This window comes from Microcoleus sp. PH2017_34_RAT_O_A, from assembly GCF_020737885.1.
Lineage (GTDB): Bacteria > Cyanobacteriota > Cyanobacteriia > Cyanobacteriales > Microcoleaceae > Microcoleus.
Map to the genome: position 1 here is coordinate 1 of NZ_JAEQDD010000073.1, position 47,757 is coordinate 47,757.

At 45.3% G+C, this 47,757-nt stretch carries 40 protein-coding genes; 29 read left to right on the top strand and 11 right to left on the bottom strand.

Going from position 1 to position 47,757, the window contains the following annotated elements; translation table 11 throughout:
• Positions 1 to 388: 388 nt before the first annotated feature.
• Positions 389 to 736: a hypothetical protein gene (locus JGK11_RS22125; RefSeq protein ID WP_293183136.1), complete on the top strand. Its 348-nt coding sequence runs from the start codon at positions 389 to 391 to the stop codon at positions 734 to 736.
• Positions 737 to 1,046: 310 nt separating this feature from the next.
• Here the strand turns inward: JGK11_RS22125 and JGK11_RS22130 are convergent, their stop codons facing one another.
• From JGK11_RS22130 to JGK11_RS22150, 5 genes are all read right to left on the bottom strand, one after another.
• A complete protein-coding gene (locus JGK11_RS22130; protein WP_293212908.1) occupies positions 1,047 to 1,892 on the bottom strand; it encodes a rhodanese-like domain-containing protein in 846 nt (281 codons plus the stop codon).
• A gap of 14 nt (positions 1,893 to 1,906) precedes the next feature.
• Positions 1,907 to 2,416, bottom strand: coding sequence for a type IV pilin-like G/H family protein (locus JGK11_RS22135; RefSeq protein WP_293183140.1), 510 nt, complete (start codon positions 2,414 to 2,416; stop codon positions 1,907 to 1,909).
• Between the two features lie 128 nt (positions 2,417 to 2,544).
• On the bottom strand, positions 2,545 to 3,606 hold the full coding sequence (mtnA, locus tag JGK11_RS22140) for an S-methyl-5-thioribose-1-phosphate isomerase (protein WP_293192251.1): 1,062 nt from the start codon (positions 3,604 to 3,606) through the stop codon (positions 2,545 to 2,547).
• A 304-nt stretch (positions 3,607 to 3,910) separates the two neighbouring features.
• Positions 3,911 to 4,495 (bottom strand): TIGR04376 family protein, encoded by a 585-nt coding sequence (locus JGK11_RS22145; RefSeq protein WP_293183144.1) that lies wholly within the window; start codon positions 4,493 to 4,495, stop codon positions 3,911 to 3,913.
• 309 nt (positions 4,496 to 4,804) lie between these two features.
• Positions 4,805 to 6,034, bottom strand: a complete 1,230-nt coding sequence (locus JGK11_RS22150) for a hypothetical protein (protein ID WP_293183147.1) — start codon at positions 6,032 to 6,034, stop codon at positions 4,805 to 4,807.
• A 638-nt stretch (positions 6,035 to 6,672) separates the two neighbouring features.
• Between JGK11_RS22150 and JGK11_RS22155 the strand changes: the two genes are divergently transcribed.
• From JGK11_RS22155 to JGK11_RS22165, 3 genes are all read left to right on the top strand, one after another.
• Entirely contained in the window at positions 6,673 to 7,041 is a 369-nt protein-coding gene (locus tag JGK11_RS22155; protein WP_293205675.1) for a hypothetical protein, read from the top strand.
• A complete protein-coding gene (locus JGK11_RS22160) occupies positions 7,026 to 7,280 on the top strand; it encodes a 2OG-Fe(II) oxygenase (RefSeq protein ID WP_293192247.1) in 255 nt (84 codons plus the stop codon). The genes JGK11_RS22155 and JGK11_RS22160 overlap by 16 nt, the downstream gene beginning before the upstream one ends.
• A gap of 204 nt (positions 7,281 to 7,484) precedes the next feature.
• Positions 7,485 to 8,105 (top strand): methyltransferase domain-containing protein, encoded by a 621-nt coding sequence (locus JGK11_RS22165; protein WP_293212910.1) that lies wholly within the window; start codon positions 7,485 to 7,487, stop codon positions 8,103 to 8,105.
• A 25-nt stretch (positions 8,106 to 8,130) separates the two neighbouring features.
• Here the strand turns inward: JGK11_RS22165 and JGK11_RS22170 are convergent, their stop codons facing one another.
• From JGK11_RS22170 to JGK11_RS22180, 3 genes are all read right to left on the bottom strand, one after another.
• Complete coding sequence (locus tag JGK11_RS22170) at positions 8,131 to 8,688, bottom strand: hypothetical protein (protein WP_293212912.1); 558 nt, start codon at positions 8,686 to 8,688, stop codon at positions 8,131 to 8,133.
• Positions 8,675 to 9,793: an AAA family ATPase gene (locus JGK11_RS22175; RefSeq protein ID WP_293183155.1), complete on the bottom strand. Its 1,119-nt coding sequence runs from the start codon at positions 9,791 to 9,793 to the stop codon at positions 8,675 to 8,677. The genes JGK11_RS22170 and JGK11_RS22175 overlap by 14 nt, the downstream gene beginning before the upstream one ends.
• 77 nt (positions 9,794 to 9,870) lie before the next feature.
• Positions 9,871 to 11,793 carry an ABC-F family ATP-binding cassette domain-containing protein gene (locus JGK11_RS22180; RefSeq protein WP_293183157.1) on the bottom strand — a complete coding sequence of 641 codons (1,923 nt, stop codon included), beginning with the start codon at positions 11,791 to 11,793 and terminating at the stop codon, positions 9,871 to 9,873.
• 193 nt (positions 11,794 to 11,986) lie between these two features.
• Between JGK11_RS22180 and JGK11_RS22185 the strand changes: the two genes are divergently transcribed.
• The 18 genes from JGK11_RS22185 (at position 11,987) to JGK11_RS22270 (ending at position 34,244) form a co-directional block, all read left to right on the top strand.
• On the top strand, positions 11,987 to 12,229 hold the full coding sequence (locus JGK11_RS22185; protein WP_293183159.1) for a DUF433 domain-containing protein: 243 nt from the start codon (positions 11,987 to 11,989) through the stop codon (positions 12,227 to 12,229).
• On the top strand, positions 12,213 to 12,587 hold the full coding sequence (locus JGK11_RS22190) for a DUF5615 family PIN-like protein (RefSeq protein ID WP_293183160.1): 375 nt from the start codon (positions 12,213 to 12,215) through the stop codon (positions 12,585 to 12,587). Before JGK11_RS22185 ends, JGK11_RS22190 begins: the two co-directional genes overlap by 17 nt.
• A gap of 202 nt (positions 12,588 to 12,789) precedes the next feature.
• Complete coding sequence (locus JGK11_RS22195; protein WP_293183162.1) at positions 12,790 to 13,344, top strand: hypothetical protein; 555 nt, start codon at positions 12,790 to 12,792, stop codon at positions 13,342 to 13,344.
• A 146-nt stretch (positions 13,345 to 13,490) separates the two neighbouring features.
• Entirely contained in the window at positions 13,491 to 13,745 is a 255-nt protein-coding gene (locus tag JGK11_RS22200) for a hypothetical protein (protein WP_293183164.1), read from the top strand.
• On the top strand, positions 13,738 to 14,001 hold the full coding sequence (locus tag JGK11_RS22205) for a type II toxin-antitoxin system RelE/ParE family toxin (RefSeq protein WP_293183166.1): 264 nt from the start codon (positions 13,738 to 13,740) through the stop codon (positions 13,999 to 14,001). The genes JGK11_RS22200 and JGK11_RS22205 overlap by 8 nt, the downstream gene beginning before the upstream one ends.
• 90 nt (positions 14,002 to 14,091) lie before the next feature.
• Positions 14,092 to 14,475: a hypothetical protein gene (locus JGK11_RS22210; protein ID WP_293183168.1), complete on the top strand. Its 384-nt coding sequence runs from the start codon at positions 14,092 to 14,094 to the stop codon at positions 14,473 to 14,475.
• Positions 14,465 to 14,812 carry a DUF5615 family PIN-like protein gene (locus tag JGK11_RS22215; protein WP_293183170.1) on the top strand — a complete coding sequence of 116 codons (348 nt, stop codon included), beginning with the start codon at positions 14,465 to 14,467 and terminating at the stop codon, positions 14,810 to 14,812. Before JGK11_RS22210 ends, JGK11_RS22215 begins: the two co-directional genes overlap by 11 nt.
• Before the next feature lie 142 nt (positions 14,813 to 14,954).
• Positions 14,955 to 15,512: a DUF262 domain-containing protein gene (locus JGK11_RS22220; RefSeq protein ID WP_293212914.1), complete on the top strand. Its 558-nt coding sequence runs from the start codon at positions 14,955 to 14,957 to the stop codon at positions 15,510 to 15,512.
• A gap of 60 nt (positions 15,513 to 15,572) precedes the next feature.
• A complete protein-coding gene (locus JGK11_RS22225; protein WP_293212916.1) occupies positions 15,573 to 16,277 on the top strand; it encodes an MAE_28990/MAE_18760 family HEPN-like nuclease in 705 nt (234 codons plus the stop codon).
• Positions 16,278 to 16,563: 286 nt separating this feature from the next.
• Positions 16,564 to 19,827, top strand: a complete 3,264-nt coding sequence (locus JGK11_RS22230) for an ATP-binding protein (RefSeq protein WP_293212918.1) — start codon at positions 16,564 to 16,566, stop codon at positions 19,825 to 19,827.
• A 749-nt stretch (positions 19,828 to 20,576) separates the two neighbouring features.
• Complete coding sequence (locus JGK11_RS22235) at positions 20,577 to 22,814, top strand: PAS domain S-box protein (RefSeq protein ID WP_293183176.1); 2,238 nt, start codon at positions 20,577 to 20,579, stop codon at positions 22,812 to 22,814.
• 149 nt (positions 22,815 to 22,963) lie between these two features.
• Positions 22,964 to 23,293 carry a hypothetical protein gene (locus JGK11_RS22240; protein WP_293143313.1) on the top strand — a complete coding sequence of 110 codons (330 nt, stop codon included), beginning with the start codon at positions 22,964 to 22,966 and terminating at the stop codon, positions 23,291 to 23,293.
• 521 nt (positions 23,294 to 23,814) lie between these two features.
• Positions 23,815 to 25,344 (top strand): photosystem II chlorophyll-binding protein CP47, encoded by a 1,530-nt coding sequence (psbB, locus tag JGK11_RS22245; protein ID WP_293183178.1) that lies wholly within the window; start codon positions 23,815 to 23,817, stop codon positions 25,342 to 25,344.
• 409 nt (positions 25,345 to 25,753) lie between these two features.
• Positions 25,754 to 25,849, top strand: coding sequence for a photosystem II reaction center protein T (locus tag JGK11_RS22250; RefSeq protein WP_083622085.1), 96 nt, complete (start codon positions 25,754 to 25,756; stop codon positions 25,847 to 25,849).
• Between the two features lie 394 nt (positions 25,850 to 26,243).
• Positions 26,244 to 26,855 (top strand): transcriptional regulator NrdR, encoded by a 612-nt coding sequence (gene nrdR, locus JGK11_RS22255; protein WP_293183214.1) that lies wholly within the window; start codon positions 26,244 to 26,246, stop codon positions 26,853 to 26,855.
• A gap of 344 nt (positions 26,856 to 27,199) precedes the next feature.
• Positions 27,200 to 28,387 (top strand): 30S ribosomal protein S1, encoded by a 1,188-nt coding sequence (locus tag JGK11_RS22260; protein ID WP_293183180.1) that lies wholly within the window; start codon positions 27,200 to 27,202, stop codon positions 28,385 to 28,387.
• A 635-nt stretch (positions 28,388 to 29,022) separates the two neighbouring features.
• Positions 29,023 to 33,225, top strand: a complete 4,203-nt coding sequence (locus JGK11_RS22265; RefSeq protein ID WP_293212920.1) for a chemotaxis protein CheB — start codon at positions 29,023 to 29,025, stop codon at positions 33,223 to 33,225.
• Positions 33,226 to 33,500: 275 nt separating this feature from the next.
• Entirely contained in the window at positions 33,501 to 34,244 is a 744-nt protein-coding gene (locus JGK11_RS22270; protein ID WP_293212922.1) for an HAD family hydrolase, read from the top strand.
• A gap of 130 nt (positions 34,245 to 34,374) precedes the next feature.
• Here the strand turns inward: JGK11_RS22270 and JGK11_RS22275 are convergent, their stop codons facing one another.
• Both JGK11_RS22275 and tsaD read right to left on the bottom strand, forming a co-directional pair.
• Positions 34,375 to 34,866 carry a GNAT family N-acetyltransferase gene (locus JGK11_RS22275; RefSeq protein ID WP_293183186.1) on the bottom strand — a complete coding sequence of 164 codons (492 nt, stop codon included), beginning with the start codon at positions 34,864 to 34,866 and terminating at the stop codon, positions 34,375 to 34,377.
• Between the two features lie 406 nt (positions 34,867 to 35,272).
• The gene (gene tsaD / locus JGK11_RS22280; protein WP_293183188.1) at positions 35,273 to 36,355 is read right to left on the bottom strand and encodes a tRNA (adenosine(37)-N6)-threonylcarbamoyltransferase complex transferase subunit TsaD; all 1,083 of its coding nucleotides are present in this window, start codon (positions 36,353 to 36,355) and stop codon (positions 35,273 to 35,275) included.
• 342 nt (positions 36,356 to 36,697) lie between these two features.
• Between tsaD and JGK11_RS22285 the strand changes: the two genes are divergently transcribed.
• The 4 genes from JGK11_RS22285 (at position 36,698) to ilvN (ending at position 39,507) form a co-directional block, all read left to right on the top strand.
• A complete protein-coding gene (locus JGK11_RS22285; RefSeq protein WP_293183190.1) occupies positions 36,698 to 37,186 on the top strand; it encodes a Photosystem I reaction center subunit III in 489 nt (162 codons plus the stop codon).
• A 122-nt stretch (positions 37,187 to 37,308) separates the two neighbouring features.
• A complete protein-coding gene (gene psaJ, locus JGK11_RS22290) occupies positions 37,309 to 37,437 on the top strand; it encodes a photosystem I reaction center subunit IX (protein ID WP_293183192.1) in 129 nt (42 codons plus the stop codon).
• 312 nt (positions 37,438 to 37,749) lie between these two features.
• Positions 37,750 to 38,562, top strand: coding sequence for a carbon-nitrogen hydrolase family protein (locus JGK11_RS22295; RefSeq protein WP_293183194.1), 813 nt, complete (start codon positions 37,750 to 37,752; stop codon positions 38,560 to 38,562).
• A gap of 426 nt (positions 38,563 to 38,988) precedes the next feature.
• Positions 38,989 to 39,507, top strand: coding sequence for an acetolactate synthase small subunit (gene ilvN / locus JGK11_RS22300; protein ID WP_293128958.1), 519 nt, complete (start codon positions 38,989 to 38,991; stop codon positions 39,505 to 39,507).
• Between the two features lie 299 nt (positions 39,508 to 39,806).
• Here ilvN and JGK11_RS22305 read toward each other — a convergent pair whose 3' ends face one another.
• Complete coding sequence (locus JGK11_RS22305; RefSeq protein ID WP_293205701.1) at positions 39,807 to 43,346, bottom strand: GGDEF domain-containing phosphodiesterase; 3,540 nt, start codon at positions 43,344 to 43,346, stop codon at positions 39,807 to 39,809.
• A 266-nt stretch (positions 43,347 to 43,612) separates the two neighbouring features.
• On the opposite strand from JGK11_RS22305, the gene JGK11_RS22310 reads away from it, so the two are divergent.
• The 3 genes from JGK11_RS22310 (at position 43,613) to JGK11_RS22320 (ending at position 47,751) form a co-directional block, all read left to right on the top strand.
• A complete protein-coding gene (locus JGK11_RS22310; RefSeq protein ID WP_293212924.1) occupies positions 43,613 to 44,620 on the top strand; it encodes a zinc-dependent alcohol dehydrogenase family protein in 1,008 nt (335 codons plus the stop codon).
• 298 nt (positions 44,621 to 44,918) lie between these two features.
• Positions 44,919 to 46,892, top strand: coding sequence for a tetratricopeptide repeat protein (locus JGK11_RS22315; RefSeq protein ID WP_293212926.1), 1,974 nt, complete (start codon positions 44,919 to 44,921; stop codon positions 46,890 to 46,892).
• A gap of 25 nt (positions 46,893 to 46,917) precedes the next feature.
• Positions 46,918 to 47,751: a hypothetical protein gene (locus JGK11_RS22320; RefSeq protein WP_293212928.1), complete on the top strand. Its 834-nt coding sequence runs from the start codon at positions 46,918 to 46,920 to the stop codon at positions 47,749 to 47,751.
• The last annotated feature ends 6 nt before the right edge of the window (positions 47,752 to 47,757 follow it).

The following is a 47,757-nucleotide window of genomic DNA, read 5'->3' on the forward strand; positions in this document are numbered from 1 at the left end:
TGGTCAACGACAAACCCTTGAATCTCGGTAAATGGTTTATCGATATTTTTTACCGCCCTGAGCCAGTATTGGCATGATTATTTATTTGGAAGTCCCTAAGGTAATGATTAAAACCTTGCGGACTTCGGAACGGTTATCGGCAACCATAGAATCTCCTCTATCAGCGATCGAGTTTTCTGGCTTCTAGTTTAAAGCGTATCAAGTCACGAAAGGTTAAAAGTATTATAGAATCTAGCTTGCAACTAGATTTATTTTCATTAATTTAGCCAAGCTTGTTGAGAGAAGTTTCAATTAATAGCATTCTCGCAGTCCAATTGAGCTGGAACGTACTTCTTTTGGGTTACTATATTTTTTAGCATTAACGATTGTATATTAAATTTCATTGCCCATGTCTCTTTCTCCGCTGACACTGAATTTAGTTGAAGGTTCTGTCTCGTTTAGCTTTTCCCCGGAAGCTGCGCGGGATTTGCAAAGTGCGATCGCCACTTTGATGGACAGCTTGAAAGCCGTAGCAGCCAAAACCGCTGGTGCTAAAGCTTCTCCCCAAAAACCGATGGAATATCGGTATGCAGGGGATGTATTTTTGGAGGTTTTCTGCAACCCAAATATTTGGGCGACTCCTTTTGCTGCGAAAGTGCTGATTACGGTTAGGGACGATCGCCTGCGCGTCACCACCGAAGCCGAACTGAGCCGCCTGCGCGACGATCTCGCTCAGTATATCGAACAAGTCGGTTGAGATGCTTCAACCTGAAACCCGTCGGTTTATCAAGGTTCAATTCCTGATAAATTAGCGGGTTTTATCAAAGCTTAGTAGGGTGCCTTAATTAGACGCACGTTACTTCTAAAAAAACAGTAAATTTGGTTTGTAGTAAGGACTTCAGTCCTTTAATGAGAGATGCGGACTGAAGTCCTCACTACGAACCTCTTTTGTAAATTTGGTTTGTAGTAAGGACTTCAGTCCTTTAATGAGAGATGCGGACTGAAGTCCTCACTACGAACCTCTTTTGATGGCGGATAATGGACTTAAAATTCTATAAATCTTAAACCTACTGACTTATCCTACGACTTTTTTCCAACGGATAGCTATCAGCAGGCGAAGCCGACCATTCCCACATTGAACCTGGATAATTCTTAGCATCAAAGCCGAAACTTGTCAACACCGAAGTCAACCACGCAGACCTAATTCCGCCACTACAATAACTCACAATTTTAGTTGACAGCGAAACACCTTTCTGCCGCAAGATTTCGACAATTTCCCCGCGAGAGAGGAGTTGTCCCTGCTTGTCCATCAACTGTTTGTAATAAAGGTGAATTGCCCCGGGAATGTGGCCGCCCCGCGTTTCTCCGTAAGGTGTTTTACCTGCATATTCTCGCGGCTCTCGGGCATCAATAACTGCTAAATTATCATTGCCTAAAATAGCTTTTAAATCATCCCGATTGATTTCCCAAGTCGAGCGGCGAGATACGATAAAATCTCCGGGCTGAGGTGGATTATTTGTACCTGTTACATGAGAAATTCCAGCTTTGACTAAAGCTTGATATCCTCCACCTACAAAAACAGCTTTTTCGTGTCCCAAACTTCGCAGCATCCAAACAATCCGCCCGTCTTCGCCCCATCCTTTCACGGAATTGGCGATCGCGATTACAGGTTGGTCTTGACAAATTCCCAGTGCTTGCAGTTTTTCTGTTAAGATTGCATCATCTTCGAGAATTTTGCCTTTGTGCGGAAAGTGCGATCGCGAAAATTCCTGCCAAGTTACGGGAATAGCTGGCGGGAGACGGCAAAACCACTTTAAAATAGGTGCGCGAGCATCGAGCAAGGTAGCTCCTCGTGACAGCAACTCCTTAGCTATATCTGCACTTACTATCCAATTATCTGCTAAATTACACATCAATTAGAGATAATTTATTGAGCAACTTTTGCTGTATTAGCACCGCAGGCTACAACCCCTTTAGTATCCATTGTTGGCTTAGCTGGTTTAATCTTGCCAGAAGCAACATTTAGACACAAGATTGTTTGGGTCTTATTTCCTGCCAAAAAGACTCCACCCACAAAACTTTTGAGATTAGATTGATTCGACACTGCATAATTAAATACAGCTTTGTTTACTGTATCAATTGAATATTTGTAATTAGCTGTGTCAGCTTTAATGCCGAGAGCTAGATTAGAAACAGAACTTGTAAAACCCGTATTATTGCGATAGTAGTCTTGCTGAGCTTTATTCATTTCTACCACATATTGTTTGGCTGCTGATTCCTGAGTTTTAAGGGTTGGCGACAACTGAGCATGAGCCACTGTAGGAAACAAAACTGGTATAATTAGAGTTGCGATCGCAATTTTTATCTGCTGGTTACGAGAGCTATAAATCATGTTTTTACCATTGCTTAAAACTTGAATGGCGGTAGGACACCGCACGGCCGTGTCTTTACATATCTGCGGCTTTGGCTACATATTTTACGTCAAATTCATCGCTCGACCTAATTAGCCAAAGCAGTATTATTCGCAAAAATTAATCATGAACTGAGCGGTGGAGTAACATACAATTAAACTAATTGTTTTGCTTGAAACTGTTTCAAATCTTCCGGAGCAACCGTGCCGTATTCTGTGATGATTCCCGAGATTAATGCAGCCGGAGTTACATCAAAAGCTGGATTGTAAAATTCTACTCCTTCAGGACAAATTCGGGTAGTTCCAACTTGATACATTTCAACTGAATCGCGTTCTTCAATGGGGATTTGGCTACCGTCGGAAAGTTCAAAATCAATTGTTGACAGAGGAGCGGCGACAAAGAAGGGGACGTTGTGAGCTTTGGCAACAATTGCTAAACTGTAAGTGCCAATTTTATTGGCGGCGTCGCCGTTAGCAGCGATTCTGTCTGCACCGACAACTACGGCGTGAATCATGCCGAGTTTCATGCAGTGGGCGGCCATATTGTCGGCGATTAATGTGACGGGAATTCCTTCTTGCACGCATTCCCAAGTGGTGAGTTTGGCGCCTTGGAGACGGGGGCGAGTTTCGTCAGCAAAAACTCTGCCGAGTCGGCCTTCTCGCCAAGCAGAACGAAATACACCTAATGCTGTACCGTAGCCGGCTGTGGCTAACGCACCGGCATTGCAGTGAGTTAGTAAGTTCAATTTTTCTGGTGTTGCTGGTAGAACTTCTAAACCTTTGTCGCCGATATCTTTACAAGTTTGTACGTCTTCTGCTTGAATGGTTTTAGCCATTTCTAACAAAGTTTTTTGTACTTGTTCGACGGAACCGCTAGTTTGATTTGCTGTTTTGAGCATTCGGGATATTGCCCAAAACAAATTAACTGCTGTGGGACGAGTCGATCGCAATAATTCACCAACTTGTTCTAGTTTAGCCAGAAATTCAGTGCGATCGCCCGTTTCGATTTCCCTCGCACCCAAATACATCCCGTAAGCTGCTGCTACCCCAATCGCCGGAGCACCTCGCACGATCATAGTTTTAATCGCCTCAGCCATATCTTGAGAGTTGGTAATTTCGACTGTAGCGTATTCTTTGGGCAGTCGGTTTTGCTCAATTAGCAGCACTCGGTCTTCAATCCAGGTGACGGGGGAAACTGGGGATTTTTGAGCTGTCATCGATTTCAATGATATGAGGGACAAGTTTCTATGATGCCATGAAGGCGACTCTTCCTCCTATGTTATGAGCGATAGGCTGGATTTGCCAAAATCCCTGTCCTGCCGTTGGAGATTGGAGATTGGAGATTGGAGATTTATTGCATATTTACGAATATATGGGTACAGAATTAACAAAAATTATTGTTCAACAGGGATACTCTCGATCGGCTGTTGCGGATTTAAATTGTATATTTCCCGGAACTGTTCCCCACTCCTCAAATTCTCCTCTGGAACATAGCACGCTATCTCTCGCTCGCCCAGCAGCTTATCGACCCATATTGCGTTTCATGCGATCGAGTTCTTCCTCAGCTTCCCAGTTTTGAAACTTTTGTTCTAGAGGGTCTGCCGCCTTAAAACTGTTATAATTAGAACTCTGATTCCAACCCTTTGTATCCCAATTCTGCTCAGTTTTATCTGCTTTAGCGGTAGTTTTAGTTTTCGCTTCTGCGGCTTTGGCCCGGACTTCTTTTCGGCGCAATTGAATTTGGCGGTACAATTCTTTGGCTTTTTCTATCCGTTCTTTGCAGCCTTGCATTTGTCCCCAGCGCTGATTTCCCTGACGCAGCAAAGCTGCTTGTCGCTCTTGGGCGGCTTGAGCGAGATCCAGCCTTTGAGCTGCTTTGGCTTTGTTGGCGCGATCGTTCCAGCGCTGAATTTCTTGGGCGGCGGACAGAATTTCTGCTTGCAGTGTTTTCTCTTGTTTCTGAATCTCTAGAATCAGTCGCAGGGTGTCTTCTTCTTGTTCCTTGAGTTGTTCTTCTATTGCCTGCAATTCCAGGTGGGGGTTGCTACGCAAAAATTCTTCTAATCGGGTTTCTAGAAAGCGGCTGACATCATCAAATATGCTCATTTTTTATGAAAATTCTGTGTTATTGGTTATTTGTTATTGGTTATTTGTTATTCGTTTTTAGCAGTGGAGATTCCCCAGCGATCGATTTATTAGCTACTAACAACTGACCCTTCGACTTCGCTCAAGGCACCGCAACTGACAACTGATAACTGATATCGTTTCCGGTTGCATGGTCAGGTGATTTAACCTTTCTAGAACACTATTGACACAGAGTCCGAGAATAGAGAGCTGAATACAGGACGATGCTACCGGAATTGATATGACAACTGACAACTGACAACTGACAACTGTCAACTGTCAACTAACGGATTAGAACTTTTGTCCGACAAAAACCGATCGCACATCTCCACCCTTGCGGATAACTGCTTCTTGATTTTTGATTTCTGCCAGAGTCCAACCGCTAGCGCCGATGCTTTCACCGACATAAATTCTGCGGGCTACACCGTCTACTTCAAACAAAGCAGCCGATCGATCGCCCAATTCCAAAATCCCCACTAGCGTCTGGGCGGAAGTCGGCGCGCCGGTAACAGCCGCTGCCGATTGCTGGGGCGCTGGCGCGGATTGCCCTGCTGCTGGCGCTGGTGCTGATTCAGTTTCGCGAGCCAAAATCTTTGGCTGCACAGACTCCGAGGGGGAAGCAGCAGCCGCGAGGGGACTGCGATTGCCAGCGGTGGCGATCGCGCGACCGGAGGCAGAGGCTGACGGTGAAGGCGAACCTGCTGCGGTTTGAGAAGCTGCCGGAACCGCCACATTCACCTGAGTCGGAGCCGCCGGAGCCACAGTCACCTGAGCGGGGGGAGGGATGACTACGACTTGGGGTGCAGGTGCTCCCGGCGCGGCGGCGGCTTGTTCTAGGGCATTCGCGATGCGGTTGACTGCTGTCGAAAGACCTGCGGTTGCCGGTGGCGCGCCGGAAATTGAAATGCTCGGGAGTGTTCCTGGGGTTGCGGCTCCCGGAACTGTGGCAAGTTGCGAGTTAGCCTGAGGAGCTTTTTTTTGTTCGATCGCTACTAGCGATCGCTGCACGTATTCGACAAACTGGGTGTCTGGTGCAATTTTGCCACTTGCTGCCGGCGTCTGCGGGGTCGGGGCTGCGGGCAAGCGCACCAGTCCCGACCTGCTTGCCAGCCACAATCCCATGACTAGAAGCAGCGACCCACAGGCTGCTCCTAGCAGGATTCGGTCAAATGATTGTTTGGACTGTTTTTTGGTTGTTTCTAGGGCGACTTGGCGGGCGATCGCTGCTACCTCTTGTTCCCCGCCTCGCGGAGGTTCTGGCGCCAACTGCGACAAAACTATTTGAGGTACCGAGATGGATTTTAGCGCCACGAATTCTGCTGGTGGCATCTGCTCGGCTGGCAGTCCCTCGCTGCCGTCGAATGCTCGATCGACTCCTTCAAACAGTTCGTCCATCAACCGATCGGCGTAGGACTCTACTGCCACTGTTTCGGATGGCACTGTTTCGACGGTCGCCACCACGGCGATCGGATCGGACGCTGATTCCAAGGACATCTGTTTGGCGATTACTTTTTGAGGCATAGTTTTTTGTTGGCTCCCGCTCCTCGACAACTCTGAGATTCTCAACTTCAGATTTCTACAGGATACTTGTGATGTTGACCAATTCTTGGCTTAGAACAGGTTAATTGTAGCTCAACTCATAACAAAATTTTTAGTCTTTGGCAAACTTATTGCCCGGTCTCTACTTCTGAAGCAAGCTGTTTTCCGCCTTTTTGCCTGCTAATTTCTGCTGCCACTTTTACTCAGCCTTAGTCTCATACACATTTTAGTTTTTTTGTCAATGCCCATTCAGGGCTTTCCCCGGCTCTAGACACACAACTTGACTTTACGGCTAATCGATTGAAGAATTGGAGAATTGGAGAATTCAAGAATTGACACCAATGACTATTGAAATACAATATAAGGGACAAATAGAATTACCTGGTGAAAAAATACAGTTACATCTATAAAAAAAGAAGGTTATAGCCTTTCTCAGAAAGATGAGGTACTAATGGGCATAGGGCATAGGGCATAGAGCATAGGACTCGCGGGCATACCTCACTTTTTTGAGAAAGGCTATATATTAATGTATGAGATATTGCCAAACATTTAGGATGGCAGTTAAATAGTATTTATTTTTGCCATTTAAAAAAGTTACAAAGAAATCGTCAACATTACCTTTGAATTCCTTGAAATACTATAGCAAACATCTTAACGCTTTCTCCACTACTTATCTCAACGATTTGCGCGGAGCAATTCTCGCATCTCCTTATTTTGCCATCAATAATCTCAACCGCGACTTCATCGGTACAAAAGGGTTTTCACTGGTATTCCAGCGTTCAGAGATTGCACAAGTCGAACAGAAATTCCCCTGCTTCAAACCCTATCTAGACCAAGCCCTACAGTCAGCTTGTAATGCTTTTTACCTCAACCCTCTACTGCTGAAAGAAGGTTCTCGCGTCGATCCGCATATCGATCTTTGCGATCGTATTGCAAAACAGTTGAACCGCCCGCGACAGTCAGCGTATTGTATGTGCAAGTACCAATAAATCTCGAAGGCGGAGAGTTGGTGTTGCGCTGTCACAAAAAACAAGTCGGGCAAATTAAGCCAGAAGCAAATACGCTGGTGTATTTCCAAGGAGACTTAACCCATTCTGTGAATGCAGTTACAAGTCCTGGGACTCGCCTGAGTTTGGTTTGCGAACAGTACAGTTTGAGTGAAACAGAATTAGCAGATATTCCCGGATTTACATTAGAATCTCGGGCTGTAAAATCCAAAATAAAATAAGACAGTTCCGAGCTTTCATCTAATAAGCTGAGGTGCATCTAAATTTCACAGTTAAGTTTGATAAAATTATTGTGGAGTGGGCGTCTCGCCCGAAAAATTCACTTAGATTTTGATAAAATTATTGTGGGGTGGGCGTCTCGCCCGCACAAAAAACCTAACTTAGATGCGGAACAGCTTATTATGTCTTCCTTCTAATTAAAAATCATGTACTCAGATCCAGTTCAAACAGAATATTCTCGCCTCGCCAAGCGATATGATAGTCGCTGGTCATTTTATATCAATACCACAATAGAGGAAACACTCAACCGTCTAGACATTAATCAAGGGGAACATATTTTAGACCTTGGTTGTGGAACCGGGGTTTTAATTCAACGTCTGTTACAGGTGTCTCCAGAAGCAGAGGTTTTCGGAGTAGACACCTGTGCCGAAATGCTCGAAATTGCCAAACAGAAACTACCTGAATTTGTGGAGTTAAAACTAGGTAGTGCTGACAACCTGCCATTTCCCAGCAACTATTTTGATCTAGTAGTTTCAACCAGTGCATTTCATTTTTTTCGAGATCCATTCCAAGCACTCCAAGAAGCAAAACGGGTTCTCAAACCTAATGGTCGTCTAGTGATTACAGATTGGTGTTATGATTATCTAACTTGCAAGGTTTGTGACTTTTTCCTGCGATGTTTTAATCGCGCTCATTTCCGTACCTATGGAGTCGCTGAATGTCAAGCGATGATGCAAAGTGAGGGATTGCAAGAAGTTGAAATTGAACGATACAAAATCGATTGGTTTTGGGGGATGATGACAGCGACAGCAGTCAATCGATTTTAGATTTTAGATTTTATGATTGATTAACTCATTGATCCAACAGTGATAATAACCGCTGTAATTCTCCACAAGCTGCCTGAAGCGATCGCGGTGCATCTTCTGGTAAGCTTTGAGAATAACATCGATCGGCTAAATTCTCAACATAGGTTTTGCAAATAGCCTCATTTTTCTCATATTTTGCGTAAGCATCCTCCTCATTCACAGTTTCTCCCTGCAAATAGTGTATCCAAGTCTCAATATTGCGCTTGGGGACGAAAATTGCGATCGCCTCATGGGATTCCCTCTTTTCCTGAGCATCTTGATCGAGTATACTAGCTAACTGATTTAGTCTGTCTTGTGGCGTACCCGTATCTGCATCAATTAATACCACTAATGCGATCGATACCCGGTTTTTATTCTGGCGATAAGCTTTCACTTCCACCGGATACTGACTGCGTACATACTGTTCTCCAGATTGGCTACCGGGCGGACAAATCTTAGTCCGAAATAGACCTGTGAAACCTCGCTTTTTCAGGAAATGACGGGCAAAAACCTCCTGCTGTCTGTCCTCGCAGAGAATGACAATCTGAACTCTACGCTGACTCATTCAACCATCCCCGTGCAATCAATTCAGAAACTGGCAATCCAGAATTATCAGCTACTTCACTACTAATTCGTTTAACTCGAACCGCAGCATTGCTTTGACGCTCAAACCAATAGCCAATCGGTGAAGCTAACAGATAGTTAATTAACTCAGGATGGTGAGAAATTAGTAAAGCTTGAAGTTTTCCCTCGTTACAAAGGTCATAAAGTTCAATCAGCCAAGGTTGAATTTCTGGTAATGCTAAAAAGTTTTCCGGTTCATCAATCCACAAAGTATAGTCTTCAGATTTTGTACCGTGAATCAGGGTATATAAAGCAACTAGGGTTTTTTGTCCATCCGACAATTCTCCCAAGCGATATTCAATTGGTTTGATATTGTCTGTTTCTCCTGAAAACCGCAGTTTTAACAACACATTTTCTTCGCTGACTCGCTCAAATTTAAAATTGTTGAATCCATTCAAAACATCTTTTAAAATATTTCCTATTTCCGCAACCTTACCTTGATCTTCAGATAAGTAGCGATACCAAGAAACAAAATTTTCCATTTTTGGAGTCAAACGCATTTGTTCTTGCTTGCTTTCATCAACCATCAAGCTGGGAACAACTTGCACGATGATAAATCGCGCCATCCGTTCTCTAAACCAAGTTAACTTCGTGTTGTCGTTTCTTGGCATTAATGAAGGCAGAATAGATTGCGACCAGTCAAACTGGTATTTCGGGCCTGGCGAATAATCATCTCGATAGAGTTGAACTTCGCCGAATTCAAATTGTAGTAAAAGTCGGTTATCAAAGAGCAGACTCTCGTACCTAACACGACATTTATCTCCATACTCATCGATTTGTAATTGATATGTGTAGCAGCCGTCATTACCGAGAATTTCTAGCTCGAAACGCTGAATTTGTAAGGTTTGCCAGCGGGTGAAGTCCGCAGGTTTGAAAATTCCTTCTACCTTACTGTCGCCGCTGATAAATGCTTGAATTTTTTGCAATACTTCAAAAACAGTCGATTTACCTGAACCGTTAGCACCTAGAAATAGATTAATTGCATCAAAGTCAAGTTCAAAGTTTACCAGACAGCGAAAATTGTCAATATATATTCGTTTCAGCATGGGATTTTTTTACTTATAATTCCTCTAGCTCCTGTCATTGTTAACAGGAGCCAAACACAACACTCGGACAACCAAAATTACCCCAGCCGTTCGGCTAAGTCCAACCACCGCTCAGTCGCAGTATCAATTTCGTGAGTCAATTTAGCCAAACGATCGGATAACTTCTTCACCTCCGCAAAGCCGCTCGGAGCATTGTTGGACAAAATCTTCTCAATCTCTGCTTTCTCTGCTTCCAGCTTCGGAATTTTAGTCTCTAATTGCTCGTATTCCCGCTTATCATTGAAGGAAACTTTAGTTGATTTTTGAGGAGCAACTTTGGCTGATGAATTGTTGGATTCAGCGGTGCGTGTAAGTTTTTCTTTGTCTTTTTGTCCTTTGAGTTCTTTGGCTTCTTCGGCTTTCTTGTAATCTAAATACACTGAGTAATTGCCGGGATATAAACGCAAATTGCCGCCAGGTTCCAAGGCGAACACCATGTCGATCGTCCGATCGAGAAAATAGCGATCGTGCGATACTACAATTACGCAGCCGTTAAAGTCTTCGAGATAATCCTCTAAAACCGCCAGAGTCTGCACGTCTAGGTCGTTTGTGGGTTCGTCGAGAATCAGCACGTTGGGCGCACTCATCAGCACTTTCAGCAAAAATAACCTGCGCTTTTCGCCGCCCGAAAGCTTGTTAATGGGTGCATACTGTTGGTTGGGCGGAAACAGAAACTTTTCCAGCATTTGAGAAGCGGTAATGATTTCCCCATCCGCCGTTTGCACCAATTCCGCCACACTTTTGAGATATTCAATCACCCGCTGGTCTTCATTCGGTGTCAAATCCTCTGAATGCTGGTCGAAATAACCGATATGAATGGTTGTGCCAATTTCCACAGTACCAGAATCCGGCTGAATGCGTCCGGTGATGATATCCATCAGCGTCGATTTGCCGGCGCCGTTGCAGCCAATAATCCCAATCCGGTCTTCGGGAGTGAAATTGTAGGTAAAATCTTTGATTAAAGTGCGATCGCCATAGGCTTTACGGATATTCAACAACTCAATGACTTTCTTGCCAATTCGGCGGCCCGCTGTGGCAATCTCGACTTTACCATTGGCTGTTTTAAACTCCTCTGCGCGCATATCCTTAATGCGATCGATCCGAGCTTTTTGCTTCGTACTGCGCGCTTTCGGCCCCTTCTTGAGCCATTCCAACTCACGCCGCAATACTCCGGAAAATTTGCGCTGAGTGCTGGCGGCGGATTCTTCCGCTAGGGCTTTTTTCTCCAAGTAATAAGCGTAATTGCCAGCATAATTGTATAGGTCGGCGCGATCGATCTCTAGGATGCGATTGGTAACGCGATCGAGAAAATAGCGATCGTGCGTAATCAGCAACAAAGCACCGCGATAGCCGTTCAAATAGTTCTGCAACCACTCCACAGACAGCGCATCCAAGTGGTTTGTCGGTTCATCCATCAACAACACATCAGGTTCAGACAACAGCGCCGTTGCTAAGGCAATTCGCTTGCGGTAGCCACCGGACAAGTCGCCAATTTTGGCATGAAAATCCTCAATCCCCAGCTTCGTCAAAATCAATTTAGCCTTAGTTTCCAAATCCCACGCGCCCACCTCATCAATGCGCGCCGAGACAGTAGACAGACGCGCCATCAACTTGTCGGTATCGCCTTTACCGTGGGACAATTCATCCGAAATTTCTTCATATTCCCGCACCAAAGCCATTTGTTCGCCGCTGTCGGCAAATACTTGCTCTAAAACCGTGTGACTTTCGTCTAAATCCGGCTGTTGCGGCAGATAGACAATTGTAGAGCCTGGATTGACCCAGCGATCGCCAGAGTCGATCGACTCCAAGCCCGCAATCATCTTCAGCAGCGTTGATTTCCCGGAACCGTTGGTACCGATGAGTCCGACTTTATCGCCTTCATCCAGGCTGAAACTGGCATTTGTCAAGAGTTCCTTGATGCCGAAGTCTTTTTTGATCGATCGTAGAGTAAAAATAGTCATGAGTATATAAAATTATCTACTTAGCTTTTGACATTCACTAGCAATTTGCAGTATTTTAGATTATATCATGTCTTGTACCGCACTTGATTTTGATTTGCGATTTCACCCAAGGCAAGCGAGAATTTATCAGTCTAAGTTTCCGAACTGGCAAGATGAGATATAAAATAATAAGTAAGAGTTGAGATTAGGAGCAATGAAAATAGATCGTATTACAAGCAATCCCAAGCGAATGAATGGGCAACCATGTATTCGCGAGCTTCGGCTGACTGTTCGTCGGGTAATCGAGCTGCTAGCAACTTATCCCGATCGAGCAGAACTACATCAAGAGTTTCCAGAATTAGAGGATGAAGATATCCGACAAGCTCTAATTTTTGTATCCTCTTATCTTGACGATCGGATCATTGAACTACCTAATCGTTATGAAGCTGTTGCTTGACCAGGGATTACCACTTTCTGCGGCAGCATTATTACGTGATGCAAGTATCGACACCATCCATGTTGGTGAAATTGGTATGTCTCAAGCCGAAGATGCCGAAATCATCCAGAAAGCCAGAGAAGAGGAACGTGTAGTTGTTACCCTCGATGCAGATTTTCATACATTACTAGCACTTGATGAAGCAGTTTCTCCCTCAGTTATTCGCGTTCGGATTGAAAGGTTACGCGCCCAAGCATTAATGGATTTACTGCTGATGGTAATTGCTCAGTGCGAGGAGGATCTAGAACAAGGCTCTGCCATTTCGATCGAGCCAAGCCGTATTCGGATTCGCCGTCTGCCACTCATACCGGATGTCTAAAAAATAGTCATCAGTATCAACAGTCATTTACCTAGCTTTAGTGTAGCATGATATCGCGTGTATTAATTGCATTATTTCTGCTCATATTGCGTCTTGTACCGCATCTTCGATACAATTATAAGTTAGAGTTCTCATCTTGAGCGGTCTTTGTTTTAGGTGTTGTATTCCCATTCAATTTTCACATCGATAACAGTTTAATTATATGAAATTGCACAACACACCTGAAATTGCTAAGTTGAACGGCTACATGGAAGCTATGAGTTGTTGCTTAGATGGTTGCAACTATGTCGTCCGGTTTAGCGCTAAAGGAATACAGCTTGAGGATAATGAATTAGAATCGCAAACATTGGATGAATTAGCTATTCGAGAGAATCTTCAGGAAGTAATACCTGGTTCGGAATTGCAGAGTTTAATGCAACTAGCTTATCCAAGAACACACCCTCATCTTGCAACTATGTGCGAGTGCCATCACGGTCTCACATGGTTGACTACCAGAGTCAATACCTTTATTGCTCGCATAAATCCGTCAGACGGGTTCAAGAATGTGGACAAGCACAAAAAACAGAACCTGACCATAGGATTTTGGCGTAATGTCAATGCGTGTATTGATTATGAAAATTCTCGATTTTTTCAGTACAATCCAGCCTTCGGTGTAGACGATGAGTTATGGGACTTCATAATTTGGGGCTTCACATTTTTGATTGTGAATGAACAACAACGAAGATGTTTACTGATACATGGTGCTGCATCAGATTAAAAACGATGATAAAGCGTTAGCCAAAGTTTTTGGTTGCAGCTTTAGTTTGTGACTTCATTATGTTTCGTTAGTGCGATCGCAACTGGAGATTGACAAACAAAAAACCTATGCGGTAAAATGAGGAAAAAAGCACGGATAATTCCCAAATGAACGATCGCTCCTCAGCAGATTTGATATCTGTGACAGAGTTACACCGCCAGCTTAACGACTTACTCCAGCAACTATCACCAGAACGATTACAGGTGCTTGCTGATTTTGCAGCTTATTTAGCCAATGCTGAAAGCGAAGCTGCAACTCAAGAACTTTTGGCAATTTCTGGATTGCTAGAGCGAGTTAAGCAAAATGAAGCAACTCTTAAAACTGATTATACAAACTGGAGAAGTCTTCGATCTGATGTATGAAGTTCTTCTCCATCCTGATGCTCAAAAGGTTTATGTCAATGCTGACAAAGCCCTAGCGAATAAAATTGCCCGATGTTTGGAGCAGTTAGAACAAACTCCCCGATCGCACCCTAATATTAAAGCCCTCAAAGGAGATTATGCAGGGTACTATCGCTACCGAATCGGTGACTACAGAGTCATTTACTCGATCGAGGATGAAGTGGTACAGGTATTTGTTGTGGCGATAGCCCATCGCAGTCAAGTTTATGAACCGTGAGGGCGAGTTAGTCAGCCCAGCAGCAAGAGTGATTCCAATCCTTGTAAAAGCCCACTATAATTCAGATACCAACCTTTGTTGGAGTTTTATATGTCCTTGCAACAGCTTAAAGAAAAAGCCTGTCAACTCTCAGTCAGCGATCGCCTTGCCCTGCTAAGTGCGATCGTTCAATCGCTCCAAACTACACCAGAAATCGAGAATTGGCAATATTTAGTTGCACGTCCTCATGCTTGGCGCAAACAACTGTACATTAAAGGACGTAAATTACTGGCATCGACTATTTGGCGAGACATGACTGCTAATGGGATGTCACCCGAACAAGCCGCCGAAAATTGGGATTTACCGCTGTCTGCTATCTATGAAGCGATTGATTACTGTGAGAATCATCAGGAACTTTTAAAATTAGAAGCAGACGAAGAACGCTATCGATTGGAAGCAAAAGGAGTTCGACTTGAGTCTACAAATGCTGCTTGACGAAGATTCTCAAGCAAAATATTTGGTTAATCTACTTCAAGCAGCCGGTCATGATGTAGCCACAGTCAATACACTGAATTTAATGAATCATCCCGATTCAGTCGTGCTAGACGCTGCTAGAAAAAATGAAAGAGTCCTGCTTACACGCAATTGTGATGACTTTCAGGAATTACATCAAGCCAACCCAGAACATTCAGGAATTTTGGCAGTTTACCAAGATTCTGAAGCTTCTAAGAATATGAGTTATCAGGCGATAGTAAAGGCAATTGATAATTTAGAGATAGCAGAATATGACCTCAATAATCAGTTTGTTGTTCTCAATCAATGGAGTTATTAATTTACAATAAATTTATTGTAAATTAAGAAAGCTTAATCAAAACCCCGATCGCCCATGCCTGCCAATGTATTATAATACAGATACCAACCAAGGTTGAAGTATCTTTGTATGTCCTTGTTATTATAAACGCAGGTTCGTTCTTATGTCTCAAGCACTTAGGCAAGACATCATCAATATCGCCGAAGAGCAGATTGACGAAATAAAGCAAAAGATTGACTACTATACCACAGAATATGCCATCGAATTCATAGTCGATAAATACCTGGAACAAGATGATGCCGGGCTCGGTGAGATTTATCTCCCTGAATTTCAAAAAAAATTGAGATGGGATATTAATCATCAATCTTTATTCATTGAATCCATTATTCTTGGTGTGCCTATTGCTGCCATGATTGTCGCAGAAATCGAAGAAACTGGAAAAGTAGCGATTGTTGATGGAGCTCAGAGGGTGATGACTCTGGCAGCTTTCCTAACAAATCAGTTGCAACTGAGCAACCTCGAAACATTAGATTCTCTAAATGGTTCCTATTTTAAGGATCTCGCACCTTCACGCCAAAGAAAGTTTAAAAACACTTCGCTCAGAATGATAGTTCTCTCAGACAAAGCTGATGAGAGAGTAATAAGTAATATTTTCTATCGCATCAACACCAGTAATATCGATCCAACTCGTAATTCCAATAGTCTGCTACCAAACTCATAAGCCTGAGAATATGAAGCCAAGAATTGACTATGCTAAGGATAAGCTTTTAAGTCAAAGTTTATGAAAGAGTTCATTAAAGACTTTAATAGGCGAGTGGCAGAAATCCAGAAATATTTTGAATTAGTAGATAAAATTGAACAACTTGGTGCATTGTCTGCTAAATCAATCATCTTCCCATCAGGTGAATATATTGTTGATAGCGATATCAAAAAAATCTTGCAGTCTCATTGTTACCTGCTATTATACAATCTTGTCGAATCCTCTATTAGAAATGGTATAACTGCAATTCATGATATTATCTTAATCGAGCAATTAACTTATAAAGATTTAAGTCAGAAAATCAAGAGATTGTGGTTGCTGAATGATAAAAGTAAAAGTTTCAGAGACTCATATATCAAAAAAGATTCGATCGCTGACAATCTTCAGGAATTAATTAGATCAGTTTTAGATGATGAGATGGTTTCGTTAGATCCATCTAATATTCCCATATCTGGAAATTTGGATGCTAAAACTATCAAAGAACTCATAGATATGTATGGCTTTTTTGGGGATTTAGGAGTTGCGAGTAGAGAAATAGATGACATTCTGAATTTTGTGGTTAAGATCCGATGCGATTTGGCACATGGAAATGTTTCGTTTTGTGATGCTTCGAGTCAAATACTTTGGAGCAAGTTAGTTGATGATAAAGATAAATTGGTGAAATATCTAACTCATATGCTAAATAATATTGATGATTATATTGATCGGAAGAAATACAGAATTTAGCCGTCGGTAGCGACTAGGGTAAAAATATTCCCACTACTCGATCGCACCTTAATTTCCTCGCTCATATTTCTCCTCCTTTACGGAAGTTGTTGCTGTCGGAGTTCTCTGGACTCGATCGCCCACGCCTTCCAATGTACTATAATTCACATACCAACCATTGTTGGAGTGCTTTTTTATATTTCTGCAAAACATTTAAAAAAAAGCCTGCCAACTCTCAGTCAGCGAGATCCTTGCGTTACTAAGTGCGATCGTTCAATTTCCCCACTTTGATAAGCACGGTTTTATCATGTCGATTAAAACAGTCTATCGCCTAACTACCCATCTCAAAAAAATCCCGCTACGAACAGTGCTGATTGTACCGTTTGTGCTGCAAATTGTCGGGACTGCGGGGTTGGTGGGGTATCTTTCCTATACAAACGGGCAAAAGGCGGTTAACAACCTAGCAGATCGGCTAGCAGCACAAATTGGCGATCGCGTCATACACTACCTCGATACATATCTGTCTGCGCCTCATTCGATCAACCGCATTAACGCCGATGCGGTGCGCCAAAAAACAATCAATTTACAAGATTTGCGGCAACTCGAACGCTACCTTTCGTTTCAACTCAAACAGTTCGATTCGCCGACAACCATTATTTTTGGTAGCAAACGGGGAGACTTCGTGGGAAGCGATCGCACTATCGGACAGAATCTGATTATGCGATCGGATGAGTTCGATCGGGGCATCATCAATATGTATGTTCCAGACTTGCTAGGTAATAGAACCAAACTATACAAAACTTTTCGACAACCTGATGCCACAAATAGGCCTTGGTACCAAGCTGCTAAAGCTGCCGGGAAATCCACCTGGAGTAATATTTTTCAAGTCGGTAACAATACAGATTTAGTAATTAACGGCAATCGACCGATTTATGATGAGACTACAAAGGAACTGCTAGGAGTATTTTCGGTAAACCTCAACATTAGAAAGATTGCCAACTTTCTCGATAGCATAAAAACTAGCAAGTCGGCAAAAATTTTTATTATCGAACGCAGCGGGTTGTTAGTAGCCAATTCCGGGCCCGACAATCCCTATATTTTGAGCAACCAGCAGTTTAATCGATTAAAATTAACGGCAAGCCCAAATGCTACAATCCGCGCCACGGGTCTATTTTTAACGAATCACTTTGGCGATTTTTCCCAAATTAATGATGTTCAACACCTTGAATTTGAAATTGACGGCCAATGCCAATTACTCAAAGTAGTACCTTACAAGGATAATTTTGGTTTAGATTGGTTGATTGCGATCGTCATCCCAGAATCTGATTTTATGGCAGAAATTGACGCCAACAATCTCACCACAATTATACTATGTGCGACTGCCTTAACGGGAGCAATTGTTGTCGGCATTTTCACAGCCAAATGGATAACAGAGCCACTTTTATGCTTAAATACTGCCGCCAAAGCTCTAGCTAACAATGAAGGGAATACAAATGTCGAGATCGATCGCGCTGATGAAGTCGGGCAATTGGCAAATTCCTTCAATTATATGGCAGACAAACTGCAATATGCTTTCAAATCGCTCCAATCTTTAAATGCTGCCTTAACCGACAGTGAAAGCCGCATGAAACAAATCCTCGAAGCTATGCCGGTGGGAGTATCAGTTCATGATATTACTGGACAACTGATTTACATAAATCAGATAGCGCGACAGTTAGTAAATATCCAAACTATACCGGAGTCTACAATTGAGCAAATAGCAAAAGTTTTTAGACTTTACGATGCAGGAACAGATGAATTATATTCAATTGAAAAAAATCCAGTCGCTCGATCGCTCAAAGGAGAAACCGTGAGAGTGGAAGACATAGAAATTCGTTTGCCCGATCGCACTATTCCTTTAGAAGTTTTTAGTACGCCGCTGTTTGATGAAGCTGGCAACATTATCGGCGCGATCGCAGCTTCTCAAGACATCACCGATCGCAAAAAAGCCGAGAAGTTGCAGGCAGACTACAATCGCACTTTAGAACAAAAGGTGAGCGATCGCATTGCCGAACTCCAAAGAGCAAAAGAAGCCGCCGAAGTCGCATCCCTTGCTAAAAGTGCCTTTCTTGCCAATATGAGCCACGAATTGCGTACTCCCCTCAATGCCATTCTCGGCTACACTCAAATACTTTCCCGACAGCCAGATTTTTCTCCCCGCGACAAAGAGCAAATTCGCACGATCCAGCAGTGCGGTTCTCAGTTGCTGACTTTAATTAATGATATTTTAGATTTGGCTAAAATTGAAGCTGAAAAGATGGAGTTAACTGTTAACGATGTTTGTTTGTCGGATTTTCTCAATGACATATTAGAAATTTTTCGGTTCAAAGCCGAAGAAAAGAACCTGGTCTTTGTCACCCAAATAGCAGGTAAAATTCCGGATTTTGTATCTGTCGATGAAAAGCGGTTGCGTCAAATTCTCCTGAATTTATTAAGTAACGCGATTAAATTTACTGATGAAGGTAGCATACTTTTTAAGGTAGAGGTAATTGAGAACAGTCAACCTGTTGCAGGAATATTGAGCGGGGGCAAGGAATCAGATTTTTTATTTAATGCAAGTCCCGCCTTCCCAATTACCAAAATCCACTTTCAAGTTAAAGATACAGGCATCGGAATTACTAGCGATGCAATAGAACGAATATTTCTACCTTTTGAACAAGTGAACGAAATCGGGCAGAAAACAGAAGGGACGGGTTTGGGATTAAACATTGCCCAAACCTTAGTTTCGCTGATGGGAGGGGAACTCAAAGTCGAAAGTTGTTGGGGTGTTGGGAGTACGTTTTGGTTTGAGATTGAATTGTCCCTCGCAGATGTGCTCCTACCAGTTTTGCCACCACCACAGCAACCCGTAATTACAGGTTATGAAGGTCAACGGCGTAGAATATTAGTTGTTGACGATAGCCCAGAAAATCGCTCTTTGATGGTGGATATTTTAGCACCGCTGGGTTTTGAGTTAATTGAGGCTGATTCTGGTGAAAGAGGTTTAGCAATAGCGATTTCCCAGGAACCGGATTTAATTATTGCTGACTTGTTGATGCCTGGAATCAGCGGTTTTGAACTCTGCGCTCAATTGCGTTGTTTGCCAATGTTTCGGGAGACGCCAATCTTGATTGCTACTAGCGGGCTGTTCGAGTTGGAGTTGGAAAAGCAAGAGGAAATAGGCTACACTGATTTTATCAGTAAATTTTTTATAATTGATGATTTTTTGGCAAAAATACAGAATTATCTGGGACTGATTTGGATTTTTGAGGCTTCGGGCGATTCCCTACGGGATAACTCCATCGCGCGTACTTTCTCTGAATTGGCGATCGGCTCAGAAGACGTAGAAATGCCTCCCCGCGAAGAGTTACTTTATTTGTACGAAGCCGCTCAAATCGGTAATTTCGAGCAGGTTAAGTACGAAGCACAGCGCCTGCAAGAGTTAAATCCGACCTATACCCTATTTGCTCGGAAAATTTGGCAGTTAGTCGATCGCTATGACGATGACGCGATAATTAAACTAATTGGGCCTTACTTAAATCCGGGCGACTAAAATTGCTTCCTAGTACGGAGTTCAATCCTCATAATCTGATTTAACAAGCAGTTATAGCCTCAATCCTAAAAATCGTTCGGAGCCAGCAAACTTGCAGTATAAATAGTAAGGGTGTGAGAGGGAAAATACTTCAACAGTTGACAGTTGACAGTTGACCGCTTGACAGTTTGAGAGCGACCTCTACCTAGAAGGAAGAGGATTGGAGTAATGAATAGTCTGATTTTAATTTTCTTTCTGGTAAGTAAGTCATGGCCAGTGAAACGTAAGCGTTGGGATGCGCGACGATCGCCATCGCTGGTATTGGGTACATCTTATTTTTGCATTTTTAGTAGTGCTGTCCCCGCTCGCGTGCTGTGTAAAGCACGCGAGCGGGGACAGCACTGTAAAAAACATCCTTTTTGCGAAAATGAGATGCTCCCGCTGGTATGTATGGCAGTTGTACGTCACGGCACCAGAAACCCAGTTTTTCACACTCTAAAGTTGATATAACCGAGCAAATTTGAAGAATAAATAGTAGAATAGATTTCTATAAGGGTTCCATCTCCTACATCCGATCTGTTGCACCAAATTCTACCAAACTCAAGCAGCCGAGTAACAGCGATGCAACATCTCGGCTTTCAGGTTGAGTTTGTGGCAAGCAACTCTGTTTCTCTATTCAATGCCTTCTCATATTCTTGTATGTTGGGTTAAGACACTCCCAATCAACCTACTTTATGTGAGCCATTTCGTTGATTTTCAAACATAAAAATATGCAGACTCAGCCAAAAAGCAAAGTATTAATCGTAGACGACCAACCCGCTAATATTAACATATTATCATATTTCTTAGTGGAATACGGATTTGAGATTTTTGTAGCTACAACGGGAGAAAAAGCGCTGGATAGAGTCACAAAAATCTTGCCAGATATCATTTTGCTAGATGTGATGATGCCGGGAATAGACGGATTTGAAACCTGCCGCCGCCTGAAATCAATAGATGAAGTTAAGGACATTCCCGTAATTTTTATGACAGCTCTTTCCGAGGCTGCGGATAAAGTGAAAGGGTTGACTTTGGGTGCAGTAGACTACATCACTAAACCGCTGGAGCACGAAGAGACGATCGCCCGCATCAACGTTCACCTACAACTGCGAAACCTCACCAAACAATTAGAACAACAAAATATGCTGTTGCGATCGGAAGTGCGATCGCGCCAATTAGCCGAGTTAGCCCTGCGCTTTTCCGAAGAAAAATTTGCCAAAGCTTTTCGCAGCAGCCCCGCCGCCATGACAATCGCCACACTGGAAAAGGGATACTTAACGGAAGTCAACCAGAGCTTTTGCAACCTCACCGGCTATTTTCCCGAGGAAATCTTGGGAAAAACCGATCGCCAAATCAATTTATGGGAGAATTTGGGCGATCGCGATCGTTTCTTAGAAATCTTGCACATATCCGGCAGTATTTACAAACAAGAATTCCAGTTTCGTACCAAGTTCGACAATATCAAGTGTGTCCTCATATCCGCAGAAATCATTAGCATTGGCGACACCAACTGCATTCTAATGATGACTTACGACATTACCGAGCAAAAGCTTGCACAAGAAACCTCATACCGCCGCGAACAAGAATTCAGGGCCTTAGCGGAAAATTCCCCGGATATGATTGCCCGATTTGACAAGCAACTGCGCCACCTTTACGTCAATCCAGCAGCCGAATTAGCGACAGGAATCCCCGCCGCAGCATTCACGGGTAAAACCCATCGAGAGTTAGGAATGTCTGAGGAAGTGGTGATGCTCTCGGAAGCAGCTTTGTGCGCCGTATTCGCTAACGGCACCGAACAGTGCTTTGAGTTTAATTTTCTCACAAAATCAGGCACTAAATTTTATCAAGTTTGCATGGTTCCTGAATTTAAGCGCGATCGGATAATTGCATCTGTCTTATCTGTCAGCCGCGACATCACCGCTGTCAAACAAGCCGAACTGGAACTGCGAAAAAGCGAACTGCGGGAACGAGAAAAAGCTACTCAATTAAAATTAACATTAGACAATCTCCGACGCACCCAATCCCAACTGATTCAAACGGAAAAAATGTTAAGTCTCGGGAGAATGGTAGCAGGAGTTGCCCACGAAATTAACAATCCCAATAGTTTTATTTTGGGCAATATCAATCCAGCCCGCCACTATTTCCAAGATTTAAACAACCTCCTGGAACTTTACAAAAACAAATATCCAGAACCCGGAGCCGAAATACAACAACTCGCTGAGAGTATAGATTTAGATTTTTTGCAAAAAGATTGGTCGCGGCTAATGCAGTCAATCGAGTCTGGAGCATCGCGCATCCAACAAATTGTTGAATCGTTAAAGTTTTTCACAAAGCTCGACGAATCCGGCATCAAAGAAGTAGATATCAATCAAAATCTCGATCACACTTTACTATTCGTCCAGCACCGAGCGGGAGGTAAAGGTGTTAGCAAAAAAAGCGGAAGCAGCATTATTTCTCAAGAGATTGAAGTAATAAAAAACTACGGCAACCTGCCGGAAGTTCCCTGTTACAGCAGTCAGTTGAATCAGGTGTTTGCCAGTTTGCTAAATAATGCCATTGATGCCCTAGAAACTCAACCTTACCCCAAAATAGAGATTCATACTGAGCTGGAAACAGCAGAATGTTCGGGAGTTGGCAAAGGCAAAGCAGCAAGAGCTTACAATCAGTTGTCAGCGACAATTACTCCCGAAAATTCTCCCAGTCAATTCGCAGTGATTCGGATTGCTGACAACGGTATTGGCATGAGTGAAGCAGTGGTAAAAAAGATGTTTGACCCGTTTTTTACCACAAAACCTGTAGGGAGTGGCACGGGATTGGGTTTATCTATCAGTCACCAAATTGTTGTCGAACAACACGGCGGTCAAATTAGTTGTATTTCTGCTCCCGGTAAAGGGACAGAATTCGTTGTGAAGATTCCTTTACAACAGGTAACTTGCGATCGGGAAACTCGACACCCGGTTTCTTTGTAAGTCAGTCAGTAGGATGCCGATCGCAGGGGAAAATTCTTAAGTAGGCGATCGCCACATTATTGTACCCGCACTCGGCACCCTAACATAACTTCCTTCTTGCTTCGGCCGAATGCTATAACAAAAAAATAATTAACAAGCGCACACAGCAAATGAAATATTTCTTCTTATCCGACGGCTGGAAAGTGGGGCGCGTCTGGGGAGTTGGCGGCGAGTGGACAGCAGCCGGCTGGAGGCGCCAGCCAGACATCCAACAGCTCAAGCTCTCCCTGTTGGATCGCAACGAAAAAATGTGGCTCTACCGCGTAGAAGACGCCGTGCTCATGGTAGAAGTCAAACCCTGTGCCCCTCCCGATCCCGCAGATCCGGCAAAAAATATCGGCAGCGTCACCCTCACCAGACTGATCGATGCCGAGCAAGTCCTCGAACGCCTCGGGACGATCGCCACCCGCTGCGAAATCGAGAACCCGCAATTAATGTAAGGCCCAACATATTGCAATCGGTTCTAACACTCGATACACTTCTTTAAATAACTTTCATTTTTATGCCTCCACCCCTGTGAGGGTTTAAAACAGTAGCCGAAAAATCTAGACTTGTCTAGATTTTTCAGACTTTGACGATCGCCGAGCAATAAATCGTTATAAACTGGAAAAACGCTTGATTGGTGCGGGTTGCTAAAGCTGACTGGGCATGAAAACCACAGAAACACACTTGGCACAAATTAATCATCAAAAAATCAAATATGGAAGTCCTCTGCTAATAAGGGCAGTCTCTAACTGGGAAGATTAGGCCAACCTGAGCAATCAGGAAGCTTATAGCACTTGATCTAGGCTAAACATAGACCGCTAAGTTTGATTTACAGATTTCTGTAGGTTTTTAGAAGCGGTAGAAAGGATTCGGCACTCGTCAGAATTTACAGCCCGCAGGTAACTGCACGGCATTGAGAATCTGATTTTTCCGTCAAAATAGACATCATCACTTACACCTTGGAGAACCGCAGTCAATGGGACTACCCTGGTATCGCGTACACACAGTCGTCTTAAATGACCCAGGTCGATTGATTTCTGTACACTTAATGCACACTGCCCTCGTGGCTGGTTGGGCCGGCTCAATGGCCCTTTACGAACTAGCAGTTTTTGACCCCACAGACCCAGTTCTTAACCCGATGTGGCGTCAAGGGATGTTCGTGCTACCCTTCATGGCTCGCTTAGGAGTCACCGGTTCTTGGGGCGGTTGGAGCCTCACCGGCGAAACTAACGTCGATCCGGGCTTCTGGTCTGTTGAAGGCGTTGCTGTTGCTCACATCATCCTCTCCGGTTTGCTGTTTTTAGCAGCAGTCTGGCACTGGGTATTCTGGGATTTGGAACTCTTCAGAGATCCTCGCACCGGTGAACCAGCCCTCGACTTGCCAAAAATGTTTGGCATTCACTTGTTCCTCTCCGGCTTGCTGTGCTTCGGCTTCGGGGCATTTCACCTTTCCGGACTTTTTGGCCCGGGAATGTGGGTTTCCGACCCCTACGGCTTGACCGGTCACGTCCAACCAGTGGCGCCTGCTTGGGGCCCTGAAGGCTTCGATCCGTTCAATCCGGGTGGCATCGTCGCTCACCACATTGCAGCGGGTGTAGTCGGCGTAATTGCCGGTTTGTTCCACTTGACTGTGCGGCCGCCGGAACGTCTTTACAAAGCCCTGCGGATGGGTAACATCGAAACTGTACTTTCTAGCAGTATTGCTGCTGTGTTCTTTGCAGCTTTCGTGGTTGCGGGTACGATGTGGTACGGTTCTGCTGCTACTCCGATCGAGCTTTTCGGCCCGACTCGCTATCAGTGGGACGGCAACTATTTCCAACAAGAGATCGATCGCAGAGCTCAAGCTAGCTTGGCCGCCGGTCAAAGCTTCCAACAAGCTTACGAGCAAATTCCCGAAAAATTGGCTTTCTACGACTACGTGGGCAACTCTCCTGCTAAAGGTGGTTTGTTCCGTGCTGGCGCGATGGTCAACGGCGACGGTATTGCTAAAACTTGGTTGGGCCATGCAGTATTTACTGACAACGAAGGTCGGGTATTGTCGGTACGACGCCTCCCGAACTTCTTTGAAACTTTCCCAGTAATTTTGACGGACAAAGATGGGGTCGTTCGCGCTGACATCCCCTTCCGCCGTGCTGAATCAAAATACAGCTTTGAACAAAGCGGAGTTACTGTCAGCTTCTACGGTGGCGAACTGAACGGTCAAACTTTTAAGAATCCTTTAGATGTTAAGAAGTTTGCTCGCGCCGCCCAACAGGGTGAAGTATTTGAATTCGATCGCGAAACCTTGAATTCTGACGGTGTTTTCCGTACTTCAACTCGCGGTTGGTTTACTTTCGGACACGTTTGCTTTGCTTTGCTGTTCTTCTTCGGCCATATCTGGCACGGTTCTCGGACTATTTTCCGCGACGTGTTTGCTGGAGTTGAGGCTGACCTGGAAGAACAAGTCGAGTGGGGCTTGTTCCAAAAACTGGGCGACAAGAGCACAAGAAGAGAAGAATCTATCTAGTTTTCTGCCGCCGAAGAGTACATCGGGAAACTTCCCCGGTGCACAAAAACCCGGTTTCTTGAAGAAACCGGGTTTTTTTAGTTATTGACACTCCCCGACCTTAAGGTACGGGGATTCTTAAGACATTTCTGTCAAAATATCCCGCGCAAGCGTGGGTTCCCAGGCTGACTACATTTGCAGCCTAGCTGCGTAGTCATATCTCCTCAAAAATGTTTTGGGCGTAGACTTTCCCCCAGTCCGGGGGTAGGTTTTTACATCTTGTCTGATCTAGTTATTCTACCATATTCATTTGTTAAGATGGATTTGTTATTTTACTTAACAATGTAAAAAAGTCGTCCGATCGGGACGGGGTTTTCAACCCAATTTTCTGATAAAATAATACGGCAAGGGAAGATAGGGAAAATTTAACATGGAAAGTGTTGCTTACATTTTGATTCTGGCTTTAGCCTTAGGTGTACTATTTTTTGCGATCGCCTTTCGGGAACCACCCCGGATTGGCAAATAATTAGCTATACGCTGGCAGCCAAGGGGTGTCAACAATGGCCTCAAAACCTTTGTATCTCTTGTTTATAGCAGAGTCTCGATCCCCTAAATCCCCCTTAAGAAGGGGGACTTTGAGAGAATTTCCGCCCCCTCGATAGTCAGGGGACGAAAGATAAAACTGCTGTCCTCCCGGATAGTGGGGGGACGCAAGACACTCTTGTCCCCCCGACCTAAGGGGGGCTAGGGGGGATCGGGCCTAGCCATCAAACAGCAGTCTAGAACTAGGTTTTAGCTCAAGTTGAGACACATCCTCAGCACTGTATCCTCAGTAATTTTTCTAGTCCAGCTATTCATCAGACCCCCGGGCGGTTAGATGAATGGCAATTTGCTGGCAACACCTGTTAAAATCAGCAATCATGCGCTGTTCCTCCTGCCAACACACAAATAGCCGCGTTCTCGAATCGCGTTCAGCCGAATCTGGTCAAAGCATCCGTCGGCGGCGCGAATGTTTGAGCTGTCAGCACCGCTTCACAACTTACGAACGCATAGAATTTGTGCCGATTACGGTGATTAAGCGGGACGGGAAGCGCGAATCTTTCGATCGGTCAAAATTAGTCAGAGGACTGGTTCGGGCCTGCGAAAAAACAGGTTTGTCTTCGGGACAGCTCGAAACCCTCGCAGAAGAAATCGAAGCCCAACTGCAAGGTCGATCGCTCCGGGAAGTCACGAGTTCTAACATTGGAGAATTAGTATTATTACATTTGCGGCCACTCAGCGAAGTCGCTTATGTCCGTTTCGCCTCTGTATATCGGCAATTTCGGGGCATTCGAGATTTTGTCGATACCCTGAATCACCTTCAGAGTCCCCTTGACGCAGCTTTGTGCCCAGAAACTGGGCCAGAAAATGAATCGGATTTGTCGGAACCGGATGAGTCGTGCGATCGAGCAAACCAGGAATCCTGCGTTATGTCAATTCCGGTTGCACCCTCAGTTGACTCAGGACACGGCAATGCCGTATCCCTACCCTAAAATAATCCATCGGGTAGGGACACGGCACTGCCGTGTCCGGATGCTTCTCAGGCAACTCAGGACACGGCAATGCCGTATCCCTACCCTAAATTAATTTAAAAGCAGTATGCCGATAAGGTATAATAATCCACTGGACTCTGAATGTTAAAAATCAAACGCTTTAACACAGAGTTGGAATTAAGAGCAATGGCAAGCGCCGGTGTACGGTTGCACCGGGCAAAAGTTGGCAAAAACTGACTTTCGTAAAAGATTTTGCAAGAAGTTAACCACTTTTTCAGCAAAATCTCTAGTATCTGCCTGCAAACGAAAAACATGAAGGAGAGAAATCCTAGGAAACTATTCGCATGGTCAATACCAAAACCACAGTCAAAGACATCGGCTTTACTCACGAAGATTTTGCGGCCTTACTTGATAAATATGACTATCACTTTAGCCCCGGCGATGTAGTAGCGGGTACAGTTTTTAGTATAGAACCGAGGGGCGCTCTGATTGATATCGGTGCTAAAACAGCAGCGTACATTCCCATTCAGGAAATGTCGATCAATCGAGTCGAAAGCCCTGAAGAGGTATTGCAATCAAACGAAACCAGAGAATTTTTCATCCTCACCGATGAAAATGAAGACGGACAATTAACCCTGTCCATTCGACGCATTGAGTATATGCGCGCCTGGGAAAGAGTGCGACAACTGCAAGCAGAAGACGCTACAGTTCGATCGCAAGTATTTGCCACTAACCGTGGCGGCGCACTGGTGAGAATAGAAGGGTTGCGAGGCTTCATTCCCGGTTCTCACATCAGCACCCGCAAACCGAAGGAAGAATTAGTCGCCGAAGAATTACCCTTGAAATTCTTAGAGGTAGACGAAGACCGCAACCGCCTAGTATTAAGTCATCGTCGCGCCTTAGTTGAGCGCAAGATGAACCGCCTCGAAGTCGGGGAAGTGGTCATCGGTACAGTACGCGGTATCAAGCCCTACGGTGCTTTTATCGACATCGGCGGCGTCAGCGGCTTGCTACACATCTCGGAAATTTCGCACGATCACATCGATACGCCTCATAGCGTGTTTAATGTCAACGACGAAGTGAAGGTGATGATCATTGACTTGGATGCCGAAAGAGGCCGGATTTCTCTCTCCACCAAACAGTTGGAACCGGAACCGGGCGCGATGGTCAAAAATCGTGAATTGGTATACGAGAAAGCTGAGGAAATGGCTGCTAAGTTCCGTGAAAAAATGCTGGCCCAAAAGCAAGCTAAAGCTGGGATAGAAGTTCCTGCTGATTCAACTGATGCCGATGAACTCTCCGATGAAATACTCGAAGATGTGCCCTCAGCAATGGAAGAAGATTTGCCGGAAGAAACAACCGCAGCAGTCACGGAAGCTACACCCGAAGTAGTCACGGAAGCTACACCCGAACCAGTCACGGAAGCTACATCCGAACCAGTTACGGAAGCTACATCCGAACCAGTTACGGAAGCTACACCCGAAGCAACATTAGAGGTATCCTCAGAAATACCTCCGGTGACAGTCGAATAATATCGGCATCACCAAGAAATTGGGTTTGAAGCCCCGTCCTTCCAGGACGGCTTTGTGCCAGAATGTAGGTGGTTGAAATCCCCGCCGTATAGTGCAGCGATATATACTCATCAGAGTTGAAACCGGGACTGCTCAAGAAATAGGGAAAGACTGAAGGGCAATGGTTATAATCCAACCTGGAAGCAAAACAAAAGTATTGTTAGTTAAAACAAAACGATACATATAGTCGGGATAGGGCATTGCCACGACTCTAAACGGACATGGAGGAAGAGTAAGACAACCGGGCGTTGCATCATCCGATGAAGTGTCAAGAATCCCCGCTCGTTTACGACGGGGAGTATGTCAATGTTATTAATTAAGGAGGGTATACCCTCTTTTTTTTTAAGTAAATTTTTACAAAGAAAGAATATGAGTCAATCGATCTTCTGTTAACAAAGAGATTGAGAAAATTTGTAGGGGTAGTGGACGGTGCGTGCCTACCCTCCTCTCCTCATCCACTATTTTGTAGGTGTTTCAGGGATGGGGCGGGCACGGGGGCACCGCCCCTACAGGAATAGGGCGGGCACGGGGGCACCGCCCCTACAGAAAATTAAACAGCCCTGATTGACAAATACGGGGTTTTTCAGGAGATTTCTATGAGCACCTCCGAGACAAATATACCCGAATCGATCGCACCATCGGCGATCGACGAGGCAGAGCAAAACACAGTAGAAGCCCCGTTTCCCATCGTTGGGATTGTCGCCTCAGCCGGAGGGCTAGAAGCATTCACAGAGTTTCTGGGCCACTTACCTGCCGATACGGGCATGGCATTTGTGCTAATTCAGCACCTCGATCCCAATTACAAAAGCCTGTTAAGCGAAATCCTCGCCACAAAGACAGAAATGCCTGTTAGTCAGGTGGAAGACGGCACGACTGTAGAGCCAAATCAAGTATATATAATTCCGCCTAACACTAAGATGACTCTCGTGGAAGGGGTGCTGAAACTTACACCCCGCGAGAAAGTTTATGGAAAATATATGCCGGGAGATGCGTTTCTGGTGTCCTTGGCTGTCGATCGCGGACACAAGGCGATCGCCATAATATTATCCGGGGGAGACGGAGACGGTTCGCTGGGAATCAAGGCAATCAAAGCAGCCGGTGGCTTGACATTTGCTCAATGCGAAGCCTCGGCAAAATTCGATAGTATGCCGAATACCGCAGTTGCCACAGGTGATGTAGACTTCGTTCTGCCCCCTCAACAAATTGCTCAGGAATTGGCAAATCTCAGTGGCAATCCCTGGATTTCTTGCCCGATATCGACGATCGCGGTTGCAGTATCACCCGAACAAAGTGATGTCCGGGCAACTATTTTGGGACTGTTGCGATCGACCACAGGCGTTGATTTCACCCACTACAAAGTCGCTACAGTCGATCGACGCATCCAGCGACGGATGCTGTTATACAAGCTGGAACGATTGGCAGATTACGCCCAATATCTTCGAGACTATCCGGCTGAAGTCCATGCTCTGTATCAAGAAATCCTGATCCACGTCACCAGTTTTTTTCGCGATCCAGAAGCCTTTGAACAGTTAAAAGAGCTGGTTTTTCCCACGATTACCCAAAATAAATCGGCAGAAATTCCCATCCGGATTTGGGTGGCGGGATGTTCCACTGGAGAAGAAGTTTACTCGATCGCGATTTGTTTGTTAGAGTTTTTGAGCGATCGAGCTCCCCTACCACAGATCCAGATTTTTGCCACAGATATTAGCGAAGCGGCGATTAGCAAAGCAAGGTCTGGCTTCTACTTAGAAAACCAAATGATCGACGTTTCAGCAGAGCGCCGGGCTCGCTTCTTTCTGGTGGAAGGAGGAGGCTATAAAATCAACAAAACAGTCCGCGAGCTGTGTATATTTGCCAGACAAAACTTAGGCAGCGACCCGCCTTTTTCCAATCTCGATCTAATTAGCTGTCGCAATGTGCTGATTTACTTAGCAGAGCCGTTGCAAAAACGAGTGATTCCGATTTTTCATTACAGTCTTAACCCGACTGGCTTTCTCCTATTAGGCACTTCTGAGAGTATCGGAAAATTCTCATCCTTATTTGATTCAGTACACACAAAGTGCAAAATCTATGCTAAAAAATTGACTGAAAATAGTCCGATATTTTCGTTTTCGACGAGTTCTTATCCCGTCGCTAAAGTAGATGAATCTGAGCAAATGAATGAAAACGATCCAGATTCATTTGACTTACAGCGATACACAGACCAACTGATTTTGAATCGCTATGCCCCAGCAGGTGTGGTTGTCAACGAACAGATGAACATTCTGCAAGTGCGGGGAGACACCAATGCTTACTTGAGACTGACACCAGGGATTCCCAGCTTAAACTTGCTGACAATGGCAAGGAAAGGCTTGCTGATCGAGCTTCGCACTGCAATTTATCAGGCACTGATGCAGAACGTAATTGTCAGAAAAGAAGGGATCGGGGTGGAAACGGGCGATCGATCGAGTCTCGTCAATCTTGAGGTGATTCCGTTCCAGCCTGCGACAGTCGAATCACGCTACTTGTTGATTCTATTTGAAGAAGCTTTACCCACTGCGATTAACCTCAATAACGTCAATTCTGAGAGTTTGGAGCCTGGTGATTTAGAGGCTGAGATTGTGCGGCTGAGGCAGACGCTTGTCACCGCTAACGAAGAAAAACTTGCGGCTCAAGCGCATCTGCAAGCGGTAATTCATGAGCAGGAAAATCTCAACCAAGATATCAAAGTTGCCAACGAAGAAATCCTATCGAGCAACGAGGAGTTGCAAAGCACCAACGAGGAACTAGAAACTGCCAAAGAAGAGATTCAAGCTACCAACGAGGAACTGATCACCACTAATGAGGAACTTCGCAGTCGAAATATTGAACAACACCAGGTCAATAATGACTTAATAAATTTGCTTGGTAGTATCAATATCCCGATTTTAATCCTGACAAATGATTTACAGATTCGACGCTTTACGCCAATGGCAAAGCAACTTTTTAATCTGATTACTACAGATATTGGACGACCTTTTAGCGATATTCGTTCCTCTCTTGATGTTCCTAATTTGGAAGCAATGATTTTGGAGGTGATTGATACTCTCCAGACGAAAGAACAAGAAGTCCAAACTCTAGCGGGATATTGGTACAACCTCCGCATTCGTCCTTATCGCACGACGGAAAACCTGATTGACGGTGTGGTAATGGTTTGGATCGATATTGATGCTCTGAAACGTAGTGCCAAAACCTTAGAGTTGGCCCGAAATTATGCTGAAACGATCGTCGAAACTGTTCAAATACCTTTAGTCGTGCTGGATGCTAATTTACAAGTGAACACTGCCAATCGATGTTTCTATGAAACATTTCAGGTTTCATCCCCAGAAACAGCGGAATTTTCGCTGTTTGAATTGGGAAATGGGCAATGGAATATCCCGAAACTGCGATCGATCTTGGAAGATATTCTGGTGAGTGATGTTCAGCTTCAAAACTTTGAGTTAGATCACGTATTTGAGCAGATTGGCCAGAAAACTATGCTGCTGAATGCTTGTAAACTGCAACGCGAAGACCAAGGTTTAATGATTTTGTTGTCGATCGAGGATATCACCGATCGCAGACAGTTTGAGATAGAGCGATCGCAGCTATTGATGCAGGAGAAGTCAGCCCGTCAACAAGCAGAAACCAGCAACCGTGCTAAAGATGAATTTCTGGCAAATCTCTCCCACGAACTCCGTAACCCCCTAACTCCGATCCTGGGATGGGCAAAATTGCTGCGCTCTGGCAAGCTGAATGAAGCAACGGCTAGTCGCGCCCTAGAGGTGATTGAGCGGAGTGCGATCGCCCAAAATCAGTTAATTGAAGATATTCTGGATATTTCCCGGATTACGAGCGGTAAGCTTCATCTCGATATTAGTCCGATCGATCTGGTGGTGGTGGCGCAAAATGCGATCGACGGGGTTCAATTATCAGCGGATGCCAAAAACATCCAAATGGTTGCTCAGTTGAGTTCTGCGACGGTTTTAGGCGATGCTGACAGGTTGCAACAAGTCCTATGGAATCTGCTATCTAACTCGATTAAGTTTACCCCATCGGGTGGACGAGTGGAAATTGTCTTAGAGGCGATCGACAGTCATGCTCAAATTCGAGTCACCGACACCGGAAAAGGCATTCTGGCAGAATTTTTGCCCTATATATTCGATCGTTTCCATCAAGGAGATTCCAGCACTACCAAGGCTAATCAAGGGCTAGGATTAGGTTTGTCGATCGTGCGTCATCTAGTAGAGTTGCATGGGGGAACAGTGCGGGCGGATAGTCCGGGTGAAGGACAAGGAACTACGATAATTTTGAGGTTGCCGCTAGTTTTAATAGCCCAAGAATCAATACAACCTAGTAATTTGCAGCCAACTGTATTTACACTACCCCTAAACACATTGAAAGATAGTAACCGCTGCCTTGAAGGCTTGCAAATCTTAAGCGTAGATGATGATGCCGATACCCGTGAGTTATTGAAATTTGTGCTAGAAGACTACGGCGCCGAGGTGCTGACGGTGGGATCTGCAAAAGAGGCGATCGCGGCTTTGAAGGAAAACCTTGACAAATATGACGTGCTGATATCTGATATTGGAATGCCAGAAGAAGATGGATATTCTTTGATGGAACAAGTGCGATCTCTTGATGCCGAAGCTGGTGGAAATATTCCAGCCATTGCGCTTACTGCTTATGCTAGCGATGGAGAACGGCAAAAGGCGATCGATGCAGGTTTCAACAAGCATATTGCTAAGCCTGTGAAGCCTGTTCAACTCGCATTAATCATTGCGGAGCTAGCGGGAATATCTTAAATAATCTTGGACATAAGAGTCGGCGGTTGAAACCGCGTCTATACAAACAAAACCCTTCTAGTGCGGGTTGAAGAATGCCGGTTAAAATTACCTTGTTTTCTTCAGTCCGCGGAGGCGGACATCGTTTGTGTAGACGCGGTTTCAACCGCCGTCTAATCTCAGACATCGTTGATATAGACGCGGTTGCAACCGTACGTCCGATCTAAAAACAATTGCCAAAAATAGCACAATATGAGACAATACAATAAAATATAGAAATTAAGGAGTTTTGATTCTTGGTAACTATTAAATGTCGAGGCATTAGCTTCTCTAATATTCAAGCCGTAATCTTTGACAAAGATGGTACTCTAGAGGATTCTCAAGAATTTTTGAGACATTTAGGGATGAAGCGATCGCGCCTCGTAGATGCTCAAATCCCAGGCGTTGGAGAGCCATTACAAATGGCTTTCGGCATCGAAGTTGGTAAAATCGACCCCACGGGCTTGCTAGCAGTCGGTAGCCGCCGGGAAAACGAAATTGTGGCGGCAGGATACATCGCGGAAACTGGCAGAGGATGGATAGAATCTTTAACTATTGCTCAACGCGCTTTTGATGAAGCCGACCAAATGTTAAAAAATAGTCCACCTTCTCCTTTGTTTGTTGGCAGTTTGGAAGTATTAAAATCTCTGTCTGAAGCTGGCTTGAAACTAGGAATTCTTTCGGCTGCGACAACAAAAGCGGTAGAAAAACTTGTGAAAGCTCACCAATTAAGCGAATATATTCAGTTAGAAATGGGTGTAGATTCTGTACATCTGAATAAACCCGATCCGAAACTATTTTTGTTAGCTTGTGAAAGACTGGGAGTAGATCCCGCAGAAACTTTGATGGTGGGAGATTCGGCGGGTGATATTCAGATGGGGAAAGATGCTGGCGCGGCTGGCTGCATCGGGATTTGTTGGGGGAATGCCCTGGTTAGTCATTTGGAAAAGGCTGATGTGGCGATCGCATCTTTGGATGAAATTACAATTTTAGCAGATTGAGCAAACATTCAGATCAATGGAGACGGAGGAGACGGCAGTGCCGTGTCCCTACCGCGATCAATTGTAGGGACACGGCACTGCCGTCTCCTCGCTTGTCACCTGACGGCGCAGCCGGAATTGATATCAGTCCCTACAAACAACGCAAACCCAAAATTATCACATCTCTTTCAACGCCATCAAGTTCGGCGACTTGCGGCATATATCCCCACTGCTGAAACCCAAATTTCTGGAACAACGTTAGACTCGGCTGATTGTGAGCAAAAATTATTGCCATCAGGGTTTTAAGTCTCAATTCTGGACTCCGCGCAATTGCCGATTGCAATAATTTTTGTCCAATTCCGCAGCTTTGGCGATCGGGCGCGACGTAGATGCTAATTTCTGCGGTATGCTGATAGGCGGCGCGTCCGTAGAAAAGCTGAAAACTCAGCCAGCCGACGATTTTTTTTTCTGATTCCATTACCCAAATCGGCAAAGAATAGGGCGAGTGTTCTCTGTACCATGCGAGGCGGCTTTCGACTGAGACTGGTTTTAAATCTGCTGTGGCCATTCTCCCCGGTATTGCTGCATTGTATATTTGGACAATTGCGGATAAATCGCTTTCTACTGCGTCGCGGATTTTCATGATTTAAGAAAGAGTTGACAGTTGACAGTTGAGAGTCGTAGGGTGTGTCGCCCTCAAACATTCCCAAACAAATATCGACAATCTTATGGCGACGCACTTGGTACAATTTATCTCTTGCAAAAATACAAAGCACTCCGCCCCAACCCTCCCCTTGAATCAGGGGAGGGGGTAAGATTATTCTTGTTTCCCCCCTTGATAAGGGGGGACTAAGGGGGGTAAATTTGACTTTTGCAAGAGTTCTAATTTATAAAAAATTTTGCTACCATAAATTTTCGAGTTTGTTGCATCAAATATGGTATAAGGTTCGTCGCTACAAGATTTGCGATCGACTTTTAGGCATTTTTGAGGGCGACACACCCTACAAATACTTCCTTTGTACAGACGCGGTTTCAACTGTACGTCGGATCTAAGCATCAACATTCAGATTGTACAGTTCCATGATATCGCTAACAGCCATCCGCGAATTGGCTCCCAATGTTAGCGGTGATGTGTGTCCTCGCTGAAAGTGTTCTGCCGCCGCACAGCCGATCATTGCTGCGTTGTCCGTGCAATATTTTAATGGGGGAAACAATACTCGCAAGTTGTGCTTAACTGCGGCTGCTTGTAAATGTTTTCGGAGTCCGCTGTTGGCTGCGACTCCGCCGCCGACTACTATGGTAGTGAGTCCGAAATTTAGCGCACAGTCGATCGCTCTTTTGGTTAAACCCTTCGCTACTGTTTCTTGAAAACTCGCCGCAATATCATTAATTGTAGAGGCAGCCAAGACGCCTTCGCCACCAGCATTAATATCTAGTTTTTTGAGTTTCTGCACTAACTGCAAAACTGCCGTTTTCAACCCGCTAAAACTGCTGTCGTAGGGATGATATCCGCCACCAGGTAGGGAAATTCTGCCTTCAGGTAGGGGGTATGCTTGGGGATTTCCCAGGGCGGCCAATTTGTCCATCAGCGGCCCGCCGGGATATCCTAGCTGCAACAGTCTGGCGACTTTATCAAAAGCTTCGCCCGCCGCATCGTCGCGCGTTTGTCCGACTGTTTCGTAAACGCCGCAATCTTTAACATAAATTAAACTGGTGTGTCCCCCGGAAACTAACAAGCACAAAAACGGCGGCTGCAAGTCTGGTTCGATGAGGTAAGAAGCGTAGATGTGCCCTTCGAGGTGGTGGACGCCTAAAAAAGGTTTTTGGTGGACTATTGCCAAGCTTTTCGCCGCTGTCAGCCCGACTAACAATGCACCTACTAAACCGGGGGCACAAGTCGCTGCAATGCCGTCAATTTCTGACCAACTCAGGTTGGCTTCACTCAGACACTGGGCAATTACCTGATTTAGCATTTCTAGGTGACTCCGCGAAGCCACTTCCGGGACTACCCCACCGTACTGCTCGTGGATTTTAATTTGTGATGCTACAACATTGCTGCAAACTTGACGATTCTTAACAATTGCTGCTGCTGTTTCGTCACAACTTGTTTCGATCGCGAAAATGGTTGCCATTAACTGGTAATTTTATTTGATAGGTTAGCTATTGCTAGCTTAACGAATTCGGCGCAAGTCCCCCGGCTCGATCTGTTCTCAGGTTATTGCTTGCGGATATTTGCCAGCCGTTGGAGTGGGTCGGAGGCGATCGAATTATAATGCAAGCTGTGGAATATCCTAGCGGTATTACTAAGCTCTCGCACTGACCTATGAAACCCGAATCCCTCATTCTTTTGGGCTTTGCCGCCTCTATGATGGAGACTTTACACCCTCAGCAAGTGCGGTAATCTGGATTCGCGATCGGCAAGTTGAAATGCTTGTACAAAAACTTATTGTTTTGTAACAAAAGGAAACAATTTCATGCGACGATTGTTTGCTGCAATTTTAGTGGTTAGTCTGTGGATCAGTTTTGTTCCAGTTGCTTCGGCTTACAATTTAGTGCCGTGCAAGGACTCTCCCGAATTCAAGGAACTGGCTAAAAATGCACGTTCTACCAATGGCGATCCGGCATCTGCCAAGGCAAGATTCGAGATGTATTCTCAAGCTATGTGCGGCCCGGAAGGATACCCGCACTTAATCGTAGACGGCAGCTTGGACAAGGCTGGCGACTTTTTGATTCCTAGCGTGCTGTTCTTGTATATTGCTGGTTGGATTGGTTGGGTAGGCCGCGCTTATCTGCAAATTGCCAAAAAATCTGCAACTCCAGAGGAAAAAGAGATTATTATCGACGTTCCTGTGGCAATCTCCTGTATGCTGACTGGCTTTTTGTGGCCTCTGGCAGCACTCAAAGAAATCACCACTGGTGAAATGTTTGCCAAGGACGACGAAATTACTGTTTCCCCCCGCTAAAATAGGGAAATGGAGCCAAGGCTAATAGCTAACAGTTAATCGATTAACTGCAAGTTAGCAATTAGTGTCTTACCGAGCGATCGGCAATTACCAACTGTCTCGAATTTTCAGGAGCAGAATTCATGCAATATTTTCTCAAGTTTCTTTCAAGCGCACCAGTATTGGCAGCACTTTGGTTCTCTATTCAAGCTGCGGGTTTGATTGAATTTAACCGCTTTTTCCCTGACTTGCTTTTCCATCCGATGCCTTAAGATTTGACCGGAATTAGGTCTCAAAAATTAGGGCAAAAAAGTTGAGAGTTTTGAGTTTTGAGTGATGAGTTAAAGGTTAATTTAAAGCTCAAACATCAAAACTCTCAAACTCTATAGACTTTCTCAGTAACATGAAGTGGGCATAGGGCATGGGGCATAGGGCATGGGGCATGGGGCATAGGGTATGGGGCATGGGGCATGGGGCATGGGGCATAGCTACTAAGAACCAAGAACCAAGAACCAAGAACCAATAACAACTAACAACTAACAACTGACAACTGACAACTGACTAATGACTAATATTGTGAATCGATGAAGTCTTATCTCGCCGCAGCAATTCAAATGACTAGCTTGCCTGACCTGCAAAAAAATTTGGTGCAGGCAGAGGAATTAATCGACCTGGCAGTGCGTCGGGGTGCGGAGTTAGTTTCCTTACCAGAAAATTTCTCGTTTATGGGAGAAGAGGAGGAGAAGATTGCTCAAGCAGAGGCGATCGGACTCCAAAGCGAAAAATTCCTCAAAACCATGGCCCAGCGGTTCCAGGTGACGATTCTGGGCGGCGGATTTCCCGTGCCGACGGATGGGGGGAAGGTATACAATACTTGCTTGCTAGTAGACCCAAACGGTAGCGAAGTGGCAAGGTACAAAAAAGTACATTTGTTTGATGTGAATGTGCCAGACGGGATTACTTACAGGGAATCAAACACGGTGAAAGCTGGTGAAGATTTGCCGCCGGTTTATGTGTCGCCGGAGTTGGGGACGCTGGGACTTTCGGTGTGCTATGACGTGCGGTTCCCGGAAGTTTACAGGCATTTGTCGCACAAGGGTGCTGATGTTTTGTTCGTGCCGGCGGCGTTTACTGCTTACACTGGCAAGGATCATTGGAAGGTTTTGTTGCAAGCGAGGGCGATCGAGAATACTTGTTATACGATCGCCCCGGCGCAGACTGGACACCACTACGGCCGCCGTCAAACTCACGGTCACGCGATGATTGTAGACCCTTGGGGTGCGGTTTTGGCGGATGCCGGAGAGGAACCGGGTGTGGCGATCGCAGAGATTAATCCCGATCGGCTAGAACAAGTCCGCCGCCAAATGCCATCGCTGCAACACCGGGTTTTTATGTAAGTTATGGTGGCTTGGTACTTCGCAGTTTTGTCACCAATTGGTGTCAAAATTGCAGTTTTCGCCAGCCACCAGACTTGAAAAGTTTTTTCTGCCATCGAGTAATTGTGTACGTTCGTACACAAAAAACTTGGATCGGGTGCCGTCAGCACCGGGTTGGGGCGGGTTTAAGGTTGAGATCGAGCCGATCCCCCCTAACCCCCCTTAAGAAGGGGGGGACAGGAGTGCTATCAAAGTCCCCCTTGTTAAGGGGGATTTAGGGGGATCGAGACTGCGGTAAAAGCGAAATTTATCAAGAGCTTTTTTCTCGGACATGAAGGGCCAATAACTCGGGATAAAATGTCTAAGGCAGGTTCAATGGGCGTGCACTTCTGCTAAAAGGCGAATGGGCGACAGTAGAATTGCACAAAATGCGTCTTTTTTGGAGAAATGAAACACACTCTTTCGGTTTTAGTTGAAGATGAAGCGGGTGTCCTCACTCGAATTGCTGGTTTATTTGCCCGTCGGGGTTTTAATATTGAAAGTCTGGCAGTTGGCCCAGCAGAGCAAGTGGGAGTGTCTCGGATTACGATGGTTGTACCGGGAGATGACCAGATTATCGAGCAGTTGACCAAGCAACTGTACAAGTTGATTAATGTGCTTAAAGTTCAGGATATAACGGAAATTCCCTGTGTGGAACGGGAGTTGATGTTGCTGAAAGTTAATGCTGCTAGCGGGACGCGATCGGAGATCATTGAGTTAGCTCAGATTTTTAGAGCGCGAGTGGTGGATATTGGTGATGATACGCTGACTTTGGAAGTTGTCGGAGATCCGGGTAAGATGGTGGCGATCGTCCAGGTTCTAAATAGATTTGGGATTAAGGAAATTGCTCGTACTGGAAAAATTGCTATGACTCGGGAGTCGGGCGTAAATACGGAGTTTCTCAAGTCTTTGGAAGCGAAAGTTTAAAGAAGAAGGAAGAAGGAAGAAGGAAGAAGGAAGAAGGAAGAAGGAAAAAGTCAACCCCCATGCCCCCCTGACAGGTGTAGGTTTTCCCCTGGCAAAACCCAGCAAATCTAGACAGTGCAAAGGTTTTGGGCTTTTGCCTCTTAAAATTTCAAACTCTTATGGGATAAGGCTTTTACCCAAAAACCTACACCCGTCAGATGCCCCCCAAGGGGGGAAATTCAGGAAGAAGGAAGAATGTTTTAACTTCTAATTCCCAATTCCCGATTCCCAATTCCCGATTCCCAATTCCCAATTCGCGATTACCATTTGGGTTGACTTTCGATCAAACCTGTGGCTGTGATGGTGTCTACAGGCTTTGAGAAAAAGTATCCCTGTCCGTATTCGCATTGCAGCGCTCTGAGCAAGTTAAGCTGTTCGATGGTTTCTATTCCTTCAGCGATCGCATCCATGCCTAAATGACTGGCTAAGATCAAAATAGTCTGTACAATAGCTTCGTTTCCTTCATCTTCAGTCATGCGGCTCACAAAAGCTCGATCGATCTTTAAGGCATCAGTGGGAAAAGTGTGCAGGCGGCTCAAAGAAGAATAGCCTGTGCCAAAATCGTCAATATATAATTCAATTTCTAAATTTTTCAATTGGGAGAGGATAGCGGCGGCTGATTCGGCATTGTCCACGATCACGCCTTCGGTAATTTCTAACTTTAAAGTGCGGGGGTCAAGGTGAGTTTCTTGTAAAATCTCACGAATGCGATCGATTAAATCCGGCTGTTTAAATTGTTCGTTAGAAAGGTTGACGCTGACTGTCAACGGCGGATTTGCGGGGAATTTTTCGTGCCACTCGTGGATCTGACAGCAAGCCGATCGCATCATCCACCAACCAATAGGTACAATCAATCTAGTTTCTTCTGCTACTAAAATAAACTCACCGGGAGCTACTAAACCGCGCTGGGGGTGATACCATCGCAGCAGCGCTTCAAAACCGCTGATTCTACCGCTAGTTAGAGAGACGATGGGCTGGTAGTAAAGCTGAAATTCCTGGGAGTCTAGAGCGCGCCGCAATTCGTTTTCCAGTTGCAAAAGGGCGACGGCGCGAGTGTGCATACTTAAGTCGAAAACTTCGTGGCGAGCTTTGCCCAATCCCTTTGCGTGATACATGGCAGCATCTGCATCTCGCAGCAGTTCTTCTGGTCGATCGTACAATATTCGGAATGGGACGGGAACAGGAGAGTCGGGAGATAGGCAAGACAAAGCAGTTTCCCGATCGACATGGACGAGATTTCCTGGACTAGAAAATTCGGAAAAATTGTTGGGATCCTGTGGCAAACCGGAACAAACAATGCCAATGCTAGCACTGCTAAAAACTTGATATTCGTTGAGGTAAAAAGGCTGTGCCAGTTCCGCTTGCACTCGTTCGGCAATGTGGATCGCATCATCGGTGTTTTTGATATTTTCCAGCAAAATAGCGAATTCGTCGCCACCGAGACGGGCAACGGTATCTCCAGCCCGCAAACAGATTTCCAGGCGCTGGGCGATCGCGATCAGCAAGCGATCGCCCACTAAATGCCCCAAACTGTCATTAACCACCTTAAAGCGGTCTAGATCGATAAACAGCACCGCAAACAAAACCTCGGGACGGCGTTTTGAAAGCTCGATCGCGTGTCCCAAACGATCCATAAATAAAGCTCGGTTGGGCAAACCCGTCAGCGTATCGTGCAAAGCATCGTGTACTAACTTCTCTTCAGCTATTTTCCGCAGAGTGATATCTTCGACAGTACCTTCGTAGTAAAGCAAATTGCCACCAGCGTCGCGAACAGCCCGGCCGTTTTCGGAAACCCAGATAGTAGTTCCGTCAGCGCGGTAAACTTGGGACTCGAACTCAGACACAGAACCGTGTTTTTCGATCGCACCCAAGAACTCGACGCGGCGGTTGGGATCGAGGTAGAGTTGGTGCTCGATATCGTGGATGTTTGCGATCAGTTGGGTTGCCGACTCGTAGCCGTAAATTCTGGCTAAAGCCGGATTGGCACTGATATAGCGTCCGTCAGCACTCGTTTGAAAAATTCCCTCGATCGCGTTTTCAAAGATGCTGCGGTATTTTTCTTCGGCTTGTTGCAGCGCGAATTCTGCCTGCTTGCGATCGCTGATATCTGTCAGCGTGCCGAGATAGCCCAGAACTGCTCCATTGTTGTCAATTTCCGGCACTGCTTGCCAAAATACCCAGGTTGTGAGGTCGCCGTTGCAAAAGCGGTACTCTAACTTACAAGGCAATTTATCTTTGACAGCGCGATACCACTGGCTCAAAATGCGATCGCGGTCTTCGGGATGCAAACTTTGGGCCCAACCTTCGCCCAATGCCTTTGGCGCAGTCAGTCCCGCCATCTCCAAAAATCGCTCGTTGACATACAAACAATCTCCCGCAGCGTCGGCGCGGAAAATCCCGACTGGCAGTATTTTAGCTAAAGTGTAATAGCGGTATTCGCTTTCTAGCAGGGCGCTGGCAGCTACTTTAGTCTCTGTGATATCAAACATTGCGCCTTGAAGGATGACGGAGTTGCTGGCTCGATCGCGAACTGCGATCGCTCGATCGCGGAACCAGACAATTTTACCGTTGCGGGCGATCGCGCGGTATTCTGACACCAGCGGCCCGTCGCTAAAGATATCTTCTCCCTCGGTAAATTTCTGTGTAGCGTTTTCAACTAACACGCGATCGCGGTCTTCTGGGTGAACGAGTTTCAGCCACAGATCTGGGTCTGCCTTCCATTCAGCTACAGAATAACCCAGAAAAGTCTCAATTTGCGGGCTGATGTAAAGTTTGGCAGCGCTGCGGTTGAGGGGAGAAATGTAGGTGACAGCCGGCATTTGTTCTACAAGCGCGCAGTATTTCGCTTCTACGGTGCAGAGTGCTGCTTCTAGGCGCTGCCGCTCCAATTCGGCAGCCGCCCGTCCGGCAAAGATGCTAATAATTAGCTGAAATTTGGCAAGATGTGATTCTAGTAGGGGGCGATCGTGGAAAATACAAATAATGCCCAAAGGTTCGCCGTAGGAGTTTTTCAGCAAGATTCCCAGGAAGCTGCGCGAACCTGTAACGATCGGTCTGCGGTCTTCAGGAAAGGTTTCCATGAGGCGGTCTGGACAGGAGTACATTCCCTGCTCAAACACCAGCGCTTCGGGAGTATTGGCAGTGTTGCACTCAAAGTTTGGCTGTGGCTGTCCGTCGCTCCAAAAACTGATAACTTGTAATTTATCGGGAGTTAGATCGGCGCGTTCGATCGATTTAATCGATTTGGCAGCAATGGCGCTGCGAACTCCTAGTGCTGAGGCTAAGTGGGGAACTAAGGTATCAAAGAATTGTGTCCCCCCGGGCGAATTAGTACCTGCCAGGATGTCACCTAGCAAGTCTTCCTCTAATTGCGGGGAAGTGGTGGCTTTGGGAGGGTTGTCGTTAGGAGGGCTATCGGCATTTTGGTCGATCGAACCCTCGATGCTCAGACTAACGGTTTTGCTGGTGGAAGGCCCTACAAGAGGCGAAGAATTCACAGTTGGGCGTTGTTGCTGGGCTAAGAATAGATTGTAGCCAATACCTAACAGTTTACCCAAGAAGCTGTCAGCGATCGCCAACAGATTTGAGTTGGGGAAAATCAACAAGTTTTTCCTAATTTTCAATCTCGCAGATAAATCTGGCTGTAATTCTGCCAACTGCGGTTGCTCTTCGGCAGTTGGCAGACTGGGATGCCTTCGGTGCCACTTGAGATAAATCGCGATCGCGAAGACTAAAGTCGCCGATAATCCCAGAAGGTATGCAAGAATCTCAAAGTAAAAAAATAAATCTAGCTCGAACATCGATTAGCACCGCTCGACAATTATAGTAGTTAGCAGAAAGAATTGGTTTAAAGCCGGAATCCCGATCGGGAGAAATTAAAATCAGATTATTCATCACTCCAATCCTCGGACTTCGAGATAGAGGTAGCTGTCCCAAGTCAACTGTCAATTGTCAGTTGAATTAAAGGCAGTCTATATTATTAAAAATAACTAAGTATCGTCACGGATGAGTAACGAATACAAGGTAGGATTGGAGGTGAAGGCGAAAATAGAGTTAATACCCTGCTATGAAAGCGATCGTTTTTGAAACTCCCGGAAGCCCATCCGTATTGAAACTGCAAGATATCTCAGCCCCTACTATACAAACAGAAACTGAAGTTTTGGTGCGGTTGCGGGCGGCGGGGATCAATCCGATAGATACTAAGTTGCGATCGCGCGGCACATTTTACCCCGAGAAAACTCCTCACGTTTTGGGGTGCGACGGTGCTGGAGTGGTAGAAGCTATCGGTGCTGAGGTGCAGAGTGTCCAAGTCGGAGACGAGGTTTTTTTCTGCCACGGGGGTTTAGGCGGGTCGATCGGTACTTACGCTGAGTTTGCCGTTGTAGACGAACGTTTTCTCGCCATCAAGCCTGCTGCTTTAAGTTTTGTTGAGGCGGCGGCTGCACCCTTAGTTCTAATTACAGCATGGGAGTCGCTGTACGATCGAGGGCGCTTGCAAGCCGGTCAGAAAGTGCTCATTCTAGCAGGTGCAGGCGGTGTCGGCCACGTCGCGGTACAGTTGGCTTCGTTGCAGGGTGCTGAGGTTTGCACTACTGTTAGTTCCGAAGCAAAAGCCGAGTTTGTACGGCAGTTAGGTGCAGATTCAGTTATTTTATACAAAAATACGGATGTTGTCGATCGGGTTTTGGCTTGGACTGAGGGCCAAGGAGTTGATTTGGCTTTTGATACAGTCGGGGGAGAAACTTTTTACCAAACTATTCCGGCTGTGAAGATTTACGGAGATTTGGTAACAATTTTGGAACCAGATCCGGCTTTGGGCAATTTGAAAACAGCGAGAATGCGAAATCTGCGAATTAGTCTGGAGTTAATGCTAACACCGATGCTGCAAGGTTTGGTGGAGGAACAGGAACAGCAGGCGAAGATTTTGCAGCAGTGCGCTCGTTTGTGCGATCGTAATTTGCTCAAAATTCACGTCAGCCAAACTTTCCCGCTAGAACAAGCTCAAGCAGCGCATGAGTTGTTAGAAAAAGGTTCAGTAACGGGTAAAATAGTGCTTGAAATTGCGGGCGATTGAGATTCCCGGCGAATCGAATTCGGCCTGGGGCGACTAATAAATGAATTGAGGGATCACCGCTCCCCAAAATTCTTGCTATAGCGGTTATCAGAAACATAAGGTACGTTGTTGGGCTTCAGCCCTCTTAGAGGTACGTTGTTGGGCTTCAGCCCTCTTAGAGGTACGTTGTTGGGCTTCAGCCCTCTTAGAGGTACGTTAGCCCTCTTAGTTGAAATGGTTATATAAGCTACCAGTCATACCTCATCTTTTTGAGAAAGGCTATACAATAACAAAAACAAACCGCCTCACCATCTCACCAATGTTAGATAAAATCTGGCAATTCCTCAAACAATTAATTCAGCGGCTATTCGGCACCAATCCGAAAATTGAACCGACACCACCTCAACCTGCGCCAACTTTGACAGATGCGGAATACGAGGCGAAGTTGATGGAACTTCTCGAAGGGATGAATCAGGGCTGGGGAAGAGGCGATGTTGCGGGATTCTTAATCGCAAAACGGATTAAAAATGGTGATTTGGCGGCTTGGTTGCGGAGGTTTGGCGATCGATTGTTGGAGGGCGCGCAGGGGAGTACAGCGTCTACGGATGGGGTGGTATCGCTTCAGGAATTGGCGCGCAGGTTGGAGTTGTTGGGTGGAGTTGCGGGTGGGGAATTGGGAGATGTGGCGGGGAATGTTGGTAGGGAGATTTTGGTTAGGTTTCCGCCAGTTTCGGGTGAGGGGGGCGAGGAGGTTGATGGAGAGGCTGAGGCGTGGTGCGATCGGGGTTTTAAGCAATGTATGAAAGGAGATTTTGAAGGGGGAATTGTATCTTTCGACAAAGCCTTAGAAATCAAAACCGATAGTTACGCATCATGGAACAATCGGGGTTCTGCACTGGGTAAATTAGGAAGATTAGAAGATGCGATCGCCTCCTACGACAAAGCCTTAGAATTCAAACCAGATTTTCATGATGCCTGGAACAATCGGGGCAATGCACTGTATAATTTAGGCAGGCTTGAAGATGCGATCGCCTCCTACGACAAAGCCTTAGAATTCAAACCAGATTTTCACGATGCCTGGAACAATCGGGGCATTGCACTGGTTAATTTAGGCAGGTTTGAAGATGCGATCGCCTCCTACGACAAAGCCTTAGAATTCAAACCAGATGATTACGATGCCTGGGGAGACCGGGGTATTATACTTTGCGATAATTTAAAAAGATATGAAGATGCGATCATATCTTTCGAGAAAGCCTTAAAAATCAATCCAGATTTAAACAATGCTTGGTACAATCGAGGGGTTGCACTGCGTAATTTAGGAAGATATGAAGATGCGATCGCCTCCTGGGACAAAGCATTAGAAATCAAACCAGATGATGACGAAGCCTGGAACAATCGGGGCGGTGCACTGCGTAAATTAGGCAGGCTTGAAGAAGCGATCGCCTCCTACGACAAAGCCTTAAAATTCAAACCAGATGATGACGATGCCTGGAACAGCAGGGGTATTATCTTTTGTGATAATTTAAAAAAATATGAAGAGGCGATCGACTCTTTCGATAAAGCCTTAGAATTCAAACCAGATTTTCACGAAGCTTGGTACAATCGGGGCAATGCACTGTATGATTTAGGAAGGTTCCAAGAGGCGATCGCTTCCTACGACAAAGCTTTAGCAATCAAACCAGATTACGAAAATTCCTTGAGAGATAGGGGCCTTGTACTGTGGAATTTAGGAAAGTTAAAAGATGCGATCGCATCCTACGAAAAAGCTTTAGCAATTAAACCAGATGATGACAAATCCTGGCACAATCGGGGCTATACACTGGGTAATTTAGGCAGGCGAGAAGAAGGGATCGCCTCCTATGACAAAGCCTTAGAAATCAAACCAGATAAACACCAAGCCTGGATTAATCGGAGTATAGCAGTCAGGAACGCACCTAGACATAACCAGGTAGTTTATGAAATTTTACAGGGAGAATTCCCTAATTCTCCACCAGTAACTAGAACTATTTTAACTCACAACCTGAAACAGCGTGGCTATGAAGGAGAAATATTAACATTACAAGCAGGCTTAGAGTATTGCCGACAAAATACCCACCCCGAAGGATATGGATTATTGCATCAAGCACTAGGAAATGCTCATCACGATGAAGGAAAACTTAATTCTTCTAACTCCAAGGAGTGTTGGGCTAAAGCCGCTGTTAGCTACAACGAAGCCCTCACAACTCTAACTAAAGATCGTTTCCTGAAACTGCATCTTGAGCTTTTGCAGGATTTAATCAAAACAAGCCAATAAACTACAGCGAGATGCCACCGATTTATTGCACAGCAAGCTGAAAGAGCAAGACTATTCCCAACTCACCCAACAGCAACTCACCGACAAATTAGTTAGCTTTGAACAATTAACCGTAAATATATTCATCCAATCCGGGCAGTTTACCCAAGCCTTAGCCACAGCAGAAACCGATAAAAATGTCTGCCTATCTTGGCTGCTGGATGCCTTGCCAATTCCCGATTACGAAACAGAAAAGAAACCCACTCACGCCCAAATCCAGCAACTTCTCAATCCCACAACAGCCGCGATATACTGGCATCTCAGCGACGCATCCCTGACAACATTCATCATAAAGTCCGATGGCTTGTTGTCTCCCGAAACCTGTTTCAGCGATTTTCCCGATGAACTTGAAGAATGGGTGAAGGAGTGGAATCAACAATACACCGATTATCAATCTAAGGAGAAAACCAGTCAAGTAAATCATCCTTGGCATGGGGGAATGGTAAGTAAATTTGCCCGACTCAATGCAATCCTGAAAATTGATGCGATTGAACAGCAATTAGAGGGAATTACGGAGTTGATTTTGATTCCGCATCGGGACTTGCACCGCTTCCCGATTCATGCTTTGTTTAGTCGTGATTTTGTGGTTAGTTATTTGCCTAGCGCCGCCGTTGGGATTAATTTGCAACATCGGTTTACCCCCCCCAACCCCCCCCTTGCTAAGGGGGGGGCTAAAGAGAACACTCCAATCTCTCCCTCACAAACTGAGACTTTGAACACTCCGGTCCCCCCCTTCTTAAGGGGGGTTAGGCAGGGTGGATTAATTGTCAGGGGGGAATGTATGATACAAGAGGTAATCAAGTCTGCCCTGTCCGGGTAGACTATC

Excerpts from the sequence above, each read along its gene's own strand:
- JGK11_RS22125 (WP_293183136.1), top strand. The coding sequence starts at position 389 with ATGTCTCTTTCTCCGCTGACACTGAATTTAGTTGAAGGTTCTGTCTCG.
- JGK11_RS22130 (WP_293212908.1), bottom strand. The coding sequence starts at position 1,892 with ATGTGTAATTTAGCAGATAATTGGATAGTAAGTGCAGATATAGCTAAG.
- mtnA (WP_293192251.1), bottom strand. The coding sequence starts at position 3,606 with ATGACAGCTCAAAAATCCCCAGTTTCCCCCGTCACCTGGATTGAAGAC.
- JGK11_RS22145 (WP_293183144.1), bottom strand. The coding sequence starts at position 4,495 with ATGAGCATATTTGATGATGTCAGCCGCTTTCTAGAAACCCGATTAGAA.
- JGK11_RS22150 (WP_293183147.1), bottom strand. The coding sequence starts at position 6,034 with ATGCCTCAAAAAGTAATCGCCAAACAGATGTCCTTGGAATCAGCGTCC.
- JGK11_RS22165 (WP_293212910.1), top strand. The coding sequence starts at position 7,485 with ATGTACTCAGATCCAGTTCAAACAGAATATTCTCGCCTCGCCAAGCGA.
- JGK11_RS22170 (WP_293212912.1), bottom strand. The coding sequence starts at position 8,688 with ATGAGTCAGCGTAGAGTTCAGATTGTCATTCTCTGCGAGGACAGACAG.
- JGK11_RS22175 (WP_293183155.1), bottom strand. The coding sequence starts at position 9,793 with ATGCTGAAACGAATATATATTGACAATTTTCGCTGTCTGGTAAACTTT.
- JGK11_RS22180 (WP_293183157.1), bottom strand. The coding sequence starts at position 11,793 with ATGACTATTTTTACTCTACGATCGATCAAAAAAGACTTCGGCATCAAG.
- JGK11_RS22185 (WP_293183159.1), top strand. The coding sequence starts at position 11,987 with ATGAAAATAGATCGTATTACAAGCAATCCCAAGCGAATGAATGGGCAA.
- JGK11_RS22190 (WP_293183160.1), top strand. The coding sequence starts at position 12,213 with ATGAAGCTGTTGCTTGACCAGGGATTACCACTTTCTGCGGCAGCATTA.
- JGK11_RS22195 (WP_293183162.1), top strand. The coding sequence starts at position 12,790 with ATGAAATTGCACAACACACCTGAAATTGCTAAGTTGAACGGCTACATG.
- JGK11_RS22200 (WP_293183164.1), top strand. The coding sequence starts at position 13,491 with ATGAACGATCGCTCCTCAGCAGATTTGATATCTGTGACAGAGTTACAC.
- JGK11_RS22205 (WP_293183166.1), top strand. The coding sequence starts at position 13,738 with ATGTATGAAGTTCTTCTCCATCCTGATGCTCAAAAGGTTTATGTCAAT.
- JGK11_RS22210 (WP_293183168.1), top strand. The coding sequence starts at position 14,092 with ATGTCCTTGCAACAGCTTAAAGAAAAAGCCTGTCAACTCTCAGTCAGC.
- JGK11_RS22215 (WP_293183170.1), top strand. The coding sequence starts at position 14,465 with ATGCTGCTTGACGAAGATTCTCAAGCAAAATATTTGGTTAATCTACTT.
- JGK11_RS22220 (WP_293212914.1), top strand. The coding sequence starts at position 14,955 with ATGTCTCAAGCACTTAGGCAAGACATCATCAATATCGCCGAAGAGCAG.
- JGK11_RS22225 (WP_293212916.1), top strand. The coding sequence starts at position 15,573 with ATGAAAGAGTTCATTAAAGACTTTAATAGGCGAGTGGCAGAAATCCAG.
- JGK11_RS22230 (WP_293212918.1), top strand. The coding sequence starts at position 16,564 with ATGTCGATTAAAACAGTCTATCGCCTAACTACCCATCTCAAAAAAATC.
- JGK11_RS22235 (WP_293183176.1), top strand. The coding sequence starts at position 20,577 with ATGCAGACTCAGCCAAAAAGCAAAGTATTAATCGTAGACGACCAACCC.
- JGK11_RS22240 (WP_293143313.1), top strand. The coding sequence starts at position 22,964 with ATGAAATATTTCTTCTTATCCGACGGCTGGAAAGTGGGGCGCGTCTGG.
- psbB (WP_293183178.1), top strand. The coding sequence starts at position 23,815 with ATGGGACTACCCTGGTATCGCGTACACACAGTCGTCTTAAATGACCCA.
- JGK11_RS22250 (WP_083622085.1), top strand. The coding sequence starts at position 25,754 with ATGGAAAGTGTTGCTTACATTTTGATTCTGGCTTTAGCCTTAGGTGTA.
- nrdR (WP_293183214.1), top strand. The coding sequence starts at position 26,244 with ATGCGCTGTTCCTCCTGCCAACACACAAATAGCCGCGTTCTCGAATCG.
- JGK11_RS22260 (WP_293183180.1), top strand. The coding sequence starts at position 27,200 with ATGGTCAATACCAAAACCACAGTCAAAGACATCGGCTTTACTCACGAA.
- JGK11_RS22265 (WP_293212920.1), top strand. The coding sequence starts at position 29,023 with ATGAGCACCTCCGAGACAAATATACCCGAATCGATCGCACCATCGGCG.
- JGK11_RS22275 (WP_293183186.1), bottom strand. The coding sequence starts at position 34,866 with ATGAAAATCCGCGACGCAGTAGAAAGCGATTTATCCGCAATTGTCCAA.
- tsaD (WP_293183188.1), bottom strand. The coding sequence starts at position 36,355 with ATGGCAACCATTTTCGCGATCGAAACAAGTTGTGACGAAACAGCAGCA.
- JGK11_RS22285 (WP_293183190.1), top strand. The coding sequence starts at position 36,698 with ATGCGACGATTGTTTGCTGCAATTTTAGTGGTTAGTCTGTGGATCAGT.
- psaJ (WP_293183192.1), top strand. The coding sequence starts at position 37,309 with ATGCAATATTTTCTCAAGTTTCTTTCAAGCGCACCAGTATTGGCAGCA.
- JGK11_RS22295 (WP_293183194.1), top strand. The coding sequence starts at position 37,750 with ATGAAGTCTTATCTCGCCGCAGCAATTCAAATGACTAGCTTGCCTGAC.
- ilvN (WP_293128958.1), top strand. The coding sequence starts at position 38,989 with ATGAAACACACTCTTTCGGTTTTAGTTGAAGATGAAGCGGGTGTCCTC.
- JGK11_RS22305 (WP_293205701.1), bottom strand. The coding sequence starts at position 43,346 with ATGTTCGAGCTAGATTTATTTTTTTACTTTGAGATTCTTGCATACCTT.
- JGK11_RS22310 (WP_293212924.1), top strand. The coding sequence starts at position 43,613 with ATGAAAGCGATCGTTTTTGAAACTCCCGGAAGCCCATCCGTATTGAAA.
- JGK11_RS22315 (WP_293212926.1), top strand. The coding sequence starts at position 44,919 with ATGTTAGATAAAATCTGGCAATTCCTCAAACAATTAATTCAGCGGCTA.